This is a genomic window from Bacillus suaedaesalsae (genome assembly GCF_016890225.1).
GTDB classification, from domain to species: domain Bacteria; phylum Bacillota; class Bacilli; order Bacillales; family SA4; genus Bacillus_BS; species Bacillus_BS suaedaesalsae.
Map to the genome: position 1 here is coordinate 57,672 of NZ_JAFELM010000018.1, position 54,110 is coordinate 111,781.

Annotated in this window: 54 protein-coding genes (1 of these 54 only partly in view); 43 read left to right on the top strand and 11 right to left on the bottom strand. The window is 35.4% G+C overall.

Translation table 11 applies throughout. The features are described from left to right. The 6 genes from JR050_RS05080 to JR050_RS05105 all read left to right on the top strand — a co-directional run. Positions 1-1,000, top strand: the 3' portion of a protein-coding gene (locus JR050_RS05080) for an adenylate/guanylate cyclase domain-containing protein (protein ID WP_239454107.1). 812 nt of this gene lie to the left of the window's left edge; the window shows 1,000 of its 1,812 coding nt (coding positions 813-1,812); its start codon lies off the left edge, out of view; its stop codon occupies positions 998-1,000. 131 nt (positions 1,001-1,131) lie between these two features. Continuing rightward, on the top strand, positions 1,132-2,613 hold the full coding sequence (locus tag JR050_RS05085) for a spore germination protein (protein WP_204202481.1): 1,482 nt from the start codon (positions 1,132-1,134) through the stop codon (positions 2,611-2,613). A gap of 35 nt (positions 2,614-2,648) precedes the next feature. Further along, a complete protein-coding gene (locus JR050_RS05090) occupies positions 2,649-3,740 on the top strand; it encodes a GerAB/ArcD/ProY family transporter (RefSeq protein ID WP_204202427.1) in 1,092 nt (363 codons plus the stop codon). Then, positions 3,737-4,804: a Ger(x)C family spore germination protein gene (locus JR050_RS05095; RefSeq protein ID WP_283244051.1), complete on the top strand. Its 1,068-nt coding sequence runs from the start codon at positions 3,737-3,739 to the stop codon at positions 4,802-4,804. Before JR050_RS05090 ends, JR050_RS05095 begins: the two co-directional genes overlap by 4 nt. Positions 4,805-4,873: 69 nt before the next feature. Further along, positions 4,874-5,824 (top strand): nucleoside hydrolase, encoded by a 951-nt coding sequence (locus JR050_RS05100; protein WP_204202429.1) that lies wholly within the window; start codon positions 4,874-4,876, stop codon positions 5,822-5,824. A gap of 113 nt (positions 5,825-5,937) precedes the next feature. After that, positions 5,938-6,333 carry a DUF5365 family protein gene (locus tag JR050_RS05105; protein WP_204202430.1) on the top strand — a complete coding sequence of 132 codons (396 nt, stop codon included), beginning with the start codon at positions 5,938-5,940 and terminating at the stop codon, positions 6,331-6,333. A 124-nt stretch (positions 6,334-6,457) separates the two neighbouring features. Here JR050_RS05105 and JR050_RS05110 read toward each other — a convergent pair whose 3' ends face one another. Both JR050_RS05110 and JR050_RS05115 read right to left on the bottom strand, forming a co-directional pair. Then, positions 6,458-6,925, bottom strand: coding sequence for a thioredoxin family protein (locus JR050_RS05110; protein ID WP_204202431.1), 468 nt, complete (start codon positions 6,923-6,925; stop codon positions 6,458-6,460). Positions 6,926-6,927: 2 nt separating this feature from the next. Then, positions 6,928-7,356 (bottom strand): disulfide oxidoreductase, encoded by a 429-nt coding sequence (locus JR050_RS05115; RefSeq protein ID WP_204202432.1) that lies wholly within the window; start codon positions 7,354-7,356, stop codon positions 6,928-6,930. 223 nt (positions 7,357-7,579) lie between these two features. Between JR050_RS05115 and JR050_RS05120 the strand changes: the two genes are divergently transcribed. The 7 genes from JR050_RS05120 (at position 7,580) to JR050_RS05150 (ending at position 16,713) form a co-directional block, all read left to right on the top strand. Further along, complete coding sequence (locus tag JR050_RS05120; protein WP_204202433.1) at positions 7,580-9,265, top strand: glycoside hydrolase family 13 protein; 1,686 nt, start codon at positions 7,580-7,582, stop codon at positions 9,263-9,265. 266 nt (positions 9,266-9,531) lie between these two features. Next, a complete protein-coding gene (locus JR050_RS05125) occupies positions 9,532-9,960 on the top strand; it encodes a CBS domain-containing protein (protein ID WP_204202482.1) in 429 nt (142 codons plus the stop codon). A gap of 319 nt (positions 9,961-10,279) precedes the next feature. Beyond that, positions 10,280-11,815 carry a bifunctional GNAT family N-acetyltransferase/carbon-nitrogen hydrolase family protein gene (locus JR050_RS05130; protein ID WP_204202434.1) on the top strand — a complete coding sequence of 512 codons (1,536 nt, stop codon included), beginning with the start codon at positions 10,280-10,282 and terminating at the stop codon, positions 11,813-11,815. A gap of 271 nt (positions 11,816-12,086) precedes the next feature. After that, positions 12,087-13,829, top strand: coding sequence for a phospho-sugar mutase (locus JR050_RS05135; protein ID WP_204202435.1), 1,743 nt, complete (start codon positions 12,087-12,089; stop codon positions 13,827-13,829). Positions 13,830-14,084: 255 nt separating this feature from the next. Further along, positions 14,085-14,807 (top strand): SDR family oxidoreductase, encoded by a 723-nt coding sequence (locus JR050_RS05140; RefSeq protein ID WP_204202436.1) that lies wholly within the window; start codon positions 14,085-14,087, stop codon positions 14,805-14,807. Positions 14,808-14,943: 136 nt separating this feature from the next. Then, positions 14,944-16,056 carry a GAF domain-containing sensor histidine kinase gene (locus JR050_RS05145; protein ID WP_283244052.1) on the top strand — a complete coding sequence of 371 codons (1,113 nt, stop codon included), beginning with the start codon at positions 14,944-14,946 and terminating at the stop codon, positions 16,054-16,056. An 18-nt stretch (positions 16,057-16,074) separates the two neighbouring features. Further along, positions 16,075-16,713, top strand: coding sequence for a response regulator (locus JR050_RS05150; protein WP_204202437.1), 639 nt, complete (start codon positions 16,075-16,077; stop codon positions 16,711-16,713). 61 nt (positions 16,714-16,774) lie between these two features. Here JR050_RS05150 and JR050_RS05155 read toward each other — a convergent pair whose 3' ends face one another. Continuing rightward, positions 16,775-17,023 (bottom strand): YhdB family protein, encoded by a 249-nt coding sequence (locus JR050_RS05155; RefSeq protein WP_204202438.1) that lies wholly within the window; start codon positions 17,021-17,023, stop codon positions 16,775-16,777. A gap of 226 nt (positions 17,024-17,249) precedes the next feature. On the opposite strand from JR050_RS05155, the gene JR050_RS05160 reads away from it, so the two are divergent. The 9 genes from JR050_RS05160 to JR050_RS05200 all read left to right on the top strand — a co-directional run bounded on the left by JR050_RS05160 (position 17,250) and on the right by JR050_RS05200 (position 26,500). Beyond that, entirely contained in the window at positions 17,250-18,248 is a 999-nt protein-coding gene (locus tag JR050_RS05160) for a M14 family zinc carboxypeptidase (RefSeq protein ID WP_204202439.1), read from the top strand. Positions 18,249-18,317: 69 nt separating this feature from the next. Next, a complete protein-coding gene (locus JR050_RS05165; RefSeq protein ID WP_204202440.1) occupies positions 18,318-18,659 on the top strand; it encodes a DUF3889 domain-containing protein in 342 nt (113 codons plus the stop codon). Between the two features lie 137 nt (positions 18,660-18,796). Continuing rightward, the gene (locus tag JR050_RS05170; protein ID WP_204202441.1) at positions 18,797-20,173 is read left to right on the top strand and encodes a spore germination protein; all 1,377 of its coding nucleotides are present in this window, start codon (positions 18,797-18,799) and stop codon (positions 20,171-20,173) included. After that, entirely contained in the window at positions 20,170-21,252 is a 1,083-nt protein-coding gene (locus JR050_RS05175; RefSeq protein WP_283244053.1) for a GerAB/ArcD/ProY family transporter, read from the top strand. Before JR050_RS05170 ends, JR050_RS05175 begins: the two co-directional genes overlap by 4 nt. 1 nt (position 21,253) lies before the next feature. Beyond that, a complete protein-coding gene (locus JR050_RS05180; protein WP_204202443.1) occupies positions 21,254-22,366 on the top strand; it encodes a Ger(x)C family spore germination protein in 1,113 nt (370 codons plus the stop codon). An 88-nt stretch (positions 22,367-22,454) separates the two neighbouring features. Further along, entirely contained in the window at positions 22,455-23,864 is a 1,410-nt protein-coding gene (locus tag JR050_RS05185) for a SpoVR family protein (protein WP_204202444.1), read from the top strand. A 330-nt stretch (positions 23,865-24,194) separates the two neighbouring features. Further along, on the top strand, positions 24,195-24,647 hold the full coding sequence (locus JR050_RS05190; RefSeq protein WP_204202445.1) for a MarR family winged helix-turn-helix transcriptional regulator: 453 nt from the start codon (positions 24,195-24,197) through the stop codon (positions 24,645-24,647). Positions 24,648-24,655: 8 nt separating this feature from the next. Then, positions 24,656-25,156 (top strand): arsinothricin resistance N-acetyltransferase ArsN1 family A, encoded by a 501-nt coding sequence (locus tag JR050_RS05195; RefSeq protein WP_346726712.1) that lies wholly within the window; start codon positions 24,656-24,658, stop codon positions 25,154-25,156. 12 nt (positions 25,157-25,168) lie between these two features. Then, positions 25,169-26,500 carry an NAD(P)-binding domain-containing protein gene (locus JR050_RS05200; RefSeq protein WP_204202447.1) on the top strand — a complete coding sequence of 444 codons (1,332 nt, stop codon included), beginning with the start codon at positions 25,169-25,171 and terminating at the stop codon, positions 26,498-26,500. A 357-nt stretch (positions 26,501-26,857) separates the two neighbouring features. Here the strand turns inward: JR050_RS05200 and JR050_RS05205 are convergent, their stop codons facing one another. From JR050_RS05205 to JR050_RS05215, 3 genes are all read right to left on the bottom strand, one after another. Then, complete coding sequence (locus tag JR050_RS05205; protein ID WP_204202448.1) at positions 26,858-27,205, bottom strand: ArsR/SmtB family transcription factor; 348 nt, start codon at positions 27,203-27,205, stop codon at positions 26,858-26,860. Positions 27,206-27,495: 290 nt separating this feature from the next. Next, positions 27,496-27,948, bottom strand: a complete 453-nt coding sequence (locus tag JR050_RS05210) for a hypothetical protein (protein ID WP_204202449.1) — start codon at positions 27,946-27,948, stop codon at positions 27,496-27,498. Between the two features lie 13 nt (positions 27,949-27,961). Continuing rightward, complete coding sequence (locus tag JR050_RS05215) at positions 27,962-28,429, bottom strand: DUF2243 domain-containing protein (protein ID WP_204202450.1); 468 nt, start codon at positions 28,427-28,429, stop codon at positions 27,962-27,964. Between the two features lie 163 nt (positions 28,430-28,592). Here JR050_RS05215 and JR050_RS05220 point away from each other — a divergent pair, with 163 nt between their 5' ends. The 9 genes from JR050_RS05220 (at position 28,593) to JR050_RS05260 (ending at position 39,155) form a co-directional block, all read left to right on the top strand. After that, positions 28,593-29,948 (top strand): TrkH family potassium uptake protein, encoded by a 1,356-nt coding sequence (locus JR050_RS05220; protein WP_204202451.1) that lies wholly within the window; start codon positions 28,593-28,595, stop codon positions 29,946-29,948. A gap of 144 nt (positions 29,949-30,092) precedes the next feature. After that, a complete protein-coding gene (locus JR050_RS05225; protein ID WP_204202452.1) occupies positions 30,093-30,512 on the top strand; it encodes a universal stress protein in 420 nt (139 codons plus the stop codon). 285 nt (positions 30,513-30,797) lie between these two features. After that, the gene (locus JR050_RS05230) at positions 30,798-32,279 is read left to right on the top strand and encodes a SulP family inorganic anion transporter (RefSeq protein ID WP_204202453.1); all 1,482 of its coding nucleotides are present in this window, start codon (positions 30,798-30,800) and stop codon (positions 32,277-32,279) included. Positions 32,280-32,628: 349 nt separating this feature from the next. Continuing rightward, complete coding sequence (locus JR050_RS05235) at positions 32,629-34,233, top strand: ATP-binding protein (protein WP_204202454.1); 1,605 nt, start codon at positions 32,629-32,631, stop codon at positions 34,231-34,233. A gap of 3 nt (positions 34,234-34,236) precedes the next feature. After that, positions 34,237-34,926, top strand: coding sequence for a response regulator (locus tag JR050_RS05240; protein WP_204202484.1), 690 nt, complete (start codon positions 34,237-34,239; stop codon positions 34,924-34,926). Positions 34,927-35,093: 167 nt separating this feature from the next. Beyond that, positions 35,094-36,116 carry a tripartite tricarboxylate transporter substrate binding protein gene (locus JR050_RS05245; protein ID WP_204202455.1) on the top strand — a complete coding sequence of 341 codons (1,023 nt, stop codon included), beginning with the start codon at positions 35,094-35,096 and terminating at the stop codon, positions 36,114-36,116. 63 nt (positions 36,117-36,179) lie between these two features. Continuing rightward, complete coding sequence (locus tag JR050_RS05250; RefSeq protein ID WP_204202456.1) at positions 36,180-36,635, top strand: tripartite tricarboxylate transporter TctB family protein; 456 nt, start codon at positions 36,180-36,182, stop codon at positions 36,633-36,635. Positions 36,636-36,647: 12 nt separating this feature from the next. Further along, a complete protein-coding gene (locus JR050_RS05255) occupies positions 36,648-38,174 on the top strand; it encodes a tripartite tricarboxylate transporter permease (protein ID WP_204202457.1) in 1,527 nt (508 codons plus the stop codon). Positions 38,175-38,231: 57 nt separating this feature from the next. After that, positions 38,232-39,155: an AEC family transporter gene (locus tag JR050_RS05260; RefSeq protein WP_204202458.1), complete on the top strand. Its 924-nt coding sequence runs from the start codon at positions 38,232-38,234 to the stop codon at positions 39,153-39,155. Here JR050_RS05260 and JR050_RS05265 read toward each other — a convergent pair. From JR050_RS05265 to JR050_RS05275, 3 genes are read right to left on the bottom strand one after another with little or no spacing between them, the layout of a single operon-like run. Continuing rightward, positions 39,139-39,594 (bottom strand): GtrA family protein, encoded by a 456-nt coding sequence (locus JR050_RS05265; protein WP_204202459.1) that lies wholly within the window; start codon positions 39,592-39,594, stop codon positions 39,139-39,141. The genes JR050_RS05260 and JR050_RS05265 overlap by 17 nt on opposite strands. Further along, on the bottom strand, positions 39,551-40,585 hold the full coding sequence (locus tag JR050_RS05270; RefSeq protein ID WP_204202460.1) for a glycosyltransferase family 2 protein: 1,035 nt from the start codon (positions 40,583-40,585) through the stop codon (positions 39,551-39,553). Before JR050_RS05270 ends, JR050_RS05265 begins: the two co-directional genes overlap by 44 nt. A gap of 20 nt (positions 40,586-40,605) precedes the next feature. Next, entirely contained in the window at positions 40,606-42,279 is a 1,674-nt protein-coding gene (locus tag JR050_RS05275; protein ID WP_204202461.1) for a DUF6044 family protein, read from the bottom strand. Between the two features lie 241 nt (positions 42,280-42,520). Here JR050_RS05275 and JR050_RS05280 point away from each other — a divergent pair, with 241 nt between their 5' ends. The 6 genes from JR050_RS05280 (at position 42,521) to JR050_RS05305 (ending at position 47,868) form a co-directional block, all read left to right on the top strand. Further along, positions 42,521-43,195 (top strand): hypothetical protein, encoded by a 675-nt coding sequence (locus JR050_RS05280; RefSeq protein ID WP_204202462.1) that lies wholly within the window; start codon positions 42,521-42,523, stop codon positions 43,193-43,195. Between the two features lie 13 nt (positions 43,196-43,208). Beyond that, entirely contained in the window at positions 43,209-44,420 is a 1,212-nt protein-coding gene (locus JR050_RS05285) for an efflux RND transporter periplasmic adaptor subunit (RefSeq protein WP_204202463.1), read from the top strand. A 736-nt stretch (positions 44,421-45,156) separates the two neighbouring features. After that, positions 45,157-45,576: a MerR family transcriptional regulator gene (locus tag JR050_RS05290; protein WP_204202485.1), complete on the top strand. Its 420-nt coding sequence runs from the start codon at positions 45,157-45,159 to the stop codon at positions 45,574-45,576. A 51-nt stretch (positions 45,577-45,627) separates the two neighbouring features. Continuing rightward, positions 45,628-46,950 carry a hemolysin family protein gene (locus JR050_RS05295; RefSeq protein ID WP_204202464.1) on the top strand — a complete coding sequence of 441 codons (1,323 nt, stop codon included), beginning with the start codon at positions 45,628-45,630 and terminating at the stop codon, positions 46,948-46,950. A 391-nt stretch (positions 46,951-47,341) separates the two neighbouring features. Next, complete coding sequence (locus JR050_RS05300; RefSeq protein WP_204202465.1) at positions 47,342-47,506, top strand: hypothetical protein; 165 nt, start codon at positions 47,342-47,344, stop codon at positions 47,504-47,506. A 149-nt stretch (positions 47,507-47,655) separates the two neighbouring features. Continuing rightward, the gene (locus JR050_RS05305; protein WP_204202466.1) at positions 47,656-47,868 is read left to right on the top strand and encodes a hypothetical protein; all 213 of its coding nucleotides are present in this window, start codon (positions 47,656-47,658) and stop codon (positions 47,866-47,868) included. A gap of 93 nt (positions 47,869-47,961) precedes the next feature. On the opposite strand, the gene JR050_RS05310 is transcribed toward JR050_RS05305, so the two are convergent. Further along, positions 47,962-48,537 carry a hypothetical protein gene (locus JR050_RS05310; RefSeq protein WP_204202467.1) on the bottom strand — a complete coding sequence of 192 codons (576 nt, stop codon included), beginning with the start codon at positions 48,535-48,537 and terminating at the stop codon, positions 47,962-47,964. A 199-nt stretch (positions 48,538-48,736) separates the two neighbouring features. On the opposite strand from JR050_RS05310, the gene JR050_RS05315 reads away from it, so the two are divergent. Both JR050_RS05315 and JR050_RS05320 read left to right on the top strand, forming a co-directional pair. After that, complete coding sequence (locus JR050_RS05315) at positions 48,737-49,129, top strand: hypothetical protein (RefSeq protein WP_204202468.1); 393 nt, start codon at positions 48,737-48,739, stop codon at positions 49,127-49,129. A gap of 85 nt (positions 49,130-49,214) precedes the next feature. Further along, positions 49,215-49,538, top strand: coding sequence for a hypothetical protein (locus JR050_RS05320; RefSeq protein WP_204202469.1), 324 nt, complete (start codon positions 49,215-49,217; stop codon positions 49,536-49,538). Positions 49,539-49,604: 66 nt separating this feature from the next. Here the strand turns inward: JR050_RS05320 and JR050_RS05325 are convergent, their stop codons facing one another. After that, entirely contained in the window at positions 49,605-50,003 is a 399-nt protein-coding gene (locus tag JR050_RS05325) for a YkvA family protein (protein ID WP_204202470.1), read from the bottom strand. 325 nt (positions 50,004-50,328) lie between these two features. Here JR050_RS05325 and JR050_RS20775 point away from each other — a divergent pair, with 325 nt between their 5' ends. The 4 genes from JR050_RS20775 (at position 50,329) to JR050_RS05345 (ending at position 53,681) form a co-directional block, all read left to right on the top strand. Then, the gene (locus tag JR050_RS20775; RefSeq protein ID WP_204202471.1) at positions 50,329-50,601 is read left to right on the top strand and encodes a DUF4274 domain-containing protein; all 273 of its coding nucleotides are present in this window, start codon (positions 50,329-50,331) and stop codon (positions 50,599-50,601) included. A 145-nt stretch (positions 50,602-50,746) separates the two neighbouring features. After that, positions 50,747-51,289, top strand: coding sequence for an ankyrin repeat domain-containing protein (locus tag JR050_RS05335; protein WP_204202472.1), 543 nt, complete (start codon positions 50,747-50,749; stop codon positions 51,287-51,289). Positions 51,290-51,371: 82 nt separating this feature from the next. Then, on the top strand, positions 51,372-52,244 hold the full coding sequence (locus JR050_RS05340) for a GNAT family N-acetyltransferase (RefSeq protein WP_204202473.1): 873 nt from the start codon (positions 51,372-51,374) through the stop codon (positions 52,242-52,244). A gap of 150 nt (positions 52,245-52,394) precedes the next feature. After that, the gene (locus tag JR050_RS05345; protein WP_204201725.1) at positions 52,395-53,681 is read left to right on the top strand and encodes an IS110 family RNA-guided transposase; all 1,287 of its coding nucleotides are present in this window, start codon (positions 52,395-52,397) and stop codon (positions 53,679-53,681) included. The last annotated feature ends 429 nt before the right edge of the window (positions 53,682-54,110 follow it).

Consider the following 54,110-nt stretch of genomic DNA (forward strand, 5'->3'; position numbering starts at 1 on the left):
AGTAAATTATGATGCGAATTTTGATCAATATGTTGAATTGTATTTCACGGTGCACCCTTCTATTCGTTCTTCCTACTCACAAGCATATTGTGTCGGTGGTCCAATGATTACACCCCATATAAATGTTCAAAAAGTAATAAAAAACAAGAGCAAGGGATCTCTAAAGTTACCAACAGACGAAAAAAATATGAGAATGAGAATACTAGAGTCAAATGAAATTGTTATGATTCAATATAATGAAGAAGTTAATAATGAAAATTGTAAACTTATTTATTTGGACACTGGCTGGAAAAGCTCAAGTATTGAAGTTGGATTTCAAACAAAAACGCTCTCAATAGTAAATGATAGTCAAAAAGATATTGTTGTCGTGATTGAAGAAGTAGAGACAAGGACTGATGTTGTAACAGCTGCAGAAGTGACTGCCATGCAGGAATTTAGAGATTTATTTTCTTCGGAAATATTATCTCCAGGTCAGCAAGTTGGAATCGAGAATGTCACGATTCTCTTTAGTGATTTATTAGGTTCTACATCAATGTATGAATCAGTGGGAGATGCTCATGCTTACGGAAAAGTAAAAAGACACTTTGATTTTCTGACAGAGTGGATTTCAAAAAATTCCGGTAGTGTTGTGAAGACAATTGGAGATGCTGTAATGGCGGTATTTTATCAACCAGAGGATGCACTTAAGGCAGCAATAGATATCCAAAATTATGTTTCAATTTTCAATGAGGAAAAGGGAGAGAATATTACACTTAAGATAGGTTTATTTAACGGACCAGCAATAGTTGTTAATTCTAATGACCGTTTAGATTACTTCGGAAGAACAGTTAATATTGCAGCAAGAATCCAAGCAGAGAGTCAAGGAAATGATATTGTAATAGAAGAACAACTTATTGAAAGAGAGCAAATCAAAACAGTCTTAACGGAAAGAAACATTACTCCTTTTACAGCTAAATTAAAGGGTATTTCATGCAGTATGAAATTAATAAGAATTACATGACAAGAAAAGACTTTAATTAGTCTTTTTTTTATTGGAAATAAAGGGTGCATTGGTAATTTATGCATAGATATAGTTTTTTATGGAATGATAAGGAAGAATTAGAAGAATCAACTCAGAATGGTGCGATTTGTATGAAAAAATGGTTGAGTAATTTATTTAAAGATGAAGTGAAAACGACAGATGACGTCTTAAATAATTTAAAAAAATCATCTGATTTTGTTTTTTATACAAATGAAAAATCTAAAAATCCGTATATAATAGCTTACTTTTCTACATTAGTTGATACGAACGTCATACACCAAGATATGTTGCCTTATGTTACAGAAGCGGATAAGGCGGAACATTTAAGAACCATTATACCAATAGAAGATATTACTGAGCTTAAAGATATAAACCAATTAAAAGATCATCTCATGCAAGGGTTTGTCTATTTATCTTATGTGAATGAACGGGAAGAAGCAGTTCTTATACAAGCGCAGAAGGATGAGAAAAGAAATATCGGTTCACCTGAGGTTGAATTTAGTGTAATCGGTCCTAAGGAAGCGTTTATTGAATCGCTTGATACAAATATCCATCTTATACGTAAACGTTTGCCTGTACCTGAACTTAGAATCGAGCAAATTGTTATAGGATCATTATCCAGATCCAAGGTAGCCGTTATTTATATAGAAGGAATAGCTGACGAGGAAAATGTAAATACGGTGAGGCAAAGGGTTGAAGATTTAGATTTCGATATGATTGCAGACAGTGCTTTTGTAGCCCAAATGTTGTCTGATAATGAAAATTCTCCTTTTCCGCAAGTTCTCGATACGGAAAGACCGGACCGGGTTGCGGCAACTTTAGCAGAAGGAAAGATTGCGATTATTGTTGAGGATTCTCCACATGCTCTAATTGCTCCGACCACACTTGTTGAGTTTTTCTCATCCTTTGAGGATTACTTGTTTAACTGGTACGTTGGATCGTTTGTTCGAGTACTTCGTTTATTTGCGGTTGCGTTCTCGGTATTAATTACGCCGATCTATGTTGCAGCCTTAACGTACCATTATGAACTGATACCAAAAGATTTACTAGCAACTTTGATTACATCAAGGCGGGAAATTCCCCTTCCACCCATATTAGAAGCTCTGTTTTTAGAACTAACTATTGAGCTACTCAGAGAGGCTGGAGCACGACTACCAACGAAGGTCGGACAAACAATCGGTATCGTAGGAGGGATCGTTATCGGAACAGCTTCGGTTGAAGCGGGGTTAACGAGTAACGTTCTTCTCATTATGGTAGCACTAGCTGCATTAGCTTCGTTTACAACACCTGTTTATAAAATGGGTAATACGATCCGTTTAATTCGTTTTCCATTTTTACTATTTGCACACTTATGGGGCTTAATTGGAATTGTTTTCTGTTTTTGCATTTTAATTGCTCATCTTATTCACTTACGTTCGTTTGGACGACCGTTTTTAGAGCCTATTTACCCGCCAAGAGTAAAGGACTTAAAAGATGCCTTTATCAGGCTTCCATTTGCTAAACTTGCGGAAAGACCTGTTTCCTTAAGAGTTAAAGATAAGTTTAGGTTTGATCCAAAAGAAGGAAAAGCGAAAAGAGATATTGACGAATAGCAATTCATGCTTTAAGAGGGGAGTTGAAATTTCTAATGAAAAATATTCCAGAAACATCACTTGTTTCAAGCTTTTTAGTTTTCTATTTAGTTCACTCTATGCAAATTGGAGTTGGAATATTAGGATTTCAACGGATTGTTGCTAAAACCTCAGGTAATGATGCGTGGATTGCGATACTAGTTGCAGGCATTGGAATTCATGTGTTGATTTGGATGATATATAAAATTTTTGCCACTCAGCATGGCGATATTACCGATGTACATCGCGCTATTTTTGGTAAGTGGATTGGAGGGGCACTATCCTCATTAATTATCATTTATTGTATATTACTTGGTATTACCTTACTGAGAACATACATTGAAATCATCCAAGTTTGGGTTTTCCCAGAATTCAACGCAATGATATTTAGTGTTTTTTTCTTAGCGCTAGTTTTTTACATTATTAATGGTGGTTTTCGAGCGGTCACCGGAATTGCCTTCTTTGGAGTTGTGTTACCTTTCTATATCGTATTAGCTTTTCTTTTTCCAATTAAGTTTTCTTTTTTTCAAAACTTATTTCCTATTTTGGATCATTCTATAAAAGATATAGCAATGGCAGCAAAAGGCTCTACTTTAAGCTTTATAGGTTTTGAGATGCTTCTTATTTACTATCCATTTATCAAGGATGCAGGAAAGTCACAGAAATGGGCCCACATGGGGAATGTGTTAACTATATTATTATATTTAATTGCTATGATAGTAAGCATTGGTTTCTTTTCACAAGAACAACTTGAACGGAACATTTGGGCAACCATTTCGATGTTGAAAATAGCAGAACTTCCTTTCGTTGAACGTATTGAATATATAGCGATTTCGTCTTGGATTTTAATTATCTTACCCAATATATGTATTGCATTATGGGGGGCAAGCAGAGTTGCGAAAAGGGTGTTCAATAAGAGACAACGTGTGTTTTTACTTCTCTTTTTAGCAATTACTGCTCTTTTGACTACCTATATTGATACAAGAACACAAATAGATATGCTAAATAATATAACTGCTCAAATTGGATTTTATTTTATCTATGGATATATTCCTTTTCTATTTGTTATCAGTATCATTCGTTCAAAATGGAAGGAGAAAAAAGCATGAGAAAATGCCTCATAGTATGCTCTATATTTCTATTCATGCTTGCTGGATGTGTACAGCCTAAAGTCATTGATGATATTAACATTATGTCAGCAGTAGGCTATGACTCCCACAAAGGAGATAAAGTGAAGGGAACAATTGTGATTCCAGTTTATAAAACAGACAAAAGTATATCAAATGAGCAATTTACTGCAATTGCTACTCAAAGTAAAGCAATAAATAGAAAGGCGCAACAAAAGTCAGCAGATCCTTTAGAAAATGGTAGTATTGAAGTCGTGCTTTTTGGAAAGGAACTTGCTGAAAAAGGAGTTATTGAGATCATAGATACTCTTGAACGTGATGCGAAAATTGGATCGCACTTATTGGTAGCTGTTTCAGAGGGGAAAGCCTCATCTATTCTTAATAAACGTCTAGGCAACCGAGGAACAGGAACGTACCTTAACACATTGTTAAGACATAATATGAAAACTAGAGAGTTGCCCCGCAATAATTTGCACCTCTTTTTGTTTTCTTACTATTCCAGGGTAAAAGATCCATTTATGCCTTATATTGAGCTTGAGGAAGATGATAAAGTAAATGTAAAAGGTGTCGCTTTGTTTAAGGACGATAAGGTTGTATCTTATTTAGAAGAGGAAAAGATGTTCTTTTTTAAAGCGTTAATGGAGAATTTTAGAAATGGTTCTTATACGTTTAGGGTAGAAGATAATTTTGTTACTCTTTTTAGTTTAACACTCAATCGAGACTATAAAATTAAAAACGCGATGACCAATCCAGAAATAAATATAAAAATTAATCTTGAAGCACACATACGTGAGTTTTCGGGGGATAAGCTTGACCCTAAAATGATAAAGAAAATTGAAAAACGATTCAGCAAGATAGTTGAGAAAAGTTGTGAAGAAATGCTGTATGACTTTATCGAGCAAGAGATTGATCCCGTGGGTATTGGATTACTTGCTAAAACGCAAACAAGAAAATTTGATTATAAAAAATGGGAAGAAGCTTACCCTAAGTCAAAAGTTAATATTACTTCAGAGGTATATGTAAGTGAGACCGGTATTGTAGAATAATAAGTTGATATTAAGAGGATGTTAGGAATATACATGATGTAAATGTTTGGAGAGAAGGAGTGGGTTTCTTTGAAGAAAGTATTGCTTTTTTCCGACCCGGGTATTGATGATTCATTAGCCATTATGTATGCTCTGTTACATCCTCAAATTCAGTTAGTTGGTGTTGTCACAGGTTATGGAAATGTTACAAAGGAACAAGCTACACAAAATGCTGCTTACTTATTTGACTTAGCTAATGTGAAGAATATCCCGATTATAGGCGGTGCACAAGGGCCGTTGTCTGGAGAAATTGTGCCTTTTTATCCCGAGATTCATGGACAGGAAGGATTAGGTCCGATCCAGCCGCCAGAAGAATATAAAGTCAATTTATTAAATTTTGATGAAGTCTATCAAATTATTGACGAATATGAGAATGAACTTATTATTGCTTCAGTCGGTAGACTTACAGATTTAGCAGTTGCCTTTATTTTAGGTGGTGATTATATGAGTAAGGTGAAGGCGATCTATACAATGGGGGGAGCATTTCTAGTACCAGGAAATGTTACAGCTGTTGCGGAAGCAAATTTCCATGGAGATCCGATTGCTGCTGATTTTGTTGTTGAGAAGGCACGCAATTTAACAATTTTACCATTAAACGTTACAAATAAAGCCATCATGACTCCTGAGATGGCAGATTATTTAGATGAAAGTAATCATACGCCTTTTAAAAAGCTGATTAAACCGATTTTTGAGTATTACTATGAGGCGTATAAGAAGAACGTTCCTGGTATACCTGGAACACCTTTACATGATGTCGTAACATTCAGTGCAATTGTGAATCCAACTTTCTTTAAGTATTTAAAACGTAGAGTAAGAGTCGTAACGTCTGGGCAGGTGGCTGGGCAAAGTATTGCTGATTTTAGGGTGAAGCCAGACCCGGAACCAGAAGAAACACAAGACCAAATTGCGATAGAAATGGATTATAAAGCCTTTATTAACGATTTTTTATCAATTATGACACGTGAAAACTCCATAACTTAGGATAACCAATTAGGATTTGGATAGACCGGAAAGACTTACCTACACTATTTTAGTATAAAGTATGATATTTTATTACTATCACTAGATTCGGGTACTAAAAAGGTGGTTAAAGAATGAAAATTGTAACAGCGTCAACTCCGGAACAAGAAAATTTTATCCAAGAACTAGTAAATTATATGTATACAGAAGTTTTTCCTTATTATTTCTCAGATTCGTATATTAAAGAATTAGAAGAATTGAACGTATTGAAACCTACAAGTGATGATTTATACAATGGAACATTAAAAGAAGCGTTTCAACTCATTTCTGGTATGCAGGCACTAATATGTGTGATTGAATCGGTGAGAACAGAGGAAGTAACAGATTATCACCGTGAAATCTTTGATAAAAATATTATGATATTAAAAGAGTACGGCTACAAATTCCCATTTTCGATTGATCATTTCAGTACTCTCAGACAAGAGCCGATTAGTAGTTATTTAAGACCTACAAGTAGTTATTTAATGTAGTAATAAAAAGACTGTAGCAATCTCGCATAGAGTTTGCTACAGTCTTTTTTACTATTTATAGCTCCTTTAAACTGTGTAATCGGTGGACATGCACTTTCCGATTCTATCTAACAAGAGCAAAACCTTATTTAGACCATTCTTCGAACCACTTGCGGAATGCTTCATCTCCTACATTTCCTTCCACTCGTGAAACTTCTTCTCCGTTCTCGTATTTCACAATAGTTGGAGTACTCTTGATACCGTAATCTCTCCAGCCATCTTCAAATTCAAGTAAATTAAATAACGGTAAATCAAAGTCTAATTCTTCAGCCATTGGTACAACAACAGGGGATGTTACTTGGCAGTGTGAGCAAGTTGGGCTATAAAAATATACGGTTAAGCTTTCCTTATTGTTTAACTTCTCTTCAAGTTCATCTGGTAGAATTTGATTTTTATAGTTTGGATCGTCTAACTGTTTAACTGTAGCAGGGTCTAGTTTTGATTTTCCGAAAGGATTTCCTTCCGATGCTTGTTTGTTCGAATAATTTGTCAGGAAGGCTAGTCCTCCGAATAAGATAACGATAATTCCTAAAAAAATAAGTACTTTTTTCAAGGTTATTGCTCCTTTCGAGATTTTAAAATGACGAAATGTAAAACAGTAATGATAGTAAAAGCTGCAAGTGCTAAGAACGGAATGGTGATAAAACCAAACCAGTTAATATATTCTCCTGTACAAGGAACTTGTCCACAAGAGATGGAGTTTTCACCAAGGAAAGCTACCTTTTGAATTAAGTAATGATACAGAGATATACAACCACCAATGATGGAAAGTGGAAGTACATATATTGATAGATGATATTCCTTTCGAACAACGGCCATTCCCATTATAACAACTAATGGATACATAAAAATTCGTTGATACCAGCAAAGCTCGCAAGGTATAAACTTCATAATCTCTGAAAAGTACAAGCTTCCAAAGGTGGCAATTACTGATACTGCCCAAGCAGAGAAAAACAGTGTTTCTTGTTTTTTACTAGTCTCCATATACATACCCTCTTTTTTTAGGCTTTGCTAGAATAAAATTAATTCCTTATATAATAGTATGATAAAACAAATATATATAACAATATATATATAGTTCTATTTTGTAGAGATTTTGTGAAAAATCCTACCTTTTAGTATTTATCCTACTATTTAAAAGGATCAACTATACCAATTTTATTAATATGATATGATACGAAAAGATATGAGAGAAGGAGTGAATTACTTGGAACGTAAATGGTGGAAGGAAAGTGTTGTTTATCAAATCTATCCGAGAAGTTTTATGGATTCAAACGGTGATGGAATTGGTGACATTAAAGGAATTACATCTAAATTAGATTATTTAAAAGAGTTAGGTATTAATGTGGTTTGGTTATCGCCTGTTTATCAATCACCGAATGATGATAATGGCTATGATATAAGTGATTATCAAAACATTATGGACGAATTCGGAACGATGGAAGATTGGGAAGAGATGTTAGCAGAAATGCATAAACGAGGCATCAAGCTCATGATGGACCTTGTTGTGAATCATACATCTGACGAACATGCATGGTTTGTTGAATCAAAGAAATCAAAAGACAATCCGTATCGCGATTATTACATATGGAGACCAGGAAAGAACGGTAAGGAACCTTCAAATTGGGAATCAGCATTCAGTGGCTCAACATGGGAATATGATGAAACGACGGATGAATATTTTTTACATATTTTCTCGAAGAAGCAGCCTGATGTGAATTGGGAAAACCCAACAGTACGTCGTGAAATATATGACATGATGAAGTTTTGGTTAGATAAAGGGGTAGACGGCTTCCGAATGGATGTAATCAATTTCATCTCCAAGGTGGAAGGATACCCTGATGCTTCAAATCCAGAAGGAAAGAAATACGTTTCTGGTCATGAATACTTTATGAATGGACCACGTATTCATGAGTTTTTAAACGAAATGAATCAGGAAGTGCTGTCCAAGTATGACATTATAACCGTTGGGGAAATGCCTGGGGTAACACCAGAACAAGGAATTGAATATACAGCAGAAGATCGCAATGAATTGCAAATGGTCTTTCAATTTGAACATATGGACTTAGACTCTCAGCCAGGTCAAAATAAGTGGGCACTGAAACCACTTCAGTTAACTGATTTGAAAAAGTCATTAACAAAATGGCAAAAAGGGTTAGAAGGCAAAGGCTGGAACAGTTTATACTGGAATAACCATGATCAACCACGTATCGTATCACGTTTTGGGAATGACCGAGAATACCGTGAAATTTCAGCAAAGATGTTAGCAACATGCTTACATATGATGCAAGGTACACCATACATTTACCAAGGTGAAGAAATCGGGATGACGAATGTTAAATTTGATACGATCGATGAGTATAAAGACATCGAGACGTTAAACATGTACAAAGAGAAAGTACATGAAAATGGGGAAGCACCTGAAAAAGTGATGGCTTCGATTTATACAAAGGGTCGTGACAATGCACGTACACCAATTCAATGGGATGACAGCGAAAACGCAGGATTTACAACTGGTACCCCTTGGATTAAAGTAAACCCAAATTATAAACAAATTAATGCGAAACAGGCTGTTGAAGATCCAAACTCAATTTTCCATTACTATAAAACCCTCATTGAATTACGTCGTAAGCATGACATTATCGTATATGGAACATATGACTTGTTGTTAGATAACGATGAGCAAATTTATACCTACACAAGAACATTAGGTGACGAAAAACTACTAGTAATTTGTAACTTTACAGAGGAAACACCTCAGTTTGAACTGAAAAACCGTTTCGAGTTTACAAATAAAGAACTAGTAACAAGTAATTATAATGTGAATCTTGACGAAGACTTTCATTCATTTAAACTCCGTCCATATGAGGCTAGAGTTTACAAGTTAACTTAATAAATATATCAGCGTGCAGACAGTAGTTTGCATGCTTTTTTCGTTTTGTGTTTTTCGCGAGATTTAGGATAATCGCGTTAATTAACTGTAAAATAGCGAATTTTTTTTAAATAATTGCAAGAAAAATAAAATAGAGAAATCCGTTGATACATAATTTTTGAGAGTTACTCTTTACACAAAGAAAGTGTGTGAAATTAACTCACTTCCTCATATTTCTAAGCTCATTGCTCAAACTATACTGAAAGGAGTTGTGTTAAATGGCAAACGTGAATTTAGTTCGAGATATGATGACTGAGAATGTGGCGACAATTAGTCCTGAACAGACGATTCAAGAAGCAGCAAATTTAATGAAGGAATATAATGTTGGTTCGATACCTGTAGTTCAACATGGTCAGATAAAAGGAATCATTACAGACCGTGATATAACGCTTCGTTCAACAGCGGAAGGACTTCCGAGCCACACCCCAGTATCACAGGTGATGAGTACTTCTATCGTACAAGGAAATCCAAGCATGAATGTACAAGAGGCAGTTGATTTAATGTCGGAAAATCAAATAAGAAGATTACCAATTGTGGAGAACGATCAACTTGTTGGAATGGTTTCATTAGGAGATATTGCAACCAATGAAAAATTTGATGAAGAAGCCGAACTTGCGTTAACCAACATCTCAATCCCCTCACAACCTGAAATGTAAAGCTAGTGGCACCTGAATTTTTTCAGGTGCTATTTTTCGACAAAATCCGGGTGGTGCCTGGCACCACCCGGATTTTCTTATGAAAAAAACCTCTGTGCATGCTCCCTGTATTCATGAATAAGTATCTTAATGGGAATACTATAGTGTAAAACAATGAAAATAGGGTATTTGTTTATATAAGCTGTTTCTCCTAGATTTCTTTCTCTATCAAAAATTCGGATTACATAAAAGGTATAGGGAAATGTCTTGGTCACAATAAGATATTAATAAAAAGCAACAATGTTTACGAAAAGAGCCTTAAACAAAAGGGGTTGGTTCCATGACAAAAATTGATTTGACAAAGTTTGAGAAACGAATGATTATCCGAAAAATCGAGGAAAAAGATTTTGATGGAATCATGGAGATGCAAAAGGTATGTTTTCCTGGAATGGTTCCTTGGACATTGGAACAGCTTGAAAGTCACTTAGAGCATTTTCCAGAGGGACAAATTTGTGCTGAATATGATGGGAAAATTATTGGTTCTTGCTCAAGTTTAATTATTAACTTTGATGAATACGATGATAAGCATACGTGGGATGACATTACGGACGAAGGATACATAACCAACCACAATCCAGAAGGCTACAACCTATATGGAATTGAAGTAATGGTTCATCCCGAATATAGAAGAATGAAGGTTGGTCAACGTCTATACGATGCGAGAAAAGAACTAGCACGTGAGTTAAATCTTAAAAGTATCATTATAGGTGGACGCATCCCAAATTATCATAAGTATGCAGAAGAAATGTCACCGAGGCAATATGTAAAAGAAGTATCTATGCATAAAATCTATGACCCAGTTCTTTCTTTTCAGCTTATGAATGGTTTCACACTGATGAGGATAAACCCGAACTACCTAGAGGACGACCATGCGTCATATAAATATGCAACATTAATGGAATGGAATAATATAGACTACCGTGCAAAAACGAAACGACATTTTCAAACGTCTTTTCCAGTACGCATTTGTGCCATACAATATGCAATGAAGCAAATCGAGTCGTTTGAAGAATTTGCGAAACAAGTTGAATACTATACAGATGTTGCTGCTGATTTTGACTCCGACTTCGCTGTGTTTCCTGAAATTTTTACAACTCAATTGATGTCCTTTTTACATGAAAAATCACCAAGTCAAGCAATCCGAAAACTTACAGAATATACAGAGCAATATATTGAGCTTTTCGCCAATTTAGCTGTTAAATACAATATCAACATTATTGGTGGATCTCACTTCGTAAATGAAGATGAAAAAATCTATAATATTGCATATTTATTCCGAAGAGATGGAACGATTGAAAAGCAATATAAGATCCATATTACCCCGAATGAGAAGAAATGGTGGGGAGTTAGTGCTGGGGATGAAGTAAAAGTATTTGATACAGACTGTGGTCGCATCGCGATTCAGATTTGTTATGATATTGAATTTCCTGAGCTGGCTAGAATTGCAACTGACCGTGGTGCTAATATCATTTTTTCACCCTTCTGCACAGAAGATCGCCAAGGGTATTTAAGGGTTCGACTTTGCGCACAAGCTCGTGCAATTGAGAATCAAATCTATACTGTTATCGCCGGAACGGTTGGCAATTTACCACAAGTAGAAAACATGGACATTCAATATGCCCAATCTGGAATCTTTACACCATCTGACTTTGAATTTGCGCGAGATGGTGTGGCAGCTGAATGTAGTCCTAATCTTGAAACAGTTGTCGTTGCAGATGTAGATTTAGAAATATTAAGAAGACAACGAAAAGGTGGAACGGTCAGACAACTGCGGGATCGTCGCCGAGATTTGTATGAAATCCGTTATAAAAAATAGTGTAAGGAAGCGCCGTATGAAGCTATGCGGTGCTTTTGACTTTGTAGTTATTCTCTCCGGAACATTTGCTGTGCCTGAGGATAAACGAGGTGCCCTGAGATTTTTGTTATACCTTTACAAAAAACGGAAAAAGCTACATACTATCTTTACGATTAGTAGTTAAGAGAAAATTGTCATGAAGAAGTACCTTTGTTATTCTATAATTAATTAGTCATGATTCTTACTTAACTTAGAATGACACCGAGGATACATAAGGTAGGAGGAAAAAACAATGAATTGGCGTGATCAATACGAAAGATGGGCAAATTCATATAAATTAGAAACTGAATGGAAAACTGAACTAGAGAACATTAAAGGTAACGAAAAAGACTTAGAAGATCGTTTTTATAAAAGCTTAGAATTTGGTACAGGCGGTATGCGCGGGGAAATCGGCGTAGGTACTAATCGAATGAATACATATACAGTTCGTAAAGCATCTGTTGGACTTGCACAATTTATTTCTGCAGCTGGAGAGGAAGCGAAAAAACGTGGAGTTGCAATCGCGTACGATTCACGTCATAAGTCACCAGAGTTTGCGATGGAAGCAGCAAAAACCCTGGCGAGCTACGGTATTCAAACGTATGTGTTTGAAGAGTTAAGACCAACACCGGAGCTGTCGTTTGCCGTGCGTTATTTAAATGCTTACTCTGGTATCGTCGTAACAGCAAGTCATAATCCACCAGAATACAACGGGTACAAGGTATACGGAGAAGACGGTGGACAATTGCCTCCAGCTGCTGCAGACGAAGTAATTGAAGAAGTAAACAAGGTTGAAAATGAGCTTGAAATCTCTGTCCAATCGGAACAAACGTTAAAGCAGCAAGGGCTTATCAAAATGATTGGTGAAGAAATTGACCAAGCATACACAGAGAAACTAACAACCATCTCTGTTAATCCTGAGTTAGCAGATGAAGTTGGAGACGATGTGAAAATTGTATTCACACCTTTGCACGGTACAGCCAACAAGCCAGTACGTGGCGGGCTTGAAGCACTTGGCTACCGCAACATTATGATTGTTGAAGAACAGGAGCTGCCAGATCCAAACTTCTCTACTGTTAAATCTCCAAACCCAGAAGAGCATGCAGCTTTTGAATTGGCGATTAAAAAAGGGAATGAGAATGATGCGGATATGCTAATTGCAACTGATCCAGATGCAGACCGTCTTGGAATTGCAGTGAAAGGTTCAAGCGGGGAGTATGTCGTATTAACAGGTAACCAAACAGGAGCACTGTTCCTAGATTATCTTTTATCTCAAAAGAAGGAAAAGGGGACTTTACCATCAAACGGGATCGTCTTTAAAACAATTGTTACATCTGAAATAGGACGAAACATTGCCGAAAGCTTTGGTCTAGTTGCAGAAGATACATTAACTGGCTTCAAATTTATCGGGGAAAAAATTAAAGAATATGAACAAAGCGGCGCGTATACTTTCCAATTCGGTTATGAAGAAAGCTATGGCTACTTAATTGGTGACTTCGTTCGCGACAAAGATGCAGTTCAAGCAGCACTCTTAGCAGTTGAGGTTTGCGCATATTATAAGAAGCAAGGACTGTCTGTATATGAAGGATTACTAAATGTATTTGAAAAGTACGGTTTTTACCAAGAAGGGCTAGAATCATTAACTCTTAAAGGTAAAGAAGGTACTGAAAAGATCGAGTACATTTTATCAAGCTTTAGAGCAGAAGCTCCATCTGAAATGGCAAAACGTAAAATTACAACGATTGAAGACTACAAAACAAGCGAACGCGTTCATGTAGAAGCAGGAACAAAAGAATCAATCGATCTTCCGAAATCAAATGTCATTAAATACATGTTAGAAGATGGCTCGTGGTTCTGTTTACGTCCATCAGGTACAGAGCCAAAAGTAAAATTCTATTTTGGTGTACGTAGCCAGTCATTAGAAGCAAGTAAACAAAGCTTGTTTGAGCTAAAAGAAGCTGTCATGGCTCGCGTGAACGAATTAGTTGAACAATAAGAGGATTTAGCTTGGATATGAACCTATCGTTGATATCTAGTTGTTCTTCGTGATAAAGGCATTAAATTTGCTGATAGAATGCAGAGATTTGCCTGATATAGCGTAAAGTAGCTGATTATAATGTTCACTCGCTGATTATATTCTCTCTTCATGTAGTACTTTTTCAAAAAGCGAGGGTTATACCTTGCTTTTTTTTCATAACTAAGGAAATAATAAGACTTGTCTCATCACGGAATGAAAGGAATTGAATAAAATATGACGACAAATCAAGTAGCAATTGTAACAGGTGCATCACGCGGGATTGGAAAAGAGATCGCGTTGCAGCTTGCGAAAAAAGGTATGAAGCTTTCCATTATTGGTAGCTCAGAAGATATTACGAAAACAGCAGAAGAATTAAAGTCAAGTGGATTTGAGGATGTACTTCCTTTTCAAGTCGATGTTGCAAACGAACAACAAATGAATGAAGTTGTAGCGAAAACGATTGCTGTATTTGGAACTGTTGATATACTCGTGAATAATGCAGGAATTGGTTTCTTCAAGTTAGTAGAAGAAACCACGGTTGAAGAATGGAGAAAAGTTTTTGATGTTAACGTACAAGGTGTTTTCGTTGGGTCAAAGGCAGTTCTTCCACATATGAAGGAAAAACGATCTGGAACAATTGTAACCATTTCTTCTGATGTTGGCCGCTACACTATTGCAAACGGTTCAGCGTATACGGCTACAAAATATGCAGTGCAAGGATTCTCGGGCTCACTTGCGCAAGAAGTAAGAGATTTTGGGATTCGAGTTGGAACGATTAATCCAGGAATGGTGGATACATATTTCAACAACTCTGAACAAGGTGTTCCTGAAAAGCAAGATTGGCTACAAGCAAATGACATTGCTGAAGCAGTTGTATATATGGCTTCTGCACCAAAGCATATGCTTGTTGATCAAATTGTTTTACATCCATTAATTCAAAATTATCCAATTGCATAATACAAATCCCTCTTCCAATGGAAGGGGGTTTTTTCTACGACCAAAGTCGTATTCCATTCTCACCCAAAGGATGAATTCATACTTTGGAAATATTGGTATAATGAAGATATGTATAGGTAGGGGTGATTTTGTGCAGATGGAGCGGGGAATGGAAGAACTTCAAACGTTAAAATCAATTGCTGAAATGTTAAATCAAGCGAATGATCTAACACAGATGCTTCCAAGCGTGTTGAAGGAACTTCTTCATGTAACTGGAATTACATCAGGTTGGATTTTTTTAATGAATGAAAAAGGTGACTATACACTTGCAGCAGATTACAACTTACCAGAAGGACTTCTCTGGAAATATAAAAAGCCAATGTGCGAGGGTTCGTGCTGGTGTGTAGATAAATATCAAAAAGGTCGTTTAAATCGTGCGGCGAACATTATGGAATGTAAACGAATTGAAAATGTAATTGAACATAGCTGGGGAGATACAGAAGGAATTACACACCATGCAACGGTTCCTTTGCGTGCAGGAAATGAAAGCTTCGGACTTTTGAATGTGGCTTCACCGAATAAAACATATTTTTCACAAGAAGAATTAGCTTTACTCGAAGCAATTGCCTTTCAAATCGGTACTGCCATAAAGAGAATTCAATTAACGCAAAAAGAACAAGAGTTAGCATTGATTGCAGAGCGCAATCGATTAGCCCGTGATTTGCATGACTCGGTAAATCAGTTGCTTTTTTCATTAATGCTAACCGTGCGTGGAACACAGGAAATGACAAATGAACCTGAAGTGAAGGAAATGCTTAGTTATATTCAGGAATTGTCACAAGAAGCCCTTCAGGAAATGAGGGCCTTAATATGGCAGTTACGTCCACAAGGCCTAGAGGATGGGATAGGAAGCGCACTTTGCTCATACGGAAAAGTATTAGGGTTAGAGGTTCAAGTGGAAGTAAAAGGTGTACTTGAGCTCCCTAGTAAAATTGAAGAAGCAATGTGGAGAATTGGTCAAGAGGCGTTAAATAATTGTAAAAAGCATGCTGTTATTAAGGCTTGCAATGTTGAAATACAAGTGAAGGATAAAACGGTCATTATGACAGTTCGTGATGAAGGCTGCGGGTTTCACTATACTGAAGGGGGAAGTATGCCAACACTCGGTTTAGCAGGTATGAAAGAGCGTGCTGAATTTTTAGGAGGAAGTTTTAATGTGATAAGTAAGGTTGGTGTAGGAACTTCGATTCAAGTTAATTTACCGATTTAGGTAGAGAGGGGAAATAAGATGTCTATAAGGGTATTGATTTGTGACGACCACCATGTTGTTAGACGAGGGTTATTATTCTTTTTAAAAACGCAACAAGATATAGAAATCGTAGCAGAAGCTACAAACGGGAAAGAAGCAGTGCAGCTTGTAGGTGAACATCTACCTGATGTTGTATTAATGGATTTAGTGATGCCAGAAATGGACGGTATAGAGGCAACTAAGTTAATTAAGGAACAACATCCCTTAACAAAGATTATCATCTTAACAAGCTTTTCAGATAAAGATCAAGTAATACCAGCAATTCGAGCAGGCGCTACAGGATATCAACTTAAAGATATAGAGCCAGATGAACTCGTTAAAGTAATACGCTCTGTTTACGAAGGAGAAAATCAGTTACATCCAAAAGTAACCAACCATGTAATGACACACCTTGTGCAAGGTGAAACCAAAGAAACTAACACCTTAGACGAATTAACGAAACGTGAACTAGAGGTATTAGTTGAAATTGCACGAGGAAAAAGTAACAAAGAAATTGCCGCAAGTCTTGTTATAACCGAAAAAACAGTCAAAACACACGTATCCAACATTCTATCCAAACTCGAGCTACAAGACCGAACACAAGCAGCCCTTTACGCTGTGAAAAACGGAATAGCATAATCTACTTTAACACAGTAAAGGAGTGGGGGCCTGTCCCCCACTCCTTTACTGTGTTAAAGTGTTATTCCATGCACACGAGTTGTTCCATGTCGATGGATTGTGATTCAAGTGCGTGGTCGATGTATCTGAATAGTGAATGTAACGTTGTTTCAATTATTTTGTAATCACGCGAGAAGTTGTATGCGTGAAGGAAATGTTCGATTTTTTTTGAAAGGATATTGTCTTTTGTCCTCACCATTAGGATTAATAGGTTATCCCATTGGGAACGGTGTGTATAGTAAAGGGCTCTGTCATAATCGACAATATTCATGGTTGTTGCCTCCTTCTGGTCGATCAACATCCATATTGTACTCCAAGACCATTTGCGCTTAATAAGCAGTTTATCTTTTAAGGAGTTAGTTATAGTGTGCTTGTTTTACTAATAATTAAGCAATGGGATTATTGTTAATGTTGGAGAGTGAAGGGGAGATTTTCCATGATAGTAAATAACATATTTGCGCAAGTTATGGATAAAGCAAAAAAAGGAGCCTGAACTTGTGAAACATACGTTAATGGTATGTATGTTACTTGTTTTTGTTTTTCAGTCACATACGTACGCCAAAGAACAAAAAACAATTGTTCAAACAAATGAAGTTTATACCTTTGATGATCTGACAGAAGATTTATTTCACCTGCAAAAGACGTATCGCGACTCTTTAGAGGTAAAACTAATCGGTCACTCGACGTTTCATAAGCCTATTTATGCTGTCAAAGTAGGGAACGGAGAACAGTCAATTTTCATCAATGCGTCTCATCACGGTAGGGAATGGATGACAAGTATGCTTGTCATGAAGATGATTGAAGATTATGCCCGGTTCCATAAAAATCATACAAGCTACGAAGGGTATAGTACGTCCATTCTAGATAACGTATCGATATGGTTTGTACCCATGGTCAATCCAGACGGAGTAGAAATCCAACAAACGGGTCTATTTCAAAAAGCTCACAAGGAAAAACTTCAACAACTTCTGATTATGAATGGAGGAGCTATTGATTTTTCCAGATGGAAAGCAAATGGTACAGGAATAGATTTAAACCGTCAATACGGAGCTGGTTGGGAAGAACTAGAAGACAGTGCCCCGTATCCTTTTTATCAGCTTTACAAAGGAAATCAACCGTTCATAGCCCCAGAAGTACATGCACTAGTTAAATTTACTGAAGAAATTCAGCCTCTTATCGCAGTCTCTTATCATACATCAGGAAGAGTGTTGTATTGGTATTTCCAAACGGAAAAACCACACATTAAACGAGACAAAACAATTGCGAAACAAATATCAACTATTACAGGATACAAACTAGATAAACCAGTACATACAGCTATAGGTGGTGGATATACGGATTGGTTCATCCAAACCTACAAAAGACCAGCCATGACAATTGAAATAAGCTATGAAGTTAATGAAACAAATCCACCATTATCCGTTTTCCAAGAAGAGTGGGAACGAAACCGAAAAGTCGGATTACATTTAGCAAAAGAAGCTCTCCAGTTAAAATAACAAATGAAAGAATAATTCCTGAAAAATTGTACAAAACTACAATCAGTAAAAAAAATTGGAGGTACTACTATGCATAAAAGGATAGCACTCCCTCTCATAAGTTTTGCTTTTATCATTGGACTAATGGCATCATACACATTACAAGACTATATTGGTATTGCCCAAGAGCCTGATTATGCAAAATGGGGTAACATGGCCATCACAATTGTAAAAGAAAACTATCCAGATGCTGAAGTGAAAGAATATAAATACGAAGGTAGAAAAGCAGTCAATGTAGAAAAAGCAGAAGACTCGTTTACTTTTGATGTAAAAAAAGGAACTCAACCAGTTAAGGTGAAAGTTGTTGTTACGTTCAATCCGAAACTAAATTCATTAGTTACTCTTTCGCTAGAAGAAATTAAACAACAATAAATGGCTACCTATTTAGGTAGTCATTTTTTCTAAGGCTCTTTTCGTATCCATCTCTAACTGTTTCGTAAAACAACAATCATGCGAAAATACGACTTTACAATACCAACAACGCCTCGGGGACAAAGGAGCGCGATTTAATGTTTGGATATCAACAACAAAACACGATTGTATGGCTAAAGGAACAGCTTGGAAACTCATTAGATGTAGTAGTTCATGAATTAAAAGCAGGGTCACAATCAGTAAATGTTCTATACATTAGTAGTATTTGTGATGAGAAATTGATTCAAGCTAACTTAATTCTTCCATTGTTCGAAACGGAAACAGAAAGAGAATATATTACATATCTTTTTTCACAACCAAATGTCAAATCCCATAAACAATACGAAGAAACACTTAAGGCAGTGATGAACGGAAGTGTGTTCGTATCAACCTCTTCCCATCAATTTCTTTTTATAAGTGGTAAATCATCGAATAAAGCGGTAGGAGAGGCAACGGTTGAAACCGTTATCCAAGGACCACAATCAGCTTTAAGTGAGGATAAGGATACGAATTTAAATTTGATTCGAAACCGTTATCCTAGGCCAACACTTCGAATAGAAGAAAAAGAGGTCGGTAAGCTTTCTAATACAAAGATATCTTTACTTTATGATCAAGAGTATGTAAATGAGCATGTATTAAAAGAGGTTAAGAATTCACTTGAGAAAATTGAAATTGACGTATTACAAGCTGCCGGGCAGTTACATCAAAAATTAACGAAAAGCAAAAGAACGCTCTTTCCGACAATGATGATAACGGAACGTCCCGATCGAATTGTATTTAACTTAGCTCAAGGGAAAATTGTGTTACTAATTGATGGAACACCCTTTGCTGTCATATTGCCAGCGGTTTTTTACGATTTTATATCCTCAATGGAAGATCTGTATCAGACGTACTGGGTTAGCAAATTCATCGTATTTCTACGTTACATGGGATTGTTTATAAGTCTCATCTTGCCAGCGATGTATGTCGGGGTCACTGCCTTTAACCCTGAAATTTTTAGAGTTCAACTCGCATTAAGTATTGCAGGTTCTCGTGTAGGAGTTCCTTACCCTGCTTTTTTAGAAGTACTGTTAATGCTGCTTATGATGGAGCTTCTAACAGAGGCAAGTGTTCGATTACCGAAAGCAATAGGATCAACGGCAACGACAGTTGGAGGATTAATCTTAGGACAAGCTGCTGTTGAAGCAGGACTTGTATCGAATGTAATGATTATCATTGTAGCAGCAGTTGCCATCTCAAATTTTGTAATTCCAATTAACTCCATGAGTTTTGCAATGAGGGTTGTAAAGTATGTTTTATTACTAATTACTAGCTTTCTAGGCATGGTTGGACTTGTCATTGGTATCATTTTATTAATTTGTTATTTGACCAGTCTTAAAAGCTTCGGTGAACCATATTTAAAGGTTTTTATGGAACCGAAAGCAAAAGATAAAAACATGGCAAGACGTTCTAAAGGGGAGGTTGGATCGCCCTGACTCGCTATTTCTACTATTTAGTTGTCCTAAATATGATGGTTAATTTATTTGTGTTTGTTCCGACGATTATGATTGAGGAACGCTTTCATGGTGCGGTCATGGCGATTCCGATAGGGATTATAGTCGGATCAATTCTGTTATTTATGTTTGTTCGCTCAAGTAATAAATTCTCCGAAAAGGGAATTCCTGAAATATTAGAATTGACACCTAAATGGTTTCGTGTAATATTTCTTGTTTTCTTAGCGATCATGTGGTTTTTGGCAGGGAGTATTTCTCTTTTGGCCTTTAATAATGTAACTATTCGATTTTTAAATCCTGATATTTCAGGTGTAAATATGATTTTAGCGTTTGCAGTGTGTACGTACTTAATTATTAGTCGATTAACAACCATTCAAATTCTATATGCATTAGAAATCATTATGATTATAAACTTTCCTCTCATGTTATTACTGGTGCTACAGGCATATATGAATGATTATATTAGCTGGGCTTCTATCGTTGAGGTGGGAGGGCACTTCTCAGAATTTCCTTCATATGGAGTTATCGCTGCAGCAACTTTTATTTTCTCTGGATATGCAAATATGGCGATCTTCAATCGAGTATTCAAAGATAAAATACCATTAAGAACTCTATGGCTCATTCCAATCTTGGGAACGATCACATTATTTACAACGTTATTTATTCCAATTGGTTTTTGGGGGGCAGATGGTGTAGGGGATTTGAACTTCCCTTGGGTTTCAACAGCAGATACCCTGCGAATTGAGTATGGACCAATTGAACGATTGATTTCTATATTTTTGCTGTTATACATAAGTGTTTCACTCATGAGTGTCACCGTTCATTGGCATGTATCCTTTGAAGTAATAAAAAGTATGTTGCCGGTAAAGAAGTTTAATGACAAAAGAAAAAAAATCATTGAACGGGTAATACTCTTACTTTTTATCATTGTGACCGTCTTATTAGAAATGAATTTAAGAGAAGCAGGCATTTTAGAAATAGGCAAGTATTGGTTAGACTTACGTTTGCCCAGTGAGACGGTGCTCGTTGTCATCATGTTTTTACTAGCGAGGAGGAAGTAGAATGAGAATAAATTTACATTATACTTTGAAGAATTTCTTTCTACTCATTCTTCTTTTCCTACTAACATCTTGTGGTTACAAAGATATCGATAAACGAATATTTGCGGTGGCTATTGGAGTTGAGAAACCGGAAAAGGAAAAGGAAAAGTATAGTGTGTTGGTGAAGTTCGCTGTTCCTACAGCTGACATCAAGGCAGGGCAAAAGGATTTTATTATTATAAAGGAATCCGGTGATTCTGTAACAGAAGCGATAAGAATGATTAAATCGGAGGTAGATAAAGAGATTGATTTTAGTCATGCGAAAATGATCATACTCGGTGAAAGTGTATTAGAAGAAGATCTAAAGGAAACGATTGATTGGTTCATAAGGAGAAGAGATATTCAAAAAATTGCTTGGATTGGTGTCGGCTCACCGGGGATAGAGGAAATACTTGAATTAAAGCCGAAATCAGAAAGCTTACCAGCGAACGCTTTATTTTTATCGTTTGGCAGAATAGGGACAGAATCACCCTATATTGTGACGGAATATTTATTTGACTTGAGGAAACGTCTTACAGAAAAGGGGATAGACCCTGTGTTACCAATTATTAAGGTAAATGATTTTAAAACATACACCATTAAAACAGCGGTTGTAATTAATAAAGAAAATAATATAGTGAAACTTAATGAAGAAGAAACTAAAGTTATGAACATTTTATTAAACCGTGCAAGAAAACTAGATATAAAAGTTGTAAAAGACGAAGATGGGAAGAAAGAACAATATTATATTGCAGCAGATAAAGCAAGTGTTAACTATAAAATATACGATGAGAGCCAACCGAAAGTTTCGGTAAAGGTTAAGCTGGAAGGAATCGTTGAGGAGTCTGTCAACGAATTATCAAGTAAACAAGTTAAGGAGTATGAAAAACTGGCGGAGAAACAAATGAAAGAAAGAATACATCGTTTGTTAACATTGCTACAAGAGCAAAATACAGATCCTATTGGTCTAGGGCTATTATATCGTGCCAATCATGTAGATAAGGATGATTGGAGCAAATGGAAAGAGAAATATGGAAATGTTGAATTTGATATTAAAGTAGATATGACCTTACAAGGTACAGGTCTTCTAAAATAAACTTGTTTAATTCAACTCCTTGTCCACTCTCATCATTCTTCCTCTTTTATCATAGATTGTTTTAAGCGATAAAAAAGGGGAGATGAGCATGAGAGCAGAAGACCAAAGGAAATTAGAATATGCGATAGATGAAATTACCGAAATTGCGATAGGCTTTGGACTTGATTTTTATCCGATGCGATACGAAATCTGCCCAGCAGATATCATTTATACATTCGGTGCATATGGAATGCCAACTCGTTTTTCGCATTGGAGCTTTGGAAAACAATTTCACCGCATGAAGCTTCAGTATGATTTAGGTCTAAGCAAGATTTATGAACTTGTTATCAACTCAGATCCTTGTTATGCGTTTTTATTAGATTCTAATACCCTCATTCAAAATAAGTTAATTGTCGCCCACGTTCTAGCCCATTGTGATTTCTTTAAAAATAACTGCCGTTTTAGTAATACGAAGAGAGATATGGTTGAGAGTATGGCAGCAACAGCAGACCGAATTGCAGAATACGAGCACATTTACGGTAAAAAGGAAGTAGAAGAGTTCTTAGACGCAGTATTAGCGATTCAAGAACATATTGACCCATCCTTAATGAGACCGAAATTGTCGTATCAGCTAGAGGAAGAGGTGGAGGTAATTGAGACACCGTCTACTCCATATGATGACTTATGGGCTCTCGATAAGCCTAATACACCTAAAAAGAAGATGATAAAAAGAAAGAAGAAAGTTCCACCAAATCCAGAAAAAGATATTATGTTATTCATTGAAGAATATAGCCGTGAACTCGAGGATTGGCAACGAGATATTTTAACGATGATGAGAGAAGAAATGCTGTATTTCTGGCCACAGCTTGAGACGAAAATCATGAACGAAGGCTGGGCTTCGTACTGGCACGGCCGAATTCTTCGCGAAATGGATTTAACATCAGATGAAGTGATCGAATTTGCCAAACTTAATGCAGGTGTTGTGCAGCCATCCAAAACGAGCATTAATCCCTATTATTTAGGATTTAAAATGTTTGAAGATATTGAAAAACGCTGGGATAACCCAACAGAAGAAATGAAACGAATGGGAGTAAAACCAGGATCCGGTCGAGAAAAAATGTTCGAAGTACGTGAAATTGAATCCGATATCTCATTCTTACGGAACTATTTAACGAAAGACCTTGTCATGAGAGAGGATATGTATTTGTTCCAAAAGCAAGGGAAGGATTACAAAGTAGTCGATAAAGCATGGGAACAAGTACGTGATCAGCTCGTAAATATGAGAGTAAACGGAGGCTTTCCATACATTACCGTAAATGATGGAGACTATCTCAAAAACGGTGAACTATATTTACGTCACTGGTTTGAAGGAATCGAATTGGATCTGAAATATTTAGAAAAGGTACTTCCTTATATTCACCGACTTTGGGGAAGACCTGTTCATATGGAAACTGTGATTGAAAGTAAAGGTGTCTTGTTTACGTATGATGGAAAGGGAATTCATCGGAAGTATATATAAAAGAACCTAGCCGCTAAGAGGAGACTTAGCGGTTTTTCTATTCTAATTATGAAGTATGAAATAAGCGTATCCACGTAACGACAAAGTGAGAGGTATGGAAGGATTTAATTGATATCTCGTGAACATAAATGAGTGTTTGGAAGTTTTTTTCACATGTGATAAAAGTTAATCAAGTAAAGTTGATTTAATTATTTGCAAAATGCAAGTAATGTGATATAGTTTAATTATTAGTTCCAATTAAATCCATTAGCAAGATATGAAGTATTTCGTCGAAGTCATAATACTTGTAAGTTGCAAGTATTGTGTCGATACAATGAAAGGAGAACATGAATGAGAGAATATTTTCAAACAATCACAAGAAGATTTGGTTTATTAAGTAAGACATGTTGTTCGGTGGATGGAGTGGACGTATCTGCTGTCCAAAGTCACATACTCTATGAAATTCAAAAAAATCATAATGTATCTATTCAGCAGTTATCAGAGATTTTAGGTGTAGATATCACAACCTTCAGCAGGCAAATACAAACACTTGTAAAAATAGGATTAGTTAAGAAGACTCCATATTCAGGAGATAAGAGAATTACATTATTAGGTCTAACGGACATAGGTGACAAAGTTGCGATAGGAATCGATCAACAAGTGAATCAGTTTCTCGAGGATATCTTTATGGAGATGACTGAAATAGAACGAGAAGATGTTCAACGATCTATTAGATTATTAGCAAAAGTAATGGATAATCCGTCTATACGCTATCAATCATACTGTAGTAACGACTCATGTTAATTGGGAGGATACGTGGAATGGTTATCAGAGAAGCTGTATCAAAAGATTTGACTTCTATTCTAACTATTTATAATCAAGGGATTGAGGATCGAATAGCAACACTTGAAACAGAACAAAAAGATCAACAATATATGATGAAATGGTTTTCTAAGCATCAAAATCGATACAAGGTGTTGGTTGCAGAGATTGAAGATATAATAGTAGGCTGGGCATCTTTGAACCCGTACAATGCAAGAGATGCTTACCGAGGTGTTGCAGATTTATCAATCTATATAGCTAGGAGTCATAGAGGTAGTGGAATCGGTTCAGTTTTACTTGAACAAATTGAACAGCTAGCAATCCAAAATCACTTTCATAAAATTGTCTTATTTACTTTCTCGTTTAATGGATTAGGGCAAGGCTTGTATCGTAAGAGAGGCTTTAGAGAGGTTGGAGTATTTAAGAACCAAGGCATACTTGATGGAAATTATGTTGATGTTATGGCGATGGAAAAATTGCTGAAATCATAAGGAGGAGTTCATATGTTATACACATTACCTATTATTATTATTGGTGCAGGACCAGTAGGGCTAGCTGCTGCGGCACACTTAGTACGCAAGGGAGAATCCTTTATCATACTAGAGTCTGGTAAAGAAATAGGTGCGAATGTTTTGGAGTGGGGACATGTCAAAATGTTTTCACCGTGGCAGTATAATATCGACATTGCTTCACGAGAATTATTAGAGAAAGCAGCATGGAATTCACCAGGAAATGAAGAACTTCCAACTGGTAATGAGTTGGTGAATGATTATTTGATTCCTTTAAGTCAACTTCCCCAAATAAAAGAGAATTTGCTATTGAATGCGAAGGTAGTGGGAATCACTAGAAAAGGAATTGATAAATTAAAAAATCAAAATCGCGAAAGCGTACCCTTCCAAGTATATGTAGAAGTGGGAGATGAAATAAACGTATTTGAGGCAAGAGCAATCATTGATGCATCTGGTACTTGGAAAAATCCGAATCCTTCATTATCAAATGGTTTATGGACGACACCCGAAAGAAATTTAAAAGGTAAGATCCATTATGGAATTCCAAATGTAAGAGAAATGGAACAACGTTATGCGAATAAAACCATAATGGTTGTCGGCAGTGGTCATTCTGCGATTAATACAATATTAGATATGGCAGAACTAAAAGAAAAATATCCTAACACAGCTATCTATTGGGTTTTAAGAAAAACGAATGTAGCCGCCGTTTATGGTGGGCAAGAAAACGACCAATTACCTGCTAGAGGAGAACTTGGAATTAGAATTCAAAAGGTAGTTGAATCAGAAAAAATTAACGTGCTTACTCCATTTTATATTTCTCAATTACTGAAAGAAGGCAGTCATATAAAAGTATATGGTGAGTTAAATGGAAAAGAGTTTAGTATTTCAAACGTAGATGAAATGATCGTTAGCACTGGTTTCAGACCAGACACCTCGTTCTTAGATGAAGTCAGATTAAACCTAGATGAAGCAGTAGAAAGTGTGAAGGCCATTGCTCCTTTAATTGATCCCAATTTTCATAGTTGTGGAACCGTTAGACCTCATGGTGAAGCAGAATTACGCCAATCGGAAAAGGATTTTTATGTTGTTGGAATGAAGAGCTATGGAAGAGCACCAACGTTCTTACTAGCAACAGGATATGAACAAGTAAGATCGATTGTCGCTTATATGACTGGAGATGAAAAAGGGGCAAAAGAGGTGCAATTAGAGCTACCCGAAACCGGGGTATGTAGTACAGGGATTATAAATAAAAGTGCAGCAAACAACTCATGTTGTGGTAGTAGTGAAAGTAAGATTGAAATTATAACCTCATCATGTTGTAGCTAATACTAAAAAAGTATAATTTTTCGATTTAGTTTAGATGTCGTGACTTTATTATATATAATAGGGCGATTTTTTTTGAATTGTTTATTTAACGTAATACATTTTTTATCTACTTCATAGTGTAATGGAGCATATACTGGGGGAGAGACAAGGTCTCTGGTTCCCACAGGCGAAGCCGAGGAGGTAGGTTTATTCACGATAGTGAAATTAACCATCGACTTTCTCCCGCGGAAAGCAAGTGTCTGAAGCGGAATGGATGGACATCATTTTAAAGTTACCAATTTATTACCTGTTAGAAAAAACAAGAGGCTGTTCGAAAAGTCATCTATTCATGACTTTTGGGACAGCCTCTTATTTTTTTCAGCATGATGTAGGTCTAAATAAACAGCAAAGTTCTTCAGATAATAGATGATTAATTTCTGCTTGGTTTAAGTTGTAGTAACTCCAAGTCCCTTCAGTTCTCTTCGTAATAATATTTGCATCCAATAAAATTTTTAAATGATACGAAAGTTTCGATTGAGACATATCCATAAGTGGTGCTAAATCACAAACACACATCTCACCTTTTTCAGTAAAGATGTTCATTATTTGCAATCTCTTTTGATCAGCAATGGCTTTGAATTTAGCTTCGTATTTTTCAAAGATTTTCCCCTTTGAGATATCTTGTAAAGGAATGTTGCGTTCCAATAATCTCACCCTCTTTGTCATTATCATATGGGTATAGATAAATCATGTCAATCATTTAATCAAAAAGTATTGATTAAATGGGTAGTTGTATCTTGAACCTTTTAATTTAGGTCTGAAAATTTTGGATAAGATCTTCTCATCTATCATAAACAATCCAAACAAATTATAAGATGTGGAAATAATCAATTTTATTTGATTTAAAAAAATTAATGAGGGGGAATTTTGATGGATTTCATCTTTTTTTCCATATTTTCACACTAATAAAGTGACAAATAATAAAGGCAGAGTAGCTAATTAAGCTATTCTGCCAGTTATGAAGAAACCTTTAATGTTTGCTCGAAAGAAATTTCTTTACCACCAGAATAAAATGTTTGATGATTGTTGCCGTTTAGCGTTATTTTTATATGATAGGTACCTGGGTTTAACATATCAATATTATAGTAGTTTCCATAAATTCGATTTATTTTTTTACCATTAATATATAAGTGCGCATGCCCTTCATTAAATGATTTTGTTGTTGAACCGATCTTCTCGGGGGTAAAGTTAAAGTTTGTTGTTTTAATGCTTAAAAGCCATGAGCCAGTAGGGTCCTGAGTAACATTCCCAGTTATAGTAGGTATTGGGTAACTTTTAGGAATCTCAATGATTTGCTGATGGTGCATATTATGTGAATTAGAAGCTGTCGTATGACTGTTTAGTTGATGATAATAAAGCATGGTTCCAACAAATGAGAAAATAGCTATAAAACTAACAATTCGATACATCAAATTCCTCCTATTATGCACTTATGAATTCTTGATCATTTTTGCTGTTTCTTCTTATGAAATAGCCAATAATCGCAATAAGCAGTCCAAGTGCTAGAAAAGCGAGATCATACAAAAGAGCAAGAGGATCCCCAGGCTTAACTCTATGAATTTGTAAAATATGATGATCGATTATTCCTTCGAGCAGGTTGAAGATTCCGGCACCTAGTAAGAAACCGCCGATCACAAAACGTTTTCCTTTTTCCAATGAGGTAGGGTTACCTGCTAACCATAAAAGTATACCTCCAACTACTAAAGCAACAGTTACAGCAAAATGAAAGATGCCATCACTAAAAATCTGACCAGATCGATCTGTTGCCATAATCACACTATGCCACTGTAATAATTGGTGAAAAATAATACCGTCCAATGCCCCCATAAAACCAAAGCCTAATATAAAACTTCCATAATCAAGTAATCTTCTTTTTGTTCTTTTCGTCATCTATCATTCTCCTTGCAAAACTATTCTGAACATTAATACATTTTGACCGAGATGACTAGAAGTTATACTTCTTGAACATAAGGATTATGAATTACTAATTTTCGTTTCAATCACTAGATAGATTATGTATACTTTTGGTATTCAAATATAAAAGAGGTCCTTTATGCAACTTTATGTTCCTAAATTAAAGATACAATTGTCTTCAGTTCAAATTCTTGTATTATTTTATGTTTCAGCAGTTGCAATCTCAACTATTCTTCTACTTCTGCCGATCACATTAAAAAATGGTGCTGAGTTGTCATTTTTAGATGCACTTTTCACATCGGCAAGTGCCATTAGTGTTACTGGTCTCTCAACTATTGTTGTAGCTGATATTTTGAGCGTTCCTGGTACCTTCATCTTTGCCTTCATTTTGCAATTTGGTGGAATCGGCATCATGACATTAGGTACATTCGTATGGCTATTATTTGGAAAAAAGATTGGATTAAAAGAAAGAAAATTAATTATGACGGATCAAAACCAATCAACATTATCTGGTCTTGTTCAACTTATGCGCCAAATTCTTACACTCATCATAATCGTAGAACTTATTGGTGCAGTTATTTTGGGAATACATTTCTTAAATTATTTTGAAACGTGGCAAGAAGCATTTTTACAAGGTTTTTTTGCCTCAGTTAGTGCGACAACCAATGCTGGTTTTGATATAACTGGGCAGTCATTAATTCCATTTGCAAATGATTATTTTGTACAATTTATCAATATACTATTACTGATTATTGGAGCTATCGGATTCCCGGTATTAATTGAATTAAAAGAATACTTTTCTCATAGGGGTGAATATCCGTATCGTTTCACGTTATTTACAAAATTAACGACATTTACGTTCTTTGCCTTAATTGTTTGGGGTGCGATTTTCATATGGATGTTTGAATTGAATCATTACTTTTCGAATAAAGCTTGGCATGAGTCACTTTTCTACGCTCTCTTTCACTCAGTTTCTTCAAGAAACGGTGGATTGGCAACGATGGATATGAATGAATTCTCTACTCCAACGTTACTTGTGTTGTGTATTCTAATGTTTATTGGGGCTTCTCCAAGTAGTGTAGGGGGAGGAATTCGTACAACAACTTTTGCGATTATGATCCTAAGCATTTTTTCTTATGCAAGAGGTTACAGCTCTATAAAAGTGTTCAAACGTGAGATTTATCAGGAAGATATTATTAAATCCTACATTGTTATTACCACAGCTATTATGCTTTGTGCAGCTGCTGTCATTGTTTTAATATACATCGAGCCAAATTTTACAGTAATGCAAATTCTCTTTGAAGTTTCATCTGCATTTGGAACTACAGGGCTCTCTATGGGGATTACACCTTACTTGAGTACACCTGGAAAAATTATTATTATCGCACTAATGTTTATAGGAAGAATCGGGATATTCTCATTCTTGTTTTTAATTAGAGGAAAAGGAAATGAAGAAAGTTATCGTTACCCTAAAGAAAAAATAATCATTGGATAAGTAATTGCTAAAGGCCACTGAAAATACCCAGTGGCCATTTTAGTATTTATTTTCTGTGAATGATAAAGGATTAAATGAAGAGAGTACAGAATTAGTAAATAAATTGGCAAATAAATTAGGAGCTCATTAAAGGAGGGACCTAAATTGTATAAAAAAATTTTGTTGGCAACCGACGGATCTGAGCATTCAAAAAGAGCTGCAGAAAATGCGATAAACATTGCAAAATGTACGGAAGGTTCTAAAATCTTTGTTGTATATGTTGTAGACCATGACAAGGTGAAATCAGATGTACTAAGAAATTGGAACTCTGTAGACTTTGGTGATAAACGAAAAGAGAGAATGATAGATGTTGAAAAAATGGCAGGGCAAGCAGGGGTAAACTTTGAAATCATTGTACTTCATGGTGAGCCGGGTCCAGCCATTGTAGATTATGCAAATAAACATCAATTTGAAATTGTGATAATTGGTTCTAGAGGACTAAATGTTCTGCAAGAGTTCGTACTAGGAAGTGTTAGTCATAAGGTAGCAAAACGGGCAAATTGTCCAGTATTGATTGTTAAATGATAAAGAGAATCACTAAAACAGTATTGTTCTTAGTGGTTCTCTTTTTTTATTGGCTATGAAGATTACTTAATATTCCAGTTGGGTTTTTGCTTACTTATAGAAAAAACGAGATAAATAAAGAAAATGGTTGAATTATAAAGAATATATGAGATGTTTTCGTTTTCTTGGCATTTCACAGAATGGTCACAATCCTATATACTTTGATTTGTTAAAAACGGACCCGACTTTCATGAGAGTTGAAAGTCAAGACAACATTAAAAACTAAATATAGGAAGAGGTGCCATCTTGAATTTAACAGCTTATAAAAATTCATGGTTTGGAAATGTAAGAGGAGATGTATTGGCAGGTATTGTTGTGGCTCTTGCGTTAATTCCAGAAGCAATTGCCTTCTCAATTATCGCTGGTGTAGATCCAATGATTGGATTATATGCATCGTTTTGTATTGCTGTAGTCATAGCTTTTGTTGGTGGAAGACCTGGTATGATCTCTGCTGCTACAGGTGCAACAGCTTTATTAATGGTTACATTAGTAGCTGATCACGGTTTGCAGTATTTACTTGCTGCAACTGTCTTAACAGGTATTATTCAAATTGTGATGGGTGTTTTAAAGTTAGGGCGATTAATGAAATTTGTGCCACGTTCAGTAATGGTGGGATTTGTAAATGCTCTTGCGATTTTAATCTTTATATCTCAACTACCACATTTTGTAGGGGAATCTTGGATTATGTATGCCATGGTAGCGGGAGCACTAGCTATTATTTATATTCTTCCAAGATTTACGAAAGTTGTTCCATCACCATTAGTGGCTATTATTGTCATGACAATTATTGCAGTCATGACAAATAGTGACGATCGTACAATTGGAGATATGGGTGAATTAACGTCAACACTACCAATCTTCTTAATACCGGATATTCCGTTTACGTTCGAGACATTACAGATTATTTTCCCATATTCATTATCAATCGCTATTGTCGGTTTAGTAGAATCACTACTAACAGCATCAATTGTTGATGATATGACAGATACAGAGAGTGATAAAAACAAAGAAGCACGTGGTCAAGGAATTTCGAATATCGTCTCAGGATTCTTCGGTGGTATGGCAGGTTGTGCAATGATCGGTCAATCTGTCATTAACGTGAAGTCTGGAGGAAGAGGACGTCTTTCAGCATTTGTTGCCGGAGCATTCTTAATGGTGTTAATAGTTCTATTAAAAGATTTCCTAGTACAAATCCCAATGGCCGCTTTAGTTGGTGTTATGATTATGGTTTCAGTTGGAACGTTTGATTGGTCAAACCTAAAATCAATCAGGAAAGTACCAATTACAGATACAATCGTAATGGTTGTAACGGTAGGGACGGTTCTTCAAACACATGACTTATCAAAAGGGGTTTTAGTTGGTATTCTGTTAAGTGCAATATTCTTTGCTGCGAAAATATCTAAAGTAAAAGTAACAAGCATTTCAGCACCAGGCTCTCATAAGAAGGTGTATCATGTAACTGGTCAATTATTCTTTGCATCGGTAACGGACTTTGTGGACAGCTTTAACTTTAAAGAAGAGAACGTATCAGAAATTGACTTAGATTTATCTAATGCACATCTGTGGGATGATTCTGCAGTAGGCGCAATTGATAAAGTCGTAATTAAATATCACCAAAATGGTGTGAAAGTTAACCTAAAAGGCTTAAACAATGAAAGTAACAAATTAGTTGAGAAGCTAGCTGTGCATAAAGCACCAGGCGGGTTAGATAAAGTAATGAATCATTAATAATGAAGACACGCTAAGAAATTGACGTGTCTTTTTATTGCTGTGTTAGAAGTCAATGATGATTTTGGAGCAATAATTGATTTGTAGTGGATAACACGCCATTCCCACGGATAGCAAGCACCTGTAATGGAAAGCAACATTAGAGCATTTAAAAAAAGTCTAATCAAACGTTTGTTTAGTATCCGTTTTTTTTAATGGGTCCTATATAAGTTCTTGTATGTTGTGAGATCACCCTTATTCCTAACGGATACCTTACACTTTAAATAAAATTAGTAACATTAACAGTATTCTAACTAATAACTAAAGTTTATAATTGTAAAAAACAATGATTTCTTCTTGAGGTATTCGGATGAAAAAATTTAGAAGTCTTAAATTACAACATAGAATTACCATATTTATTTCTGGGTTAACGTTATTCATCGTTCTATTAACGAGTATATTGTTTTATTATATTTTAGCTAGCACGATTGAACAGCAGCTAGGCAAGAGAGCACTTCACGTTGCAGAAACCATTGCAAAAATGCCCGAAATTACGGAAGCATTTGATGATAAGGAGCCTTGGAAGATTATTCAGCCTATTGCAGAAAGAATTCGAATTGAAACTAATGCTGAATATATTGTAATTGGTAACAAAGAAGGGATACGTTATTCTCATCCACTACAAGACAGGTTAGGGAAGAAAATGGTTGGCGGGGATAACGAACAGGCGTTAGTTCATGGAAAATCATACGTTTCAAAGGCAACTGGATCATTAGGTCCTTCATTACGAGGAAAGGTACCTGTCTTTAATGAAGAAGGTGCTATTATTGGTGTAGTTTCTGTCGGTTTTATGATGGATGACATTCATAGTATTATTACGGACTATGGAATGCCAATTTTCCCAATCGCAGGTTTAGGATTAATTGTTGGATTGATTGGTTCAGTCATATTAGCAAGAAATATTAAAAAGCTATTATTGGGACTAGAGCCTAAAGAGATTTCTTCACTTTATACAGAAAGAAATGCAGTCATTCAATCTGTTAGAGAAGGAATTATGGTTGTTAATCAGAAGGGACATATCGTGATTGCGAATCAGGCAGCCTTTGAGATTCTTAGTATTAAGGAGGATCAATCAATCATCGGGAAGAGAGTCACTGACATTGTTCCAAATACAACGATGTTAGATGTACTTGAAACAGGTGAACAACAATTTGATCGACAATTAATTATTGATAATAAAGTGGTGGTCGCGAATCGCCTGCCAGTGAAGGTTGGAGAGAAAGTCATTGGAGTGGTATCAAGTTTTCGGTTGAAATCAGATATAGAACTTCTTACTGAGGAGCTTTCCCAAGTAAAGAGGTATACAGAAGCGTTACGTGCACAAACTCATGAATATAACAACTTATTATATACACTTTCAGGGCTTATTCAACTTGAATCATATAATGAAGCATTAGTACTCATCCATAAGGAAACAGTAAGTCATCAACAGCTTGTTCAATTTATGATGCATCGTCTCAAAAATCCATGGCTAGGAGGAATTCTACTAGGATTTCATAACCGAGCAAAGGAGCTTAAAATAGATTTTGAAATAGATAAAGATAGTAACCTCTCTAAGCTAGATTACAATATTGAAAGTAACTACTTAGTTTCTATACTCGGAAATCTCATTACAAATGCATTCGAAGCAGTAGAAAAGCTTCCAAACGAAGAGAAGAAGGTAAGAGTTTATATTTCAGATGTAGGAGAGCAATTGTTATTTGAAGTAGAGGACTCTGGGAAAGGTATTGATGATGAAATCGTGTCTGAAATATTTAGAAAGGGATTTTCTACTAAAGATGGAGAAGATCGTGGCTTTGGGTTGGACAAGGTGAAATCACTACTAGAGGAAAGAAACGGATATATTACGGTAGAAAATGGGGATTTAGGAGGAGCGTTATTTGTTGTTTCAATCCCACTGAAAGGAGAGGAATAAATGATGGAGACTTTAATAGAGGTGTTAATCGTAGAGGATGATTTAAGAATAGCTGATATTCATCGCAGATTTACAGAAAAGATAGAGGGATTCACTGTAATTGGGACAGCTACAACCGGTGAGCAAGCTAAGGAATGGATCGAGACAATCCAACCTCAACTGATCTTATTAGATGTATATTTACCAGATATAAAAGGAATCGAACTTGTTACATATATTCGAGAACATTATCAGTTTATCGATATTATTATGATTACTGCAGCCTCAGAAGTAGAAGTGATTCAGCATGCTCTTCGTGGTGGGGTATCCGACTATATTGTAAAGCCATTAACCTTTGAACGTTTTAAACGTAGCTTAGAACAATATCGAAACAAGTTCCACCAATTAAGTAAAAATAAGAAACTTACAGCAGAAGAGGTTGATCTATTATGGCATGGAACGAAAAGCGAGGATTCACAGGGAACTCTTTCTCCAAAGGGAATCGATCAATTAACGTTAGACAAGATTCTAAACACGCTATCTAAGGTTGATGCAGAAGGTATAACAGCAGAACAATTAAGTAAAGTCTCTGGAGTAAGTAGATCCACTGCAAGAAGGTACTTAGAATTTTTATCCTTAGAAAACAAAGTACAAGCTGATTTAATCTATGGAAATGTTGGTAGACCAGAGAGACGGTATTCAATAAAAAAGTGAGATGGACATAGTTGTGAACTTTATGAACAAAATAAACAAAATAACCTTTATCTAACTTATGACCATAAACTATAAAAATAAATAATGTTCTGATAATTTAAAGACAGCGCTTACATGCTGTCTTTTATTTATTTTTAGATAAGGTCATTTAAAAGGGGGAAGAAGTAATGAAAAAGTTCATAGCTATTTTACTTATGAGTTTACTAGTTTTAAGTTTAGCTGCCTGTAGTGGAAATGAAAAAACTGCAGGTTCAGATGGTAACGCTTCCAAGTCTGATTATCCAGAAAAACCATTAGTGGTCGTTGCACCATCTGGAGCTGGTGGTGGATGGGATTTAACAGCACGTTCTATCGCGAAAGTGCTTTCAAGTGAAAAGTTAGTTGACGAGCCAATTACAGTGGAGAACAAACCAGGTGGAGGAGGAGCAGTATTCCTAGCAGAATATGCAACTCAAGATAAAGCAAATCCTTACAAGTTATTTGTAAGTTCACCTCCAATTTTAATCAACAATGAGAAAAAAGAGGGTAATAGTCCGTTTGGATATAAGGATACAACACCACTTGCTCAATTAACAAAAGATTACGGGGCAATTGTTGTGGGGGCTGATTCACCTTATAAGGATTTAAAATCACTACTTGATGCAATTAAGAGTGACCCAACAAAAATTACAGGAGCAGGTGGATCTTCTCCTGGTTCAATGGACCATCTAGTTGCCATTCTTCCTGCATTTGAATATGGTATCGACCCGAAAACAGTTAAATACGTTTCCTACGACGGCGGTGGTGAGGCAGTAGCAGCACTACTTGGAGGTAATGCGGACTTTATCGCGACGGATGCTTCAACTATTGGTGAATATGTAAAAGCTGGAAAAGCAAGAGTACTAGCTGTAAGTTCTAATGAAAGGTTAAGTGGAACACTAGCAGATATTCCTACTTTCAAAGAAGCTGGAATTGATGCAGAATTTACAATTTGGAGAGGGCTGTTCGGTCCGAAGGAAATGTCAGATGATGAACTGACATTCTGGAAGAGCACATTAGATACACTTTCAACAAATGAAACATGGTTAACCGAGTTAGAAACAAATGGTTGGGAAAGTGAATATAAAAACGCAGATGAATTCTCAACATTCTTAGAAGAACAAAACAAGTATATCGTAGAACTTCTTACAGCGCTTGGAATGCAAAAATAATATTCGTTTCATTGGAGAAGAGACATCCTCTTCTCCTTATCCTTTAAAAAGGGGTACAAAGCTATGAGTAAAAGATTTGATCGTTATACAAGTTTAGTATTTTTAATTATTGGAGCAGCCTTTGTGATTGAAAGTAACGGTATCTCGCAAAGTGCATATGGCAGTAATGTCGGACCTGATATTTTTCCGAAAATACTTGGAGTTCTATTAATCTTGTTAAGCTTACGGTTGTTTTATGAGACATTCCAGTATGCTAAGAATCAAGAAAAACGGGAAAAACTTGATTATCAAAGATTCCTAATTATTTTTATCGCGGCAATCCTTTATGCATTTTTACTAGAGAGTCTTGGATATGTCATCACAACCTTTTTATTCTTGATTGTAGGTTTTCAAGCAATGGAGCGAGGTAGCTGGACCAAAACTTTATTAATCTCAGCAGCATTTTCTTTCGGTGTTTATTATCTTTTCGTTGAAGTCCTTAATGGGTCTCTACCCGGGTTTCCAACGTGGTTTAGCTAGGGGGGGAAGAGCATGGATGTATTACATTTTCTAGCTGGTGGCTTTGCGGAGGCACTTCAGTGGCATAACCTCGTTTTTGCTTTTATTGGTGTTTTAATCGGAACTGCTGTCGGGGTATTACCAGGTATTGGTCCAATGAGTGGAGTTGCACTGTTAATTCCTGTTACAGCATCATTGACCTCTGGTCTCGACCCAGAGGCAGCGGCAACGAGTTCTATTATATTATTAGCAGGTGTATATTATGGTGCGATGTATGGAGGTTCTACTACATCCATTCTATTAAATACACCAGGTGAGTCATCTTCTGTAGTTACAACATTAGACGGTTATCAAATGGCCAAGCAAGGGCGTGCAGGTGCTGCTTTATCTATTTCTGCAATTGGTTCCTTTTTTGCAGGTGTCGTATCATTAATCGGACTTGTAGCACTTGCAGAACCTTTATCAAATCTAGCACTGTCGTTTGGTCCTGCTGAGTATTTTTCACTTATGATCTTAGGTCTTTGTGCTGTAAGTGGATTAGCAGGGAAATCAGTTACAAAAGCGTTAATTATGACAGTAACGGGTTTGTTAGTAGCTACAATTGGTATGGATACAGTATCAGGAGTCGCGCGCTTTACGTATGAGATTCCTGTCCTATATTCCGGGCTTGAATTTTTAACAGTAGCTGTTGGGTTATTTGCTTTAGGTGAAGTGTTTAAAACTATTTTAGATAAAGATAGTGCTAATTCTGAAATTGCAAAGGTAGGTAGAATTTTACCTTCGAAACAAGATTTAAAAGACAGTACTAAACCAATTGTACGTGGATCATTGTTAGGATTCTTTATTGGGGTACTTCCTGGTGCAGGAGCTACGTTAGCTTCATTCTTTTCTTACATTGCAGAGAAGAAGATGAGTAAAAACCCAGAGAAGTTCGGAAAAGGTGCGATTGAAGGAGTTGCTGCTCCCGAAGCAGCTAACAATGGCGCATCCGGTGGAGCCATGATACCACTATTAACACTCGGTATTCCCGGATCAGGAACAACTGCCATTTTAATGGGAGCACTCATTATGTATAACATTCAGCCAGGTCCACTATTTTTCACGGATCATCCAAAGGTAGCGTGGGGACTTATTGCAAGTATGTTTATCGGGAATGTTATGCTTTTAATCTTAAACATGCCATTAGTAAAAGTATTTGCCAAAATTATTGAAACACCAGCCAAGTACCTGTTACCTATCATTGTGGCAATCTCCATTTTTGGAGTATATGCAGTCCAAGTAACAACATTTGATTTATTATTACTTCTAGGTTGTGGTGTTGTCGGATACTTCTTAACGAAAAATGACTATCCAGTGGCACCATTAGTATTAGGTTTAGTTTTAGGGCCAATGATCGAAAACAATTTACGACGTGCCTTAACAACTTCAAATGGAGATTTTATTATTTTTATTACAAGTCCTATTTCTTTAGCGTTTTTAATCATTGCAGCATTATGGATGCTCATTCCGATTTTATTAAAGCTAAAAGGGCGAAATGTCATCATCAACGAAGAAGGATAATAGAAAGAGAGTAGGGGAATTCCTACTCTCTTCCTTTCGTAGAATGGAGGATGAAGTATGGATGTATTTTTCCTCATACTGAAAAATATCATGTTACCAATCTTTATTGCCGTTGGATTAGGAATTGTTGTTCAAAAAAAGATGCAGCTAGATTTACGGACGTTATCTAAGTTAAACACATACTTTCTACTTCCAGCCGTTTGTTTTACAAACTTATATGAACGCGATCTTTCTTTTCAGTTATTCATACAAATTTTAGGATTTCTGCTTTTACTTACAACAGTTCTTATTATTCTTAGTACTTTCATTTCTAAGCTGTTTAAGTTTGAGACAAAGCTCTCAGCAAGTTATAAAAATAGTACGGTACTTACGAATGCAGGGAATTTTGGAATCCCTATGAGTGAATTAGTATTCAAACACGATCCGATTGGAATCGCAATAGCTATTATTATTTCTGCGTATCAAAATATTGTTACATTTACATACGGGATGTTTACGTCAGTTTCTTCTGAACGTGTCAAAAGGAAAATGATCAAGGAACTCCTCACGCAACCTATCATTTATAGTATTGGATTGGCTGTTTTATTGAAGGCTCTTCCTATTCGGATTCCACAACCTATCTGGGAACCAATCCAAAATATATCCGATGCCTTCCTGGCAATTGCCTTATTAACTTTAGGGGCACAGCTTGCAAATCTTTCGTTTAAGGGGATATCCAAAGCTTTGTACATTAGCATAGTCAGTAGACTAATCTTATCTCCAGCTGTAGCATTTTTGTTACTTTCAGTTTTACAAATAAAAGGGGTGACAGCAGAGGCGTTATTCATTGCAAGTGCCTACCCGACTTCACGTAATAGTGCGATACTAGCACTCGAATATAATAATCATCCAGAATTTGCAGCTCAGGCAGTTTTACTAACAACGATGGTAAGTTGTATAACGGTTACGTTAGTTGTATACATCTCTAGCTATTTGTTCTAACTGTTTTTCTTTTAAATACAATCATTTTTTGTCCTAAATAGTTAGAGATGGTATAGATGCATGCACCGATAAAAACTGCTATTTCTTTTTCAGAAAAATAGTCACTAAGTATGTTTGACAGTGGAATTTGCCGAGCGATCCATTCACCTAATCCATAACCACCGTAAAAGGAGATAAGGATGATAAGAAAGAAGCGGGGAGCTCCTTTTTGAAATGAAATGTTGCTTTTAAATGTGAATCTGCGGTTCAACAAAAAGCTAAATAGGGCACCAATAGCTGTTCCGATGGACGATGATACCCAATAGGAAAGTTGGAATACATTTAATAATAGGAAAATGACGGATAATCCAATGGCAGTATTAATAACACCTACTAGAGCAAATCGTATAAACGTATTAGTTTTTAGAAAGTTTCGTAAGCCTGAGTGTTTGAAGTTCATTACCTATACCTTTATCTATTAAGAGTTGTCGTGGAGTTGGTAAGTTAAACATATCAATGTCCACTATATATTTTGGTCGCTTTTTTGTTTCTTTGTAGATTTTACCAATATACTCCCCAACTAGTCCAATCGCAATTAACTGTAAACCACCGATAAGCCATATAGAGGTGATGAGAGAGGTCCAACCTAACTCAGTGTTTCCGAAAAACTTTAAAGATAAGAAGTAAATTCCAAACAACAAACTTATGATAAAGGATGTCGTACCTAAAAATAACACGAGACGAATTGGTGTGACGGAAAAAGAAGTAATTCCGTCTAATGCGAATGAAATCATCTTCTTTAACGGATATTTCGTTTCCCCAGCTAACCGTTCCTTTCGATCATACGTGATAGAAGTAGATTTAAAGCCAATTAACGGTACAATTCCTCTTAAAAACATATTAACTTCTTGGAAGTGCTCAAGTTCTTCTATCGCTCGTTTACTCATAAGCCTGTAATCAGCGTGATTATGTACAAGATCTACCCCCATTTTCTTCATGACTTTGTAAAAGCCAACTGCGGTATTACGTTTAAAGAATGTATCACTCTCGCGTTTGTTTCTAACTCCATAAACGACTTCATAACCTTCTACAAACTTTAAAATAAACTCTTTCATAACGCTAATATCATCTTGCAGGTCGGCATCAATTGAAATGACACAATCTGAAGTTTCTTTTGCAGTAAATAGCCCTGCTAATAATGCATTTTGGTGACCAACATTACGAGATAGCTTAATTCCCTTAATTAACGGATGGTTAATCGTGTATTTAAAAATCATGTCCCACGTTTTATCTTTACTACCATCATCAACAAAAAGAATGGAGCTAGTATTTGCGATTAATCGACTCTGAATATTTTCTTCTAAAAACTGTGTCAACTGAGACATTGTTTCTGCAAGTACTTCTTCTTCGTTGTAGCATGGTACAACAATCGTAACAATTGGCTGGTTCATATTCATCCTCCTGCTAAAGTCTAAGTTGTTTTGTATAAATAAATTTTCCAGTGGGAGTTCTTTGTTTCAAAAGTTTCCTCAAGTGATAGCTGATTTTCTTCAGCGTTAAGAATCTTAACGGAAGAGAAAATGTAACGTCCTCCCATTTCTTTAAATGCTTCGATGTTCAGTTCAACATTCTTGAGCTTTTTCTTCGTCTTTTTCGAAAACATATAATGCTTTCCAAGTTCATCGGTAAATAGATAACACCTGCCACCCCATTCATCAAAATACGTTCTAATTCTTTTGTTTTTCTCCAGTTCCTTGCTAATGATCTCCCGAAATTGATACTTGTAGCTAAGTGGATAAAAGTTGTTATACGTATCAAGTGTGTAAAAACCGTTATATTGAGCAATTGCAGGGTGTATGCCTATTGATGCTACTCGGTATGTGTTCTTTGGTAAACCAATGTGAGAGTCAATTTTTTGAAAAAGTTCCTCTGCGTAAAATTCTTTAACAGATGGCTTCTTATGATAAATAATTTCATCATTAAATGCACCTAAAACTAATAATTGAAAAACGATAAAAAATGAAATGAGCGATCTTGATTTACTATGCTCCCATATGATTTTTAAGGCAAGTGCAAAGCTAACATAAACGACAAGTGGACGTAAAAAATGAAAGCGCGCAAAGTTAAACGTGTCCATAAAGTGAAAACGTTCAGTTAATGGTAGCCAGCCTTTAAAAAACCAAAATGCATACCAAGTAGATAACGCAAAATTGAGAGCAAACAAATATAGAAACATTTTTTCTTTTATCCAAAGTCGATTTCTTATGATGATATACAGTGCAAATAAGGTCACAGGTAAAATAACGAGTCCATGGACAGTCATCACATGTGTATGACCTAAAACAAAGTTTTTAAAGGTAAGGCGAATGACTCTCCACAAAGGAAGGCGTGCATGGAAATATTCATCACGGCTCGTTAGTTCAGTAGAAAATAAAAACGAATGTACGAGACGGTATTCCACAAGTAAAAAGATAATTGTCATATAGGCAATCGATAGCAGGAATTGTAAATTAAGCCTTTTATGCCTGAATAAATCGAGGATCCAAAAGATTCCCATTGCAAACAGGAAAAAGAAAAAACCTAGTACAAAACTTGAATATAGAGGAAGTAAGGTTAGAACTACATACTCCTTCCACGTACCATTATTTTTCCGTATGTTTAAAAATGCCCACAATGCTAATGGCATCCCGAGAGTACTTAACATTCCAGATGGCCAAAACGGAGTTAGTGCAAAGGTAAGAGAGACACCAACTCGAATAAGTGCTTGATATTCTTTCGTCACAAAGTGGGTTTTTAACAAGATATACATCCCGAAGAAAGCAACGAATCTAGTAATCGCCTGACTTAAAGTATAGGCAATCATTGTTGGAAACATAGCATGTAACCATACAATACCACTCCATTCCGTCCCAAATGTATTCCTCGGAACCCCGTTAATAATTTGGGGAATGGTGGAATGGACAGAACCAAAGATTTCACCACTATTCTTAAGCACCTTGTACCAAGCGAGATTGGAATCGAGATTATCGTGAACTCGAATATGTGCATTCTCACCTAAAAAGATTAGTGGTGATAAATAAATGAAAATAAGGAGGGAAGCAAAGAAAAGGAGTCTTCGCTCAACACGTTCATTTTGAGTCATCATTATTAACTCCTTGTCATTTCTAATCTTTAGCTCAGTCATGAAATCCGACTAAGCGTATAAATAATACATTGTTAAGGTTTGCAGAATAGGTGAAAGTTATTCCAAGTTTTTACACATATACCAATTCAAAAAAATTTGTCATAATGATAACCGTTCGACAAAATATTCCAAAATATTCTAGAATGGTATGCTATGATGAAAACTATCAATAGGAATGTCGTATATTGTGAAGGAGACTGCAATGGAAACAAATTTAGGGGTAATTCGAGAAATATTTCAACCCAAATCCTACATAAACAGATTATCCATTAAAGAAGATTTATCCATTAAACCTGTCATACGTAATGTTTTGATTTTATTAGTATTTTTCGTGTTTACATCATTTTTATATAGTATGATAGGCTATCGAACAGAAGGTATTACAACAGAGTTAAGTAAAGAGCCAAACAGTTATATTGAAACACTTCAATGGTTACATACCTTTGGAATGATTTTGAAGGCAATCGTGTATCCGTTATTTTATCTAGTTATAACCTCGCTTACGCTTCATTTGTTTTTTAGAGAAATTAGTATAAAGGTGCTTTTTTATATCGGACAATATTTCCTCGTATTTATGTTCCTTTATCAAACGATTCATCTCATTTTATTTCATTATTGGGGAATTCCGGTCATTTCATCTCCATTTTCACTAGGGGTTGTGATGCAAATTGTGACGGATAAATCATTTGTTATTAATCTATCAAGCTATGTGAATCTTTTTTACTTAGGTGGAGTAGCGTTATTAATATTATTAATTAATCAACAAACAGAGAGAAGGGTACTTCATACTTCACTGTATATTATCGGGATACATCTATTGCTTGCACTCATAGGAGCTTGCCTTTCAATAATAAATGTTGATGCTTTGCTTCTTTAAATAGGAGGATTTCATGAAAAAGTGGATCTGGTCTAGTATCATGTTATTTATTCTTTGCGTTATGCTTGGGAATATATTTTTGATGAACAAATATGAAGATAAAATATATCGTGTTGTAAGTGTCGGGGAGTTTGGTAAGCCGAAAAAAGGTGATATTCGTAATGTGTTAACGAAGGATGGAGTTGTGACGTCGAATAATGAAGAAACTGTTGCTTATAATCGTGAATTCGGATTGCTTGATGAGATCTTAGTGGAGGAAGGAGAACAAGTAACAATTGGGTCTTCACTATTTCAATATGCAATGACAGATATTGAACGTTTAGAAGAGCAAATCAAACGAAAAATAGAAATTGCCGAAGCCGAAAGAAGTAAAATTGCAAAGGATATTGTAGCACTTGGTTCATATAGAGGTACCACATCAGCAAATCAAACACCAGAAGCGAAAGAAGCTGCTGAAGCCAATCAACGTATTATCAGTAGTCAAGTAAGAGAACTTGAATTACGTGATGAGTTATTGGAACTTGATATTGAGGATTATGAGAATCAACTAGATAAACTTGAAACAGAAGAGGCATCAATGGTTGTGCAAAGTACGATAAATGGGATTGTGAAAAGTATTGATCCTTCTAATCCTTCTGAAATGATTAAGATATTAGAGTTTCCTTATGTTGTACAAGGAGTGCTCTCAGAGAAAGAAATAAGAGATATAACAGTCGGGCAAAAGGTTTATGTGACGAAGGATGGACTTCAGCACATTGGAACAATTAGCGATGTATCACAGTTTCCAGTTGACACACCGAACTTAAAGCAAAAAGAGAGTTATTTTCCTTTCTCTGTTACCGTTACTGAAGAACCTGAGTTACTTCCATTTGGACATCATTTAGGTATCGACATCGTTCAAGAGGAAAGTGAAGATACGACCTATATAAATACGAGCACTGTCTTCCGTACAGGAAAAGAAAAAGGGAAAGTGTATATTGAAAGTAACGGTAAAATTAAAAAGTTGGAAGTTCAACTTGGAATTCATAGCGGGTCGAAAGTTGAAATTGTTGAAGGTCTAAACGGAAAAGAACTACTTGTTCTCAAACCAAGTATTAATATGAAAACCGGAACACCAATTGTACTACCATTAGAAGGTACTAAATTACATAGCAAGCAACTAGATGAAATTGGTAAGAGACAAATTGCAGCAACAATTGGAAAGGCAATGCTAGGGATTAATTAAGGGGACTACATTATGTAGTTCCTTCAGACTGTAGACAAACTCGAATATCTCGAGTTGTCTATAGTCTTTTTTCTTATATATATTTCTTTCTGTTAAACTAGGTGATTTCCACTCCGGCTACTTGCTTTCCGTGGGGGGCGGTGAGCTTCCTCGGCGTTTCTGCCTGCGGGATCTCACATGTCCCACTGTTCCCGCAGGAGCCGAGTGTCATCCGCTACAAACTATTTGTTAAATTAGGAGGGTATTTTAACACATCATGTAGCATTTTTTATCATACTAAAATTGGAGTAACTTAGAAAAATTAACTCCCAGGTATACTCCCAGCAACATATTAGTATATATACATCGCTAATCAAACGTTTGTTTAAAACTTGGCACTGTTAAAGAATAATGTTGATTTCCGTAGAAGGCACTCGCCGGATACCGCTGACGTCGGTGAGCCTCCTCGTCGCTATGCTCCTGCGGGGTCTCACCTGTCCCGCTTCTCCCGCAGGAGTCTCGCACCTTCCACAACAATCAACAATGTACATTAACAGAGCCTAAAACTTAAAAAAAGAGCCAAGACATCAAAAACTAGACTAAATGAATGAAAGATGTACTTTATCATATAATTTAAGGAGAAATTCCGATATTTTCGGTTATTTTAAGCAAAACTGGAACGTTGACTGTACGGTTTGATTTCGGTACGATTTAAGTAGATTGGAAGAGGGGTGATTCATTTGGGAAGTACTATAAAATTGGCGAGTTAGCGGAAGTTGCTGGTGTATCTAAAAGAACAATAGATTACTATACTCAAATGAATTTACTCACCTACATTCGAACAGATGCTAATTACCGATTGTATGAAGCAAATTCAATTCAGGTGCTTCATTTAATTGAACATTATAAGAAGCTTAACATGCCGCTTTCAAAGGTGAAAGAAACGTTGGAGCTTATGCAGAAAAAAGAATGCTCACAAGACATAAATAAAGTAGAAGAGCATATAGAACAAGTAATGAATATGATTCAACATTTACAAGAAGAAATGAACGAAATAAAGCCCCTCATTGAGAGGCTAAACGATGGTGAAAGAGAAGCGATGATGATGAAGTTTTCTCCTCAAAGTGTGGAGTTAGCTCAATCAATATTAGCGCTTTTTAAAGAACAATTAGATTGATAAAACTAATAGGAGGTGGAGTCCTTACATTTTTCAATGTAAGGAGACTACTTGGAAATATTTAATTTGATTATGTTGGCGATTTTAATCGCTCTGACAGCTTTCTTCGTTGCATCAGAATTTGCGATTGTAAAAATCCGTGGAACGAAGATCGATCAGCTTATTGCTGAAGGAAACAAAAATGCAATTGCTGCAAAGCACGTTGTTACAAACTTAGATGAATATTTATCTGCGTGTCAGCTTGGTATTACGATTACAGCATTAGGACTAGGTTTCCTTGGAGAACCGACAGTTGGGCATATGCTAGAACCTTTATTTATCCAATTTAACATTTCTGAATCGGTAGCAAAGATTCTCTCATTTGCAGTTGCCTTCGCTATCGTTACATTTTTACACGTAGTCATTGGGGAACTTGCTCCTAAAACAGTTGCCATTCAAAAAGCAGAAGGCGTAACATTAGCTTTCGCTAAGCCGTTAATGATCTTTTATAAGCTTATGTTTCCATTTATTAAAATCTTAAATGGATCAGCTCGTTTATTAATAGGTGCCTTTGGTTTAAAACCGGTATCTGAGCATGAAATTTCTCACTCAGAGGAGGAGCTTCGTCTAATCCTTTCCGAAAGTTATAAAAGCGGTGAAATTAACCAGTCAGAATATAAATATGTAAGTAATATCTTTGCGTTTGACGATCGAATCGCAAAAGAAATCATGGTTCCGAGAACAGAATTTGTAGCATTTGAAAAAACACTTACTGTAATGGATTGTATCGATATCGTATCAGAGGAAAATTATACAAGATATCCAATTTTCGATGGTGATAAAGATAACATCATTGGAATGGTTAATATGAAAGAAGTATTAACGGATTATGTAAATGGTAAAAATCAAAAAGCTGTCATTGAAGAATACGTTAGACCTGTTGTTCAAGTCATTGAATCGATTCCGATTAAAGAACTTTTTGTTAAGATGCAAAAAGAACGTGTTCATATGGCAATTCTGATTGATGAATACGGTGGAACAGCTGGGCTCGTAACAATTGAAGATATATTAGAGGAAATCGTCGGCGAAATTCGTGATGAATTTGATGCAGATGAGGTTCCGGAAGTCAAAAAGGTTGATGAGAATATCACTATCGTAGATGGTAAAGTGTTAATAGAAGAAATCAATGACTTATTTGGCTTAGATATTGACGATACAGATATTGATACAATTAGCGGATGGATATTAACAGAGAAAATGGATATACAAGAAGGCGAATCGTTAATGAAAGATCATTATCAATTTAAGGTACTTGAGATGGAAGGATACTCCATCAAATCCATTGAGATTACACATATTGTTGAGCAAGAACAAACCGAAGAGGTAACACAATAACAAAAAGGACCATTCTGAGAGTAGTAAGTAGTTCCGTTTTTGTGGAGCAACATTGTAAATAGCATATGAATTAGCATATCAATTAATCTAGTAATTGGTATGCTTTTTTTCGTTGGCACATCAACACCTATAAAGAAAATATGCTTAAAATAGCATAGTAAATTGTATTAAAGGTAGCATCGTGACAATGGCTGTTTTCATCGTGCGAATTAGGATGTTAATTCAAATGTTAATTGGAGGCTATTGTAAAGGGTTTTTACCATTTTATGTTGAAATATTTATTAAGATTTTGAAAGGATGTACTAATACTATTGGGGAAGGAAGTAAAAGAAAGTTTAATTATTGGTCCTAATGAATTAGTTAGATAGAGGAAAATAAGGGGGATATCGTAATGAAAAAGGACATACTTGAATACATAAAGGTTTTAAGTTTTGTTATCATAGCGGTTTGTTTATCTATTATTGCTTGGAACTCCTCGAAGGAGATTTCAAATCTCCAAGGAATTGAAGAACAATTGACTTACATTATTGATGCAATCCATCACGTTGGAGAATAAAAAAATAGTCTTTATAAAAAATAATGGATGCTTTAATCCGAGAAGGATTAAGGCATTTTTTGTGGAAATACTTATTAAACAAACGGGTAAGGTTTGTTGAATAGTAACTTTGAGAGAATTAGAAATGTCGTTCATATAAGGAGAAGGAGATGGAAGTTATCTTTTTTGATTATGGAATAGAAATTAGCTTGGAGAACGGACGATACTACTTGAATTTCGATGAAGGAGGGTTAGTTTCGCGTTTTCGTACTATTGAAATAACACACGAAGAAGCTGAAAAAGCAAAACGCAGCCCCAAAGATGCTTATGAAGTAATAATATCTTTCCAAAACAAAGAACGAAAGGAAAAGATGAAAGAATAGAATTTATTGAACTTATTAAGCTAACGGGTAAGGTTAACTCAATAGATTATCTTGATTTAAAAAAAGAAAGTAGAACATTAATCTACTTTCTTTTTAGATGGACATCCAGTTCCACCAAAACTGAAATCCTATCTGAGATTCTATTACAACAGAATACTTCATCACATCCTTGTGCTTGATTTCTTTACCATTTTGGACCGATGTATACTCAACAATAATATCTATACCATCATTTTTATAGGCATTAAATGGTATTTTGTTTACAGCTATTGTTTCTAAGCCTCCATAATTTTTTATGTCCTTTTGGGTACCGTTTACTCGTTTTACTACTTTATCAGCACTTCTTATTTCAACACTGTACTCTTTAATCGGGAATTTTAATTCTTCAAAAGAATAGTCCAAGTAGTAAGGTCCTTTATAATGTACGTTATCAATAAGATAAGGGACAATATAACTTCGCCCCTTTGGGGAACTTGTACTTAAATAAACATATGTATCAAAACAACTATTTGTTAAACATTCATGATTCTCTTCTATAAAGGTATCAACATCAAGTTCAGTTAAAATTGTTTTTCCGTTTAGTAGCCAAAATGGAAATAAGAGTATTATGCTACCAACAGTACAAATTAAGGTAACTTTTAAATAGTGTTTAATTTTACTCTTTTTCATGAAAGACCTCACTCGTTAAATCATATTATCTCTATCAATTACACCCATAATATTGATGAAGGTCAAGATGTTTTTTAATAAGAATAACTTTAGGAGGCATTGATCTGAAGCAGGATTATTGCCCTTTTTTGTTGAACTTCTAATTGTGCTAAAGGAGAAGGTTAGTGAAAGAAGGATTAATAGTAAAGAAGGTTAATTAATGATTAAAGAGATGGATATTCGATGTCATTTATTTGGTGAAAATTTCTCTCCAAAGAAACTTAAAGAATTTGCTGGTATTGTTCTTGAAAATAGAATTGAGGTTGGAGATGAGTTAACCAAAGGCAGATTTAAAGGTAAACCTTCTCCAGAAGGGTATGGTGTTCTTTGTCCTCCTATAGAATATAGGAATTCAGATGATTTTGGACTTCATTGGGTAGCACAAAAAATAAGTAAACACCAGGATGATTTACAGAAATGTGGAGTGGTAGAGATTAAATTAGTAATTGGTGTTTTTTATGAAGGACAATGCAATTTTGTATTGGAGCCTAAAGCAATTGGGTTAATTGGTGAATTAGGAATTCCATTAGAAATTAGTTGTTATCATAGCTAACACTTAAAGCATTGATGTAAAATATAGGATAAGTTTTGTTGAACATAGGAAGTATTTAAATTGATCGTGGAAGGGAATTTCCAAAGTGATCTACTCAATTACAAATTATGAAGAATTTAATAAATTATATTTTCATGATAATGAACTAGATTCTATTCTTTTGGATTATAAAAGTAAGGAAGCAAAAGTTACATTGCTAAAAATCACAAAAGGTCATCAAGAGGTTATTCATTTAATTTTTAATGAGGTAACTGACTTACATATTCCCTTAGTTGAACCTTGGGGAAGTGGCTTTTATGTTAGTTCAGTAGAAGTAGAAAATGAAAACAATAAATTAAGAACCAGAGTCCTTTTAAACTCAGGTGATGAGATTTCATTGATTTCAGAAACCATTAAATGCAGCTGCTAGTTTTCACTAAAGGGGAAGGTTAGTTCAACATGGGATATGCAAAAAAGCATATCCCTAAATGCTATTTCAATGAAATATATTGTAAATTAATTTACCAAACCAAAACGCAAGTAGAATCCAAATCAGAATGAATAGTACGGCAACGAGCCAGTTCTTTGGTTTACCAGTTTTTCTAATTTCTTCAGCCTTTTCTCTGTTTTCTTCAATAACGGAAGATGGAATTAATTTTAGTGCCAATGTAATGCCCAGTGGAACAATAATTAGGTCATCGAGATAACCTATTATAGGAATGAAGTCAGGGATCAAATCTATAGGACTAAAAGCATAAGCAACCACACAAACAGCAACTAATTTAGCGTACCAATGAACTCTATTATCTTTGTATGATAAATAAAGTACAAATAAATGTTGTTTTAGTTTTCTTGCGTAGTTTTTTAATTTTGTTAAAGTATTTTTTTGTTCCATCTAACTCCCCCTTGTTAGTAATCATTATATAGGAAGTTAGAGAAGGGTAGCATCATTTTCGATTAGTGCTTTTTCCCTTAAGAGATGTTTTACTTCAATGGAGGTAAAGCTTTTTAAAGTAACGGGAAAGTATAGTGGAAGAAGGATTTGGAGAAGTATTGGGGATTAAAGTTGAGTAATTATGATGCAATAATGCAAATTTTAGAAAACAACAATGTGGAATTACTTAAACGGAAGATAGAAAGAATTGAAAATCCTAATTTCCTCCATGAATTATCTAATGAATATAACTGGGATAATGGATTTCTTATACCGTCTTTGATTGTTGAAAAATGAAAACTGTGATTTAGGAACTGCTTTATTATTGTTTTTCCATGCTGATGGTTTTGCTCTACTAGATAGCGATAATAGTCATGAATTAGAAGGCAGAAATGAATGGTACAACTTCGTAATAGAGCTATTTTCAAAAATTGAAATGAATGGTTTTAAAAATCGTAATATTAGTTACGAGCCCACTATTACCAAAGTACAAAAATTTAAACTGGCCAAGAAGAATCCGAATCTATCAAGTATTTTTTTAGAGGGGTTACCAAGTTAATGAACTAATGGGAAAGTTTAGTTAATCAGGAAGGGGAAATCTCATTCTTATTGAATTTTAATAAACAGTCTTACATTCAGTTGGACTGTTTATTTATGAATATAGATTTTAGGGGTTTTATGAGAATAATGGAGGTTGTAAGAAATTGCGTTTAATAAATGTTTTTGATGCAGCAAAAGAGGGGACATTTGAGGAATTTAGAAGTTTCTACACTAATAAAGTAAATGAAACAAGTGATACTTTAGGCTTGAATCTATTGCATCTTGCTCTTGTTAACGATAAAAAACAAGAGGAAAAGCTAAAGATTATAGAATATTTAATTTCAGAAGGAATTGATATTAATTTTATAGACAAAAAGTATAGCAGAAATGCCCTTCATAATTTTTATTTCAATGTCTTGCGTCCTTCACCAGAATATATGTTAACAATTACAAAATTGTTAGTTCAAAATGGAATTGATATTAATGCATTGGATAAATTTAATTCTTCACCTTTAAAATATGCAATAACAATTACTAAACTCCCTACAACTGAAATAAAACAGGTGTATAAATATTTATTGGACAATGGTGCGGATTATACAATTAAAGATCAGTTTGGTAAGTCATGTATTGATTACTCAGAAGAATATTCTTGGAGAAATGATGTTTTGAAAATTATTGAGGAGTTTAATGGAACTAACTTTTGACTAAAGGGTAAGGATAGTTCAATAACAATTATAATTTTTTATAAGACGATTAAAATGATGTTCTAAAGAAGGTGAAATCTTAATGGTCACATACCATAAACCAATATTAGAATTAGTCCAATTTGATAAATGTGATGTTTCTGGATTAATTGAGCTGTCTGCATCAGTTGGATGGGATTATGATGAAAACGAAATTGGAACTGTTTTGTCATCAGGTAAAATATTTGGTCATAAAAATGCTGAAGGAAAAATTGTTTCTAGTGCTGCAATAATTCCTTATGATAGTTCTCTAGCTTCAATTGGTATGGTTATTGTTAGTAAAGATTTTAGAGGAAAGGGATTGGGAAAAGAGGCTACTAAGAAATGTATAGAGAGTGTTTCTAAAGACACTACTATTATGCTAATTGCAACAGAAGAAGGAAAATCCCTCTACGAAAAAATGGGCTTTAATACTGTTGATTTTGTTCATAAATATCTATGTGATAACTATACAACTATTTCTAAACCGTTAAATAACAGTGATGTTATCATTGAAGAGTTTAGTGGAGTTGATATGAATGAAATACTAAAGTTAGATGAGCATGCCTTTGGCGACAGAAGAAGCAGTTTTCTTATGAATAGAATAAAACAATCAGAAAAATGTTTGGTTGTAAAAGATAATAATGGAACAATTGTGGGATATGGGCTTTCTATTTTAGGACCAATAAATCTCATATTAGGTCCTATTGTAGCACCAGACTTTCAAACAGCGTCATTATTAATAGATAAATTATCTTCAAAACATCAGGGGAAATTAAGAATTGATGTCCCATCAGGTAATGAAGAGTTTATGTTGGCGTTAGAGAAAATTGGATTTATTAAGGTAAGTAAACCACCAATAATGGTAATCAATTCAATTAATATGCCCCCTAGAAACAATACGTTATTTGGGATTGCTGCCCAAATTTTTGGCTAGTTTGTGAAATGATGTACTTAAGCTAACGGGAAGCATTCCTGTAATGATTAAAAATGGCATTTGAACATAAAAATAACCTCTTGGTATGATATAAGTGTCCTAAGCTTGCCGGCAAAAAGGACAAATCATATATTCCAGGAGGCTTTCAAAATGAATTATAACCAAAATAATAAGATTGCTCAAATTACTTCTCAAACACTAATTATAGGTGTTGATATTGCGAAATTCAAGCACGTAGCTCGTGCGCAGGACTATAGAGGTTTGGAGTTTGGTAAACCTCTATACTTTGGAAATGCGAGAGATAGTTTTGATAGATTTGTTGAATGGATTAAAGAGATACAGGATCAACAAAACATGAATAAAGTAATCATTGGTGTTGAACCTACTGGACACTACTGGCTAAATTTAGCCCATTATCTAAAGGGTACTGACTTCAAGTTAGTAGTTGTCAATCCAGCTCATGTTAAGAAGACAAAGGAATTAGATGATAATTCCCCAACTAAGAATGATGTGAAAGATGCAAAGGTCATTGCCCAATTAGTGAAAGACGGAAGATACGCTGAACCTAATATTCCAGAAGGAATATATGCCGATCTTAGAATCGCTAGAAAAATACGCGATCAATTATCCGTCGACCTACAAGCGGTACAAGGGCAAATTCACAATTGGATTGACCGATATTTCCCTGAATTCCTAACAGTCTTTAAAGATTGGGAGGGGCTTTCTGCTCTACAAATATTAAAGCTAAATCTACTACCACATGAGTTAGCTGAACTCCCTGATCAAGAGTTATTAGCTCATATTAGGAAAGCTGCAAAACGTGCAGTGGGTATAAGTAGAATAAAAGAATTAAAGAAGGTGGCCGGCGTTTCAATCGGAATCCGTGAGGGTTCAGATTTGGCCAAATTAGAGTTAAGCACGTTGTTAGATAAGTATGAACTCATTACTAAAAAGTTTGAACAACTAGAGGTTAAAAGGGACGAGCTATTAGAACAAATACCAGGAGTGCACCAAATGCTAGCGATTACTGGGATAGGAAAAGATACGATAGCTGGGTTCTTTGCAGAGATTGGAGATTTACGTTATTACTCACATCCAAGGCAAATCATTAAACTTGCAGGATTAAGCTTGATGGAACACACATCAGGAAAACATAAGGGACAAACCAGAATAACCAAAAGAGGCAGGAGAAACCTAAGAGCCCTTTTGTTTAGAGTCATTATGCCCCTTGTAGCTAAGAATTCTGCTTTTAAAGCCTTACATGAATACTATACAAAGCGACCTGATAATCCATTAAAAAAGATGCAGTCACTGATCGCTTTATGTAATAAATTGATACGAGTGTTATTTGCAATAGGTAAGAAACAATTTGTGTTTAGTGAAGAAAGAATGTTGAAGGATATTCCTCATATGGCTGAATTGCCAAAAGTAGCTTAGAATTCTCGATATAACGTATAAATCATGCTTTTATAGTAGTTAATCTCAATAATTAATAGACATTTGAAGCACGGATTAGTCAGTAAAACAACTAAAATACGGACATAGATCCTGTCGGGAAGCATAACTGACATCTACCTCATGGAAAGGTTGGACGAAGGAATTTTGGAGCATAGACTCTGTGAGATATGGGAGGGTTGACCTCCATGAGAAATGTAGACATCCACCAGTGCGACCATACTTTAACTGGATTTCCACCTTTTGGATTAAGGTGGCTTGGGTACCTACAGTCTTTTTTGCTTCTCAACTCCAAAATTTAACTAAAATACAACTTTATCCCATGTTATTAAAGTCTATTAAATATGGATGACTATGAAATCGTGAGAAAAAACGAGAAATCGAGAGATTTACCTTTCTATATAGAGGGAG

Coding starts and splice junctions, on each gene's coding strand:
- JR050_RS05255 (WP_204202457.1), top strand. CDS start 36,648: ATGGATGTATTACATTTTCTAGCTGGTGGCTTTGCGGAGGCACTTCAG.
- JR050_RS05215 (WP_204202450.1), bottom strand. CDS start 28,429: ATGACGAAAAGAACAAAAAGAAGATTACTTGATTATGGAAGTTTTATA.
- JR050_RS05280 (WP_204202462.1), top strand. CDS start 42,521: ATGGAAACAAATTTAGGGGTAATTCGAGAAATATTTCAACCCAAATCC.
- JR050_RS05180 (WP_204202443.1), top strand. CDS start 21,254: ATGAGAATAAATTTACATTATACTTTGAAGAATTTCTTTCTACTCATT.
- JR050_RS05170 (WP_204202441.1), top strand. CDS start 18,797: ATGTTTGGATATCAACAACAAAACACGATTGTATGGCTAAAGGAACAG.
- JR050_RS05345 (WP_204201725.1), top strand. CDS start 52,395: ATGAATTATAACCAAAATAATAAGATTGCTCAAATTACTTCTCAAACA.
- JR050_RS05205 (WP_204202448.1), bottom strand. CDS start 27,205: ATGACAAAGAGGGTGAGATTATTGGAACGCAACATTCCTTTACAAGAT.
- JR050_RS05245 (WP_204202455.1), top strand. CDS start 35,094: ATGAAAAAGTTCATAGCTATTTTACTTATGAGTTTACTAGTTTTAAGT.
- JR050_RS05145 (WP_283244052.1), top strand. CDS start 14,944: ATGGAGCGGGGAATGGAAGAACTTCAAACGTTAAAATCAATTGCTGAA.
- JR050_RS05135 (WP_204202435.1), top strand. CDS start 12,087: ATGAATTGGCGTGATCAATACGAAAGATGGGCAAATTCATATAAATTA.
- JR050_RS05325 (WP_204202470.1), bottom strand. CDS start 50,003: ATGGAACAAAAAAATACTTTAACAAAATTAAAAAACTACGCAAGAAAA.
- JR050_RS05165 (WP_204202440.1), top strand. CDS start 18,318: ATGCATAAAAGGATAGCACTCCCTCTCATAAGTTTTGCTTTTATCATT.
- JR050_RS05305 (WP_204202466.1), top strand. CDS start 47,656: ATGGAAGTTATCTTTTTTGATTATGGAATAGAAATTAGCTTGGAGAAC.
- JR050_RS05270 (WP_204202460.1), bottom strand. CDS start 40,585: ATGAACCAGCCAATTGTTACGATTGTTGTACCATGCTACAACGAAGAA.
- JR050_RS05130 (WP_204202434.1), top strand. CDS start 10,280: ATGACAAAAATTGATTTGACAAAGTTTGAGAAACGAATGATTATCCGA.
- JR050_RS05085 (WP_204202481.1), top strand. CDS start 1,132: ATGAAAAAATGGTTGAGTAATTTATTTAAAGATGAAGTGAAAACGACA.
- JR050_RS05115 (WP_204202432.1), bottom strand. CDS start 7,356: ATGGAGACTAGTAAAAAACAAGAAACACTGTTTTTCTCTGCTTGGGCA.
- JR050_RS05275 (WP_204202461.1), bottom strand. CDS start 42,279: ATGATGACTCAAAATGAACGTGTTGAGCGAAGACTCCTTTTCTTTGCT.
- JR050_RS05250 (WP_204202456.1), top strand. CDS start 36,180: ATGAGTAAAAGATTTGATCGTTATACAAGTTTAGTATTTTTAATTATT.
- JR050_RS05190 (WP_204202445.1), top strand. CDS start 24,195: ATGAGAGAATATTTTCAAACAATCACAAGAAGATTTGGTTTATTAAGT.
- JR050_RS05310 (WP_204202467.1), bottom strand. CDS start 48,537: ATGAAAAAGAGTAAAATTAAACACTATTTAAAAGTTACCTTAATTTGT.
- JR050_RS05220 (WP_204202451.1), top strand. CDS start 28,593: ATGCAACTTTATGTTCCTAAATTAAAGATACAATTGTCTTCAGTTCAA.
- JR050_RS05095 (WP_283244051.1), top strand. CDS start 3,737: ATGAGAAAATGCCTCATAGTATGCTCTATATTTCTATTCATGCTTGCT.
- JR050_RS05340 (WP_204202473.1), top strand. CDS start 51,372: ATGGTCACATACCATAAACCAATATTAGAATTAGTCCAATTTGATAAA.
- JR050_RS05235 (WP_204202454.1), top strand. CDS start 32,629: ATGAAAAAATTTAGAAGTCTTAAATTACAACATAGAATTACCATATTT.
- JR050_RS05150 (WP_204202437.1), top strand. CDS start 16,075: ATGTCTATAAGGGTATTGATTTGTGACGACCACCATGTTGTTAGACGA.
- JR050_RS05260 (WP_204202458.1), top strand. CDS start 38,232: ATGGATGTATTTTTCCTCATACTGAAAAATATCATGTTACCAATCTTT.
- JR050_RS05315 (WP_204202468.1), top strand. CDS start 48,737: ATGATTAAAGAGATGGATATTCGATGTCATTTATTTGGTGAAAATTTC.
- JR050_RS05140 (WP_204202436.1), top strand. CDS start 14,085: ATGACGACAAATCAAGTAGCAATTGTAACAGGTGCATCACGCGGGATT.
- JR050_RS05200 (WP_204202447.1), top strand. CDS start 25,169: ATGTTATACACATTACCTATTATTATTATTGGTGCAGGACCAGTAGGG.
- JR050_RS05300 (WP_204202465.1), top strand. CDS start 47,342: ATGAAAAAGGACATACTTGAATACATAAAGGTTTTAAGTTTTGTTATC.
- JR050_RS05185 (WP_204202444.1), top strand. CDS start 22,455: ATGAGAGCAGAAGACCAAAGGAAATTAGAATATGCGATAGATGAAATT.
- JR050_RS05285 (WP_204202463.1), top strand. CDS start 43,209: ATGAAAAAGTGGATCTGGTCTAGTATCATGTTATTTATTCTTTGCGTT.
- JR050_RS05265 (WP_204202459.1), bottom strand. CDS start 39,594: ATGAACTTCAAACACTCAGGCTTACGAAACTTTCTAAAAACTAATACG.
- JR050_RS05210 (WP_204202449.1), bottom strand. CDS start 27,948: ATGTATCGAATTGTTAGTTTTATAGCTATTTTCTCATTTGTTGGAACC.
- JR050_RS05090 (WP_204202427.1), top strand. CDS start 2,649: ATGAAAAATATTCCAGAAACATCACTTGTTTCAAGCTTTTTAGTTTTC.
- JR050_RS05105 (WP_204202430.1), top strand. CDS start 5,938: ATGAAAATTGTAACAGCGTCAACTCCGGAACAAGAAAATTTTATCCAA.
- JR050_RS05240 (WP_204202484.1), top strand. CDS start 34,237: ATGGAGACTTTAATAGAGGTGTTAATCGTAGAGGATGATTTAAGAATA.
- JR050_RS05155 (WP_204202438.1), bottom strand. CDS start 17,023: ATGAATATTGTCGATTATGACAGAGCCCTTTACTATACACACCGTTCC.